Consider the following 55317-nt stretch of genomic DNA (forward strand, 5'->3'; position numbering starts at 1 on the left):
TGGATGCTCTATGCTCGTGCGAGATCGGGCACTGGGCCTTGTCATTGTGTTCGGTGCTTGCCGATGGCGTCCCCTCCCCCTTCAATCTTTTCAAAGAAAGGGAGAAGCGCCGCAGGCGCCGTTAATTCCTTTAGAAATAAAGATAGAAAGTTAGGCTGTGGATGCGCCGGACGCGACTCATGGATTCATCACGAGTCGGGGAATTCAGCGCGTTCCCGTAATACCGTCTGACCGTTCCTGAAATACCCTGTGCGGTGTTCCCATTGGACCGTGATTCGGTTCCCAATGTACCGTGCGCCGTTCCTGAAATACCGTGTGGGCGGGTCATTGGAGATCGGGGCGGAAAGGGCGGTAAAACGCGTTTTACTCGATGCTACATCCCTGATTTCCCGGAGTTTTGAGCTTCCTGACGACACAGGCGGACACAGTTGATAGCCACTCTTGTAGCCGCGATCATGACACTCGGGCACTTGCTGGCCGGGAAATCGGCAAGGCCTCCCGACTCTCCCACGGTATATTAGGAACGAAGGGCCGATCGAGACAGGCGGCCAGCCTCTGGAGCGGAGTTTCGCTCTGGTTTGAACTTCAATGACTGGCTGCCGGGCGCTTGAAACGGCGGTCGCCGGGCCATCATCTCCGGGCCTGGCGAGGCGTGAATACACGTCGATGGCGCGGTACTTTGGGAACGGCCGCCTATTGGGCTCGGCCGTTTGATCTCGTCTGCCATGGCGGACCGAGGCGGCGGAGTTTTCCTCCGCACGGTATTTCAGGAACGCCTGATCGATTGCCGCGGAGCCGATCTCGATGAACGATCGCAGCGTTCCCCCCTTCCCTTCCCTCTCGTTCCAGGAAGCGCCGGCACGAGATTGACCCGCCATCTGCTTTATCCGGCTTATATCCTGGTTGCTTGGAAACGACGTGCGATGATCGAAAGGGTGTCCGCGTTCCTGATGTACCCGGCGCCGGTCAACTGGTGGGATGATCGATGCCCGAGCCTGGCCCGGAAGGACGTAACGGCTTGGCCAAGGTGGCTGTGACTTCGGCCCGCACAGCGTAATAGGCGAAAATAATGGCGGCAACGCCCGGCCGCTCAGCCCCGCGTCATGGCTGAGATCTCATATTCTATGGGATAGCGTCCCGGTAGGACGGGGTGCTCGGTGGGGAGGGGCCGCGCAACTGCCGGCCCTTGTCCGTCGGTACTTCAGGAACGCAAGAACTATGCGCAACTCGGGTAGCGGAAGGTTGTTCCTGAAAGGCCGCGCTGTTCGAAGCGGCGCTGTAGCGCGCTACAGCGCCGCGCGTTGCTTCGAACAGAATGTTGCGAAGATCTGCGTGATGTTCCTGGCGTCGTATGCGATTTCGCGCTGCCTCAGGAATGACCGAAAGTCGTCGGCGACCATGCCGTGGTCACGCTGCGGTTCGGGCAGGTTGGCCCGTGCGATGGCGCCAAAGGCGCTATGGGCGATATGTCCATATTCCGGGAAGGCGATCGGCGGTTCGTCGATCGCCTTGTCTTGTGCGGAAGGAGTAGCCCGGCCAGGCGTGGGTGCAGTCTGGACCAGGGCAGGGGAGGGGGCTCCGGGTTCGCTCGTGAGGTTGCGCCTGACCATGCGCAGGAACGGTTCGGCCTCTGCGCGCAATTCCAGTTCGAGCGCGTAACCCGGCAGCGCGTTTTCCCGGACGATCTTGGTCATCTCGAATTTGAAGCGACGATAGTCACCTTCCGCGCCCGATTTTTCGAACAGCGTCGGCATGGAGATCGCGAAGCCGTCCGTTCCGGCGCCGCCGGCGTGCTTGCGCGCAACCCGGTACAGCCAGCGTTCTCTCCCCCCGGTGAGCGAGAAATAGGCGGGATCGATCGCGAGGACGCCGCCTTCCATCAGCACGCCGTCGTAAAACCACTTGGCGAGGGTGATGCGCATACCTCGCACGTTGCCCGTGCGGTCCTTGAGCTGACTGTAGCTGTCGATCCAGGAGAAAGTGGTTTCGACAGCGTCGCCCGAGCGGATATTGGTCTTCACCGTGGTTGACTGCAGACGGTCAAGCGCATTGCCCAGCAAGTCATAGGCTCGGCCGCCGACCTCGCGTTTGAGTGTCCTGAGCATGTCGTAGGGCACGACGTTCAAGGTTTGCGGAATGTCGTTCGCACCGCGGCGCTTATGTTCGATGAGCACCGAGGCGCAGTAGATCAGGATGTCGAGATCGTAGATCGTGGCGAGGCCATATTCCGAGTTGGCCGAAACATGGACGGTAACTTTTCGGTCCGGACTGACATAGTCGATCGGCTTCAGGCGCTTGCGCTTGGACAGGGAAAAGAATGGGCGTTCCATCATTTCGCGCTGGTCGCGAAGCGGCAGTGCCGTCAGTTGCGGCAGAAAGAGGTCTACTTGACCGTCTTCGCGGTAGTCCTGTGGCATCTCATGTCCTGCAACACGCGTAAAACGCGTTTTACTCCATCATAACGATTTGAAAATAAAAGATTTATTGTGGATTCTCATTATCGCGCAAATCTCGCGCTCTCGATGACCGGACGCAGTGCGTCCAGAATCTCATCGACCGATGCGCGGCCTTTTGGATTGATGTTGATCGTGATGCCCTTCGCCTTGGTATCGGCGAGAACTTGTCCGATCTCCTTGCCCGAAGCTGCCGTCAGAGCCGGCTTCGCCTTTGGCGAAGGCGCAGGCCTGGAAGGTGTCACGGCCGCGGCCAGGCGTTCGCAGACTTTGCTGCCCTCGATCTTTTCCGCGCCGGCGGCCAGCAGCTCTTTCTGCTCGGCGGCGATTATGGCCGCCTCACCGAGAATGGCGTCGCGATAGCGCTCATCCTTGATGAGCGGCGACAGGCGCATGCCGTGACGGACCTTCAGGTCGCCTGGTTCCGCAAATGCGCTCACCACCTCGTCGGGGAGTTCGGCGAGTTGCAGCAGATTGTGAAGATTCTGCTTGGGGATCGCCAGGCGCTCGGCCATCTGCGCCCTGACGCCATTATAATAGGCTTCCACCGCGTGCCGATAATTTCGGGCCCGCTCGAGATCGGTGACGTCCTCGCGCTCCCGGTTTTCCAGGTCCGCGAGACGGAAGGCGCCTTCGTCATCGAGCGTTTCGATCCGGGCTACGAGTTCGATCTCGCTATGGTTGTTCGCATGGAGCCAGGAGATCGAAAAATGACGACGTGTGCCGACGATCAGCTCATAGGGCTGTTCGGCATTGGGGGTTCGCCTGACGACCACCGGTTCGCGATTGGTTCCTTCCTCCCTGATCGATTCAATCAGGGAGGCGCAGCGGTCATAGCTAAGCGCCGCATAGTCGCGCGCATTGCCTGGCCAGATCGAGCATTCCGACGGCTTCAGGCGAATGGTGAGGCGCTTGACGGTGCGCGCGATCTCATCGAACGCAACCCCGCGCCGTTCGAGGAAGGACGGTGTCGCCGGTTCTTCGGCGGGCTTTTCTCGATCCGCGTGATCCCCGGCGACGGGACCATCGGCCGCGCGTGTCGGGGGCGGTGTCGTGCCGATGCTTTCGATGGCGTTCGCCAAGAGACTCCGCCGTCTGCCCCCCGCGCTGCTCATGCGGCCTCCGTCAACCGATCGGTGCCAAGCTGCGCCATCCGCGATGGCCACTGCTTGCAGATGTCTTTCTCTACCTCGCGGAAGACCATGTTGAGATTGTCGCGGCAGCGAACATAGGTCTGATGCGAGCCGTAGGGTTTGTTGATCTCGTAAATCGAAGACATCGAAAGTCCCGCATTCTTGATCTCTTCCGAGAGCAGAATCGGTGTCGAGAGCATTTGTCCGGCGTAGGTCTTCTCCATGACCTGGAGCATCTGCGCCTCGTTCGTGCGACTGGGCTGGAACATCGTGCAGACGACCCGAATGAAGCCATAGTCGATCGACGTGTCGAACTTGGAGACGAGATCCATCGCCTCGCGGCAGGTCTGCATGAAATGAATGGTCGACAGATAGTCGAGCTGCCGGGCAGGGACGGGGATCAACAGGCCATCGGCCGCAGTCAGCGTGTTCACGCCGAGAAACCCCATGGCCGGGGGAGGGTCGAGAATGACGACGTCATAGTCGTGACGAACTTCCTCCAGTCCGATCCGCAGCATGCGGAACGCGCCCGCGATCGCTGTCGGTCCTTCCTCGATCGTCGCGGTCAGTTCCCATTCGGTGTCCTGCAGGCCGAGGTTCGCCGGGCAGATGTCGATATTGGGCCAGGCTGTCTTCTGGATCGTCTTGCGCAGCGAATCCGCTTCGTCGATGCGCGGCGACAGGAAATTCGACAGCGTATGGGTCTCGTCGACCAAGGCCTCGAGATTGACGTCGAACATCACGCTCATCGAAGCCTGGGGATCGCAGTCCACGACAAGAACCCGGTAACCCCGCAGGGCAAGATAATCGGCAAGGTGCTTGCCCGTGGTCGATTTGCTGACACCGCCCTTGAAATTCTGCACGGCCACGACGACCGCTCGCTCGGACGGCAATTTGCCCATCTTGATACCGAGCGCTTCGCGAATCGCGATCAAATCCTCGACCGTGTAATATCTGCGCCCGTTGGCGGACGTCTTCGGCGCAGGAAGGCGTCCACGCGCTTCCGCCTTGGACAGGGCTTCGGGCGTCCTCCCCAGAAACTCCGCGGCGACCGAGGCCCCCATTGAAATATTGAGGGTTTTCCTGTCGGATGGATCTATCGCCGCTTGCCGCAGAACGGTTTTTGCATTCTCGCACGAGGTGATCATCGCATCGAGAATCTGACCCGACAGCATGGGCGTTGTCCCCCTTCTCAACCCAAATTGGCCTTGGTTCGTGAAAAAGGTCGAAAAAAGACCCCTTATCCCGGACAGCTATGCCAAAAGGATGGTGGTTAGTCAAATTGGTAGCAGCTGGCGCCATCATGCAAGGACAACGCTGCTCTCAGATGGAGAGTCCGGGATCATTCCGGGCGAACGGACAAGCTCCGGTTTCCATGCGAATCAAGTGATCGCCAGAATTGGCGGCAAGCATAGATCGGTCTTGTCGCCGCTTCGAGAATGGAACTCAAATTCCTTCCCGGCGGCATCCGAGTTGGCGGTGGTCCACGAATCGGACAGGGCCAGAACTGCCGCTGACGATGTTCTCCTGGCGCTCGAATAGGCGGCGACAAGGCCCACCGCCATCGAGGCATTCATTCCGCTCGCAGGAAATCCCATCCGCAAACCGGCCGTGCACCCCGGTGGCTATTCGCGCTTCCTCGATCCGCGCACGCAGCCCGGAGCACAGATGGACCGCGATCTGATGGCCGGGAGAAAGAGGGAGAGGGGCAGGGGCATGCAAGCAGGAGGAATGCCATGCCGCTTACAGCCCGACGACCATCCCAGGAACTCATCGATCTCGTAGGTGCTCTCGGTGGCACCTGGCATGGCCGCACCGCCATGTGCCTGTGCCCGGCGCATGCTGATAGCACACCAAGCCTCTCGATCCGTCAGGGCGATCGCGGTATTCTTGTCACTTGCTTTGCCGGTTGTGATCGCGAAGATGTCCTGCGCGAATTGCGCCGGATACCGATCCGGCAACACTACTCCTACCGGGACATGCCCGCGCGCGCTTCGGGCAATGCCGCACGGCTCTGGGAGGAGGGGCTTCCGATCCCGGGCACTCTCGCTGAGCGTTACCTGACGCTGCGGCATCTCGAGCCGCCTACCGATGATCTCCGATTTCATCCACGCTGTCCTTATCGTCCCAAGCCCTGGACCACGTTCCATCCCGCCTTGCTCGTGGCCGTGCGCGAAGGGCGGCGACTGACTGCCATCCAGCGCATCTTCCTCGACCGGGAAACCGGCAAGTACCGCATGAAGCTCATGCTGGGGCGGCCAGGGCAGGGGGCATGGCAAGGGGGAGGGCGGGCGGCTTCTTGCCTGGCGCTTGCCGAGGGCTTCGAAACCGCGCGGGCCTTCACCCTCATTCAAGGAGCTCCCTGCTGGGCGAGCTTGGGTGCACGGCGTCTCGATCAGATCCTGCTGCCGCAAGGTGTGGAGCGGCGTGCAAAATTGACCCCCTTAGCGGGGTGATCGGCGTCTAAAATTGACCCCCATCATTCCAGAGTGTGAGGCGTCGCGGCTTGGGCTTCCAGGCGGCGAGGACGGGGATGTTGATTGTGGAGACTATTGCCAAGATACGCAGGGAGCACAGGGACGGTAAGCCGATCAAAGAGATTGCGCGTGATTTACGGTTGTCGCGCAACACGGTGCGCAAGGCGATCCGTGCTCCGGAGGCGGATTTCAGCTACGAGAGGAAGGAGCAGCATCGTCCGCAGACCGGTCCATTTCGCGAACGGTTAGATGAGTTGCTGGCGGAGAACGAAGAGCGCCCCCGGCGCGAGCGACTGCGGCTGACGCGGATTCATGATCTGCTGGAACGTGAGGGGTTCACCGGCTCCTACGATGCGGTGCGGCGCTATGCGGCCCGCTGGAAGCAGGAGCGCCACGCCGGTGGCAGCGGGGATATGAGCAAGGTGTTCATCCCGCTCATGTTCCGGCCTGGCGAGGCCTACCAGTTTGATTGGAGCCACGAGGACGTGGAGATCGCCGGCAAGCCGATGCGGGTTAAGGTGGCGCATATGCGGCTATGCTGGTCGCGGGCGCCCTTTGTGCGGGCTTATCCGCGTGAGACCCAGGAGATGGTGTTTGACGCCCATGCCAGGGGCTTTGCTTTTCTCGGCGGGGTGCCGACGCGCGGCATCTACGACAACATGAAGACCGCGGTGACGACGGTGTTCACTGGCAAGGAGCGGGTGTTCAACCGGCGCTTCCTGATCATGACGGATCATTATGGCGTTGAGCCGGTGGCCTGTAGCCCGGCGGCAGGCTGGGAGAAGGGACAGGTCGAGAACCAGGTCCAGACCGGCAGGGAACGGCTGTTCAAGCCACGTCTGCGGTTTGCCAGCATGGAAGAGTTGAACGCATGGCTGGAGGCCGAGTGTCGCCGATGGGCCGAGCGCTATGCCCATCCGGATATGGAAGATATGACCATCGCCCAGGCACTGGAGATGGAACGACCCTCCCTACAGCCGCTCACCACGCCTTTTGACGGCTTCTTCGAGAGCGAACATGTGGCGAGCTCGACCTGCCTCGTCAGCTTCGATCGCAACCGTTACTCGGTCATGGCCGTTGCTGCCCGGCATGCGGTGCAACTGCGCGCCTATGCCGACCGGGTCGTCATCCGTTGTGCCGGCAAGGTGGTCGCCGAGCATGCCCGCCTGTTCGGCCGCAATCAGACGAAGTTCGATCCCTGGCACTATCTGCCGGTCCTGATCCGCAAGCCAGGCGCATTGCGCAACGGCGCTCCCTTCCAGGACTGGGATCTTCCGCCGGCCCTGGCCCAGCTGCGCCGCAAGCTGGGCAAAAGCGATGACGCAGACCGACGCTTTGTACGGGTACTGGCAGCGGTGCCCGAGGATGGCCTGGAGGCAGTCGAAGCTGCCGTGCGCGAAGCCATGGCGGCGGGCACGGCCAATGACGAGGTCATTCTCAACATCCTGTCGCGCCGACGCGAACCACAGCCTGTGCAGGCGATCAATGTTGTCGTCGATCTCAGGCTCAAGCATCCGCCCATTGCCGATTGCGCGCGCTACGATACGGTGCGAGGCCTCAATGCAGCGGCATGAGATGTTGGCAGCCCTCAAGGGGCTGGGCCTGAAGGGCATGATCGCCGCGTTCGACGATGCCGTCACCAATGGCATCCGCCGTGACCGGACCGCCATGGAGATGCTTGGCGATCTGCTACGCGCCGAAACGGCCCACCGTGAAGCCGCCTCGATCCGGTATCGCATGACTGCGGCCAGGCTGCCGGCCATCAAGGATCTCGACGGCTTTGTCTTCGCCGACACACCGATCAACGAGAGCCTGGTGCGTTCGCTCCATGCCGGCTCGTTCCTGCCGGAACGGCGCAATATCGTGCTGGTTGGTGGCACCGGCACCGGCAAGACGCATCTCGCGCTCGCCATCACCGCTGCGGTGGTCCGCGCCGGGGCCAGGGGCCGGTTCTTCAATACCGTCGATCTGGTCAATCGTCTGGAGGAAGAAACCCGGCAGGCCAAGGCCGGCAGCCTGGCCGCCCAGATGGCCCGCCTGGACGTCGTGGTTCTGGACGAGCTCGGGTATCTGCCGTTCGCCCGGTCAGGAGGCCAGATGCTGTTCCATCTGATCAGCAAACTCTACGAAAAGACCTCGGTGATCATCACCACCAATCTCGCCTTCGGCGAATGGCCTAGCGTCTTCCAGGATGCCAAAATGACGACGGCGCTGCTGGACCGTGTCACGCATCATTGCGACATCATCGAAACCGGCAACGACAGCTGGCGGTTCAAAAACCGAAGCTAAGAGACGGGAAAAACCCCTTCCCCCGGACCCCCATCCCCGGCGGTTACCCCGGTGGGTCCACAGGTACCTCCCGCGGACGCCGCCGCCAGCGCTCCTGACGGCGCGCGTCGGCGTCCGCGGGTCCCTCCTATGGACTACCGGGATAACCGCCGGAACTCACGAAAAAGGGGGTCAATGTTGGGCGCCGATAGGGGGTCAACTTTGCGCGCCGGTTGACAGACGGTCTCGCCAGCTGGGTCGAAGCCGGTTTCGCGCCGCCGGTCCGCTACGACGACGGCCGTGCCCCCGCGGTCGACCGGGACCGTATCGACGACATCGTCATGGGTGCGTTGCTCGCGACGCGGCCCGACCCGTTGGGACGGTTCCCCATTCCCGACTTCGAGATCCTTCATCGCAATCTCGCCGCCGCCTACCCTCGCTGCGCCGAGGCCGCGAACCGCTCGCTTGAGGAGACACCAGTATGATACCGACGCAACTTACCTCCGACCAGGCCGCCATTCAGGCTCGTATCGAGGCCGAGATCGCAGAGCATGCCGCCGCCGTCCGGCGTGTCGAAGCGCGCTGCAAGAGCGCGTTCCTGCCTATCCTGCGGGAGCATGGTATCACACGCGTCGACATCAGCTATGATGGTGGCGGTGATGAAGGCATGATGGGCGATGTCACCGCCTATGGCGGCCAGTCTGTCCGGGAATTGCCTTCGGTGCTGTGCGACCATTACGCCGTCGACTATGGTGGAAACGTTCGCAGTTCCGCATTGCAACTGGAGGACGCCCTGTCGTCTTTTGCTGAAAATGCCGTCTGCGACCATCATGGTGGCTGGGAAAATGGCGAGGGCGCCTACGGAGAGATCGTCATCGATGTCGCCTCGGGAGGCGTGACCATCACGCATAATGCCCGGTTCATCGACTACGACACCACCGAGACGGAGCTGTGATCCATGTCTCACTGCTATTTTCATGCGCTCAGCTCGGCGCGCCGCTGGGGCGGCGTGCCGGGCGACTATATCGCCCTTCATCAATGGTTCGATGAATCCAAGAAGATCATCGCTGATCCGCGCCACCGGGCGCTCAGGCACCATGCCGAGGGGATTTTCCTGCTCGAGACGATTTTTGGCGTGACCGTTCGCAACAGCGACGGACGTCAGGTGCCGGTGCGTCTGATCGGGGAGGCGCACGTCACCGAAGATCTGGGGCGCATTCCGTCTTTCGCCGACTGGGCACGGCTCATCCAGCCGATGCCCTGGATGTTGCGCGGCAATCCCGCCGGCTCGCCGGGGCTGGATCCTGCTATTTCCGGTTCACCCGCACCCAACGCTGCTGTAGCCTGATCTCATGGATCAGGGACCCTTCAGCAAGGCCGCCGCAGACAACGCCCTCGATCGTCTCATCGCAATTGCCCGATCCGACACCGGCCAATCACGCCGGGTCGCAAACTTCCTTCTGGCCTGGTGGAACGGCGAGGATTGCGGGCACTTTCCTATCGCCGATCTGTTCGGCGTCGACGCGACGATCGCGACCCACATCACGACGATCGTCGGTTTCCTCGGTCAACATGAAGGCGCGATCTATCCGGATGCCTTCGGCTGCAAGGCCGAGATGATCGAACTGGTCGGCCGCTGGCGGGATTTCGGCGACTAGAAGTTTTCCAACGTGCAGAGCAACCCGCTCGTTATCGATCTCCTACTGTTGCTCGGGCAGGAGATGACCCGAGTTGCCATCGCGCACGGTTCCATAGGTCTTGAGTCAGGCGTCGAGCGCTTGCCCTGGCGACGGGCAATCATGCATTCGCATTCTGTCCGGGGGGCGGAACCAGCCGGTCCAGCTTCGCCATGAAGAAGCGCTCGCTCCACAGGTCGATCGATTTGAGTTCAGCCGGACGCAGGAAGCGGCGCACATCTTCGGCCGCCGCTTTCCAGTCGAGACCGGCGATCGTGCTGCCCAGCGCGTCCTTCAGCCAGGGCATATTGACGGCAATGCTCTCGTCACCAGCCCACGGTCCGGCTTGAATCAGCGCCGCGCGCAGGAGCGGCAGATTGGGGGCAGTTCCCTTTGCGACATACCAGGAGAAATCGTACCAGTCCCTGCCTTTGAGGAAGCCCCGGCAGAGCAGCGCATGGATCTTGAGCGCGAAGTTGGACGGCAGATCCTGATGTCGCACTTCATAGTCGGCCGGAAAATCGAGATAGGTGGCATCTTCGCCGGAGCCGGCGGGGGGATTGACATCGATTTCCAACTTGATGCGGATCGTCCGGGGCTTGCCTGTCCCGGCAAAGATAAGGTCGAGCTGGCTGGCGATCGAATCATTCTTGAGGAGCGCCTGGCGGATCGCGCTGTCCATTTTCGCCTTGGGCCGCGCGTCGAGCTTCAGGCCGAACTGGCCGAACACGTCGACCAGAACCGTGAGATAAGGCGACCAATCGAAATCCGGATCGGGCGCGCGGAGGAGGAAATCGAGGTCTTCTGAAAAACGCGGCAGGCCATGAAGGATACGCAGCGAGGTGCCTCCCTGAAACAGGGCGACATCGAAGAAATCGCCGCGCCACAGGGCGTAAAGCGCGATCTCCTGGAGGATTTCCTTGACGGCATTTTCCTCTTCGAGGGCGTTGGCCGCATCGTAGCTGCGCAGCTTTTCCTGGATGATGTCAATCATGATTGGAAGCCTTTCGGGCCATGACGGCGTATTCGAGCGCGGCGAGAAAGGCGTTCACGGCCTTGTGCTTGTAGGTGGATCTGAGCTTGGCGAAATCCTTTCGTCGAAGCGAGACGAGCCTGTCCGGGTCGATCCGCATGCCATGGGTCAGCCATTCGACCCCGCTCCATTGTTCCTTGCGCAGGGCAACCAAGTCCATCAGCGCCCGCAAAGGCTGGGCGACGAAGGCGGTGAGTTTGCCCATCTGGACCCGATCAACGCCGATCAGGAACCGATAATCGGCAATGGCGAGAGGGTGGAAGCTGAACGCCCCGAAGTCCGGCGTGTCGAAGTGCAGCGTTTTGCGTCCCGGTGTCACGCTGGCGGTGGTGAAAACCGCTTCGGGAATCCAGCCATGCCAGGTCAGCGCGCTTTCGAGCGAGATATAGCTGCCTGGTACGAGACTCTGGGCAATGGCGAAGGGATGTACGGTTTGGCTGCGATAGTCTCGCCCCAGAAGATATGTGCCGCGCTTCACCCGAAGCAGGGAGCCATCCTTGAGGGCACGGTTTACGAGGCCGTAGCGCCGCGCATCCCCGCCGCCCAGCAACCGCCCAAGCTGGCGTTCGCTCAGGATATGGTCGGCCAGCCCTGCTGCCGTGATCTGCTGTGCCAAGGATGACATGAATTTCCTCATACTTCCAAATTGTGAAAGTTTCCAGAAATTATCGGATGAGCGGCCAGAATGAGCAAAACCTTCCCCGGCGCGCCGCAGGCCTTGTCTCCCGACGTGCTGGTGTCGGCGATACGCTTGGACTCGCTGACGGTGCCCACGCCTTCTGTAAGCCACTGACCGAGACCGAGGCTCTCCTCCGCGCGCCTCGCCGCATCTGCGCTTCGCGCACGCAAAGAGGAGCAGGGAAGGGGGAAGGGGCAGGACATGTCTCCGAGGCCGGAGACCTGACTGTCCCGAACCTATTTTTCGCGAGGAGCGAACATGGCCAACCATTTCGTCAAAGCGAGCTTTGTGCTCACCGTTACCGAGGCCGAGGCCGAAGTCCTGCGCCAGATCGAAGATGCTACAGGAATTCTCGATGATTCTGGTTTCGAGCAGGATGAACTTGCCGCAGCTTATGCCGCGCTCGGCGAATCCTTCACGTCGTGCTTCCCGTCGATCGAGGCCGATCCCTTCGGTGGATTTCGCGCGATCTTCAGCGATCTCGATTATCCACGCCTCAGCTTCTCGCTGCAGGTCGATCCGTCCGATGGGTCAGGCCGTTGCAAGGTCTGGTTCTACGGCGACCAGGTCGATGTCGAAACCGCCGCGCTGCTGATCCAGGCGACCGCGAAATCGGCTCTGCCGTTTGGCTTCGAATATGCGCTCGATTGCGATCGCCTGCGCCCCGGTGAGTTCGGCGGCGGCTATGTCGTCATCCGCGAAGACGGGCTCGAGTTCGCAGGTTCGTCCCGGCTCCTCGATCGCGCTATCGCGCGCGGTCACCACGAAGGTGTCGACGGATACGTCCTTGTCACGCGCGACGCAGAGGCCGGCCTGCTCTTCTGGAACAGCCATTCGGGCTTCGGCTCGCTTGCTGGCGCCACGGTGTTTTCCGAGGCCGAGGCCGCGAACTTCGATCCGCCCATTGCCGACGACCAGCCCGAATGGCTGGCGCTCCCGGCCCCACTCAACTGAAGGAGCCGCACATGCGCTACATCATCGCCCTTTATGAGATTGACCGCGCCTATGGTGGAGCAGAAGAGGGTGGCTGGTGGTACGACACCGGCGAGTTGGCCCGCCTTCTCGCGCTGGCGCCGACCGAAGCGCGGGCCATCCAGTTGGCTGACCGCGCCAACCGCCTGCTCGAACGGCTACAGCGTCATCGTCGCCGCGTCGATTCCGTCCTTTATGATGGCGGCCGTTATACTGCCATCGTCTTCGAATGGACGGCGCCCCCGGCCTTTCCCGAGGTCCGGCCGCACTACGCCTGAACGCGACTGTCCGCCGTTGACGGGCCACCATCCCAGATTGCGGTCCTGCGGAATAGCTGCGCACGGAAGAAGCCCAGTCGAATTCCGGCATCCTGGAGCCAACTCGCCAAAGCCAGCGGCCTGACGCGCGAGCGTTTCGCGATGGCCGATCATCTCCTGCGTCTGATCTGCTGCCCGACGATTGGCGTCGGGGGTGGGGTTGATCAGGCCGGGACCAGGCGGGGGCTGTTCGGATCGATCCATGGATCGACCGGATCGTCCCGAGGCCGCGGACGCGGGCCTCGGCTATGGCGCTTGCGCGCTGGCTCGGCCGAACGGCCGAGGAGAGGAGGGGGAGGAAGGACGGTGTCCCGGACACAGTGTTCGAGACCATCATCCAGGAGACTTTCCATGAACATTGGTTCGATCAAGCAGAATGAAGGCGGTATTTTCGTCGGCAAGATCGAGACGCTGACGATTGCGATGACGATTGCGCTGCGCGAGGTGCACTCGGCCAATCCGAAGGCGCCGAAGTTCGAGGTGCTGGCGCTGTCGGCATCGCGGGCGTGGGTGCAGGTTGGGGCGCTGTTCGAGCTGTTCTCGAACGGCACGGGCGAGGCGTTCCTCAACGGGAAGATCGAGGATCCGAGCCTGGCGGCGCCGCTTTACATTTCCGCGTTCCGCCAGGAGGACGGCAGCTACAACGTGGTCTGGTCGCGTCCGACGCGGCGGCGCGACCTCGCCTCGGAGATGGCGCGCAAGGCCGATGACGCGCTGCCGCCGCTGCCCGGCGAAGGCGAGACCGCCGGCGCGCCGGCCCAGGGCGCCGAGGCCGGCCTCGGCCAGTCGTCGGCAGAGCACGCCTTTGGTGGCGAACAGCCCGAAGGCGGCCGGCGTCAGCGTCGTCAGCGTACGGCCGAACAGGTGGAGGAACCCGAAACCGTCAGCTGAAATCCCCCCGTCGTGCCCGGTCCCGCGCCTCCAGGCCGGGCACGATTCCCGCAGGGTCCGCTTCGTTTCACGCGAAGCGGACCCTGTTCTTGTTTGGCGGCGGTATTTCTCGAACTTACTAAAATTGCCATATTTGGTATATGCCGATTATTCCGCCTGGACCGTGCCATGAATGCGGAAACCTTGCGGTCGACAACGAAGAAGAAAGTTCCGCGGACGGCCTTCCACAATCATACCGGTCAATATCCGGATATCAGCCAGCGAGAACCAATCACCGTCACAAAACATGGGCGTCCAGACATCACTATTGTCGAGGCCGCCTATTTCGAACGGCTCGCCGCTGGACAGATTCTTGCGGTGTTCGATCTTAACGCCGCCGATGCCGATCAAATGCCCGACGCGCATCGGGATCTTTTCGAGGCCGCGAAGCCCTCCGCCGAAGAAATAGGACAGGACGTTTGGAACGATGACGCCGCTCCTTAAGGTCGGCGACATCCTCCACTGTGTCTATCTCTTCACCCGTGACCAGTAGGCCGGTCGGGACGAGGGCATCAAGACACGTCCAGTCATTGTGATCGCTGTGCAGAGTCAGCGCGCTTTCACGGCCGCGATCGCCACGAAGAGCGACAAGGCGGGCCAGGAGCTGGCCATTCCCGACGCCGTTGGCGATCGCGCCGGGCTCGCGCACGGCACGTCAGTGGTCATCGACCAGTATAATCATTTCACCTGGCTCGGCTTCGATATCCGCCCCGTTACAGCCGAACCTTCCCGGTTCCCATCCGGCGGCCGTGACAGTCCCCACCGCAGCACCGGTGATCACCTGCCGCCGTGACGGCTGCGATCAGCGGCGCCCTTCCTGCCGAAGCGCGGGATCCGGCGCGCTCGCCCGGGACGGACCCGCCGGCCAATCTCATCGTCTCTGGAATGTGGCCCGGCCTCCGGCTGCAGGCGGCCCGCGGGATCATCGAGGCGGTCGGCGCACACCGCGCCCACTGGCGGCCGCCTTGACCGGAGCCCGCGACCGGGCAAAGCAGGAGGCCCATCGCCCGGCCATCGGCCGCGCTGGTTGAGGGCAAGCGGCCGGGATCGAGCCTTCCACAGTCGGTGCGTCCCCGTCTCCTGTCCGCCATCCGGCCACCCGCTTGTCGGGATGAACGCTACGCCCGTGCGGGACCGTCGCAACCCCCGATTTTGCGGCCGTGTTGAGGCCTGGCGGCCTCTGCCCGCACCACCCGAAAAATCGCAGGTTCCCCGTCGCTGGCGCTCCGGTGCGGCGCTCCCTCGTTCACGGGCTTTCGCGACTGTTCATCCCAGCGGGGTCGGCCCGCTGACGGACACGCGAAAGGTACACGACCATGAACAAGGTTTTTCTCTCAGGCCGCATCACCTCTGACATCAGCCGTTTCGGCACCGACAGCAAGGGCGGCGTCAGCTTCAGCCTCGTCACCTCCAAGCCGGTGATCAAGGACGGCCAGGTCCAGAAGGACGACAACGGCTACACCGAGACCTACGACGAGTTCCACACGGTGAAGGCCTTCAACGGCCTCGGCAAGTCGGTCGCCAACCACAAGAAGAAAGGCGACAAGCTGATGGTCGTCGGCGAGATCCGCTACAGCCGCAACGAGCGCGATGGGCGCACCTACTACAACACCGACATCGTCGCCGAGGAAATCGAGTTCCTCTGATCCCTGACGGGCGGCCGTCAGCGGCCGCCCTCCTCATTTCCACGGAGAGCACAATGTTCCATCTCGCCACCTTCGATGAGATCGCCGCACGCCTCGCCCAGGCGATTGCCGAAGCCGCCGACGCGGCCCACGTCCGCGCGTTCGAACAAGCCCAGTTCGGCGAAGCGAGTGCCGATGCGATCGTCGACAGCGAATATTACGACGACCTCGCCGCGGCCTGGTCGCTGGTCGCCGGCGAGCACCAGCTGATCAGCCCCGATGCCATCTTCGCGCATGACGGGTCAGTTCACTGACCCGTCCTTCCGCTCAAGCAAGGATTCCGCTCATGGCCACACAGCCCGCCCCCAGACCCGCCGTACAGCATTGCTACGGCGTCCTTCTCCATCACCGCCTCGCCTGGTGGCTCGTCGAGTTTCCCAAACTCGACGCGGCGCCGGTTCGCGCGCGCAAGCTCTCGGGCCGGCTCACGCCGGCCCTCGCCGACTGGCTTCGCTCGGAGACCGGCGATGCCGGTCTTCCCGCCGAGGTCACGGCCCTGCACCCGGACAGCCGTTGCTGGTCGGGCGAATTCTCCTGTGTGCGCGCCGCCGGGAGCGTCGATCTGTATGACATCGACGCGCATCCCTGGGGCAGCGATGCCGGCGAACTCGAGCTTCGGTTGGCGCGCACGATGATCGATGCGACGATCCGGCCGCTTCCGTCCGGCTTCACCTCGGTCTTCTTCGATCTTCCTTCGGAGAATCAGCCGGTGCTTGCCATTCGCCTCAGCGGCTATAGCTGCGCCACCTTTGAGCTGATGACCGCTCGATACATGCCGACCTATCGGCCGCGCTCGCCGTGGCGCGACATTTCGAACGACGCCGTCTCCGACAGTGGCAGCGACATCCTTGGGTGGCGTGAGGCCGCGGACTGGATCGGCCCCGTCTGATCGCTGCCGACGTCGAATGTCCGGGACGGGTGCCAGCCATGTCCCGGGCGCCGGCGTGACCACCCCTCGCACGGCGGAAGCCGCGATGCCGAAGTTCCTGCCGGCATGAGCGCATTGGCTCGCAGGATATTGCCCATATGCCTGATCTCGGGGCGCTGCGCTCCCGATTGCGGCATGGCGCAACATGGGGATGGGGCGGTTGCATGGATGGTTGGCGCATCCCGTCCTTCGCCAGGGCAGAAGGACGGGACCGGGGCTCTATTCGCTAAGCCGCCGCCCGCGCATGCGCGCGGTCCCCGGCTAACCTCACGGAGCCGAGGCCTGAGCCTCGTCTCCGCCCGTCCGGGTTACGATCCCGCTTGCGGTTGTTCTCGCCGGTGAGGTTTTACACCCCTATTCCTCTCTTGTGTCTGCCTAGTGTGGCATGCGGGGTTGGCGGTCCGTCGAGCATGAGCGGTCCCCCCCAATTTTGACGGCGCCGCCGCGCCGCTGACGCGTCCCGGCAACCCCGACAAAATCGGTTCCCCCACTCCCCGCTGGCGCGGCGTTAACCGGGGTCCGGCCTGTGGCCGGCTTCCCGGTTAACGTGCCTGACCTCCCTGACCACCGCATGCCCTGAGTCAGGTCTCATCCGAGGGGATGAGACAGCAAAAACGCCATGGAGGCTCACATGACCAAGTCTTTCACGAACTTCGCCGACCTCGCCAGCTTCATCGCCGGCGAAACCGGCCATCACGGCCAGAGTTCGATCTACGAGGGTGCTTTCATCGAGCACGACGAACGCGCCAAGCTGTCGCCCGTCGACGAGACCGAGCAACGCGAGATGCCCGATCCCGAGCAAGCCCGCGCAGCGGTGGAAATGGTGATGGCGACGCTGTTCGACGTGTTTCGCGACACGCGGCTCGAGCCTTTCGCGAGCGACCTCGCCTGGGGCTTCGTCAACAGCTTCCATGTCGTCGCCAAGCGTCTCAGCGACCGCGAGGACGACGCGGCCAAGGAGCTCGGAGATCTCGCCCGCAGCTTCGATCCGAGCGAGATCTACGCCTCGCAGCTCGAGGAGGCGCAGCTGCTGTGCCAGACACTGCAGGGGTGCCGCGATGCGATGGAATGCATGCGCGACCATGCCGCCGAAGTCTATCGCGTCGAGACTGGCCGTCCCTACTCGCCGACCCGCGGCAGCCGGGTGTCGAGCGGGGTCACCGCCTCGATGATCGATGCCCGCAACTATCTCGCCGAGCGCGCCCGCGAGCGCCGCGAACAGTTCGCGCCCGAAGGTCCCGTCGTCGCCTTCTCCGGCGGTCAGGTCTGGGACGATCACGAGATGCTCTGGCGCGGTCTCGACTCCATCAAGGCCCGCGTGCCGGAAATGATCCTCGCGACCACCGCGCAGACCAAAGGCTGCGACGCGATCGCCCAGGCCTGGGCGGCAGCGCGCGGCGTGAAGGTCATCCTGTTCCGGCTGGATCGCCGCCTCGGCGCCAAGGCCGCCTTCGTCCGCAACGATCGCCTGCTGGCACTCAAGCCGGTCGAAGCAGTCATCTGCGAAGGGTCGGGCATCCAGATGAACCTCGCGCAGAAGCTGCGGCAGGCCGGCGTCCCGCTTCACGTCGTGAAGCTCGATCAGAGTTCGAAGACGCGGCAAGTCCAGTCCAAGGCGAATGCTTCCAAGTCCCGCGACGAATACGATTCCTGGACGCAGGACGATTACTACGCCGCGATGGTGAATGGCGGTGGCCAGCGTCGTCGGTGACGCGCCTTGGAGAGGCCCCGGCGGACGCCGGGGCCTCTCTTCCCTTCTCTTGGCTCCACGCGCCGCACGGGGGCATCGAACCCCCGCGCGGCGCCGACAAGCACATGCCCGTCCATGCCACCGAACCCTGGGGCTCCAAAGGGAAGGGGGATGAAAGAGAGGTGGTTTGCCCAAGGAGACAAAGTCATGTCCATCCTCTTTCGCATCGCCGTTCCTGCCGACGATACCCTCGCACCGCTTGCCGTCATCACTGCCCGCCAACTCGCCGCGCTGCGCCGCATCCTTCGCGCCGAAGGCGACCGAATCGGCACCGCGCTCATCGAACCCGACGACATCATCGGCGACAGTTTCGAGGTCCGGGTCTGCCCGCTCGCGCTGGCCACGGTGACGGCCATCTTCGACCATGATCCGGCGGTGATCAGCGTGGTCGAGGAAGCGCAGTTTCGTGCCCGCCGGGTCTGCGTTCACCACTGCGCCAACTCGGCCGAAATAACCATGAGGGTCGCGCTTACATCCGATAGCGGGCTTGAACTCGATCTTGCCTATGGCAACGCCTATGCGCTTCTCGAAGCCTTGGGCGTGGACGCCGAGAGCGTAGGAGAGATCGCCCTTTCGCAGCTCAGGGAGCGCATTGCCGACCCGGCTACGTCACGGCGCGCGATGCGCTTTGGCGTCGAACAGTATCTGCCCCGGCTGAAGCGTCTGGCGGATAGCGCCGATGGAACGGACGACGCCCGCCTCGCCTGGGCCTGATTTCAATGAATTTCCCGCGACAGATCATTGCGAGGGCCGCCCAGCAATCGGTCGATCGCCATCTGCAAATGCGGGGTGCAATTGGTGTCCCGGATCGAATCGAGCACGCCCAGAGCCTCGCGCATCAAGACCAGCGCATAAGCGCGCTGCATCCTCGCATCGCCACCATCGCCTTGCCCAATTTCGCCGCGCAGCATTCGGATCGATAGCATGACCTGCTCCACGAAATGTCGATCCGATGCCTCCAAATCTTCCGGCTTGATCATCCGACTTCCCCTTGCCTCCGCCGCGGCGGAAACGAGAGAGCCATTCCCGCCCAACGCTCCCGCGCGAAGGCGCGGGAGCCGGGGCTTAAGAACACGTCGAGACATGCGCCTACGCTTTTAGAGCCGAGGCTCCTGGACATATGCGCAGGCACCCCGGCGTGAAATCACACCGAGTGCCGTTCTCGACAGGGTTCTTAAGCCCCGGCGCTGCCGTTTTCGCAGCACACCGAAGCGCCTAGCACAGCGCCGAGGACCAACCAAGCGGCACCCTGTTCGCAGGCGTAGCGCCGGTGGATTTACTGCGACGTTACCCGTTCGACTTGCCGGGCAAGAGGCAAGCATGCGCACTCTCACATCTCGGCATCAGACGGGGCTTCATCGCCAAAGCATGACGCTGGGTGTTCCTCGGCCGTCAAGGATCAGCGGCCCCCCCAATTTTGCCGCCGCTCCGCTCCGCTACCCGGCAACAAAATCGGTTCCCCCGCTGCCCGCTACGCGGCGACCATGCCGTCCCTGACCGCCTCAACACCGCGTCCCGCTGAGCCCATCCTCATCGATGAGAGATGGGGAGCACGGCATCATCCTGATGGAGGCTCTTATGGACAATCTTTCCGACAATCTCCGGGCGCTGTTCAACGCTCCGATCTGCCCGTACTGCGCGACGCTCTACGATCCTGAGCAATATGACGAGGTCGATGAATGCGCCCGCTGTTCGAACTGCTGCAGGGCATACCTGGTCGCGGCCGAACACCGCCCACCACAGCCGGACATTCCGCAAGATGACCCGCTGTCCGCAGCCACCCAATCAGATAGTCTGGCGCAGTTTCGGGAGGAGGCGGATCGAGTCTCGAAAGCGATGATGCGCCAGACCGCCGGCGGCAGCTATGAGATGTATGAGCGCTGGTTCACGGAAGCGCTGGAGCCGACCGTCGACAAGCTCGATCCGGCGCTCCGGACACAGGCAATCGTGATCGCCACCGAGCTTGGCTATATCGACGATCCCGAGGTCATGGCGGCCGGCTTCGGTCCAGGCCTATGCTCGATCAGCGGTATCGATGAGCACTATTGCCATTGCGGCCGGCATCCCTGACGGCATTGGGGACCGGGCCTCGCGCTCGGTCCCTTTTCTTTCTGCCGCAGGCTTCGCGTCCCGGCTCGCTCGCGTGCCGCGCGGACCCGTCGGTCCGCACGCAGCTACGCCTTGCCGGGGTCTCCCGACGAGAGGAAACATCTCTCACAGACTTCCCATTATGTCGGACGCCCGAGCCCGCCTCAAGGACGGCGGGGCCCCACCATTTTCTTCGGCGGATCGAGCGCGGCGCTTGTCCTTCGGCGTCGGCGGCCGCCGAAGAAAATCGTGACCCCCACCGCCGCTCACGCGGTCGCTTCGCGATCCTTGACCCGGCCTCGGCCGCCCGACGCGCCGCTCCTGTCATTCAAGACCGACAGGAGCCTATCATGCAGATCATCTCGACCAGCGCCGCCGCCGACAACGCCGCCTTCTTCGCCGCCATCGCGAATGCCGAACGCCGCGCGCTTCACAGCTACTTCGACCAGCATGTCGTGGCGGACGAGGAGGCCGGCTACATCACCATTGACGAGGGCGATTACGGCGCGCTGCCGATGATGATCATAGACCGGATCGTCCACAGCGTGCCGGGCGGACGGCTTGACGAATTCTGAGACAGACGGGGAGGGGCGGCAACGCCTCTCCCCTTTTTTGCTGTGGGGTCAGAACGGACATGGAGGGCATCGAGCCCTCCATGTCCGTGCCGCGAGCAGGCTCGCGGCGGGGGCTGTTCACGCGGTCAGGCGCTTTTCCACTTCGTCTATCCCGAGGCTCCGAATTCGGCCGAGCAGGTTCCCCAACCGTTTTGTCTCGAGCTTGAGAAGACCGGTCTTCTCGATGGCCTGAATGGCCGCCTCGCGTTCCTTCTCTTCCAGTCTTTGCCGCCGCTCTTCGAGCTTGCGGACATCCTGTGGAGCGGCGTGCAAAATTGACCCCCTTAGCGGGGTGATCGGCGTCTAAAATTGACCCCCATCATTCCAGAGTGTGAGGCGTCGCGGCTTGGGCTTCCAGGCGGCGAGGACGGGGATGTTGATTGTGGAGACTATTGCCAAGATACGCAGGGAGCACAGGGACGGTAAGCCGATCAAAGAGATTGCGCGTGATTTACGGTTGTCGCGCAACACGGTGCGCAAGGCGATCCGTGCTCCGGAGGCGGATTTCAGCTACGAGAGGAAGGAGCAGCATCGTCCGCAGACCGGTCCATTTCGCGAACGGTTAGATGAGTTGCTGGCGGAGAACGAAGAGCGCCCCCGGCGCGAGCGACTGCGGCTGACGCGGATTCATGATCTGCTGGAACGTGAGGGGTTCACCGGCTCCTACGATGCGGTGCGGCGCTATGCGGCCCGCTGGAAGCAGGAGCGCCACGCCGGTGGCAGCGGGGATATGAGCAAGGTGTTCATCCCGCTCATGTTCCGGCCTGGCGAGGCCTACCAGTTTGATTGGAGCCACGAGGACGTGGAGATCGCCGGCAAGCCGATGCGGGTTAAGGTGGCGCATATGCGGCTATGCTGGTCGCGGGCGCCCTTTGTGCGGGCTTATCCGCGTGAGACCCAGGAGATGGTGTTTGACGCCCATGCCAGGGGCTTTGCTTTTCTCGGCGGGGTGCCGACGCGCGGCATCTACGACAACAGAGAAATGTCCAGATAGCGGTTCAGCAGCAGATTCGCCTGCGTTTGAAGCCCGCGCGCCCAAAGATCCATCAACAGGAAGCCGAGATCGTAGAGCACATCGGTCGTTGCAAGCGTCGGATCGAACTCGAGGCAATCGAACAAGACAGGCTCATCGTCGATCACCGCAATATTCGCGAGATGCAGGTCACCATGCCCGTGCCTGACGCGGCCCTGGCGGGTGCGCGCATCCAGCAATTCGGCATGGCAAAGCGCCTGTTCCATTTGCCGTTCAATCAAACCGCTTGCGGCAGCGGCCGGCAATATCTCGCCAAATCGCGCCATGCTCGTCCGATTTCCCGAAATCACCGCCGCGATACGTTTCGCGCCCGATTGCGAGCGGTGCACCTCCGCATCACCGTGAAATGCTTCGATCTGATCAGCGAGGCTCGTGACCAGCCGATCATCCAACCCGCCGCGAGCGGCGACGTCCTCGAGCAAGGCACCATCCGCAAAGCGCCGCATTTCGAGGAGCCAGTCGACGGCTTCTCCCTGTCCCTCCATGTTGAGCTTGCCAGTGCCATCCCGACAGATCGGGCGGACCGCAAGATAGAGCGACGGCGCCGTCCTGCGGTTGAGTGACAGTTCCGCCTCAAGCGCGGCGCGGCGCTTGTCCACGCTCGAAAAGTCGAGATAGTCGTAATGGACGGCTTGCTTGAGCTTCCAGGCGCGATCGCCGGCCAGAAATATGTGCGCGGCGTGCGTATCTATCCGGCGCGCGGTTTCTCCAGGCTTTAGCGCACCCGGCGACTCCAGGAAGGTGACGACATCGGCTTGCTTTCCAGTCATGCCGATCAGCGGGGCCGATGCCGTCATCCCGGGCTAGTCCTTGCCGATTTCGATCTTGCGACTGCGTGCAGGCACGTTCTCGTCCTTTGCCAGGGTCACGGTCAGGACGCCATCCTTGAACCCGGCAGTGATCTCGTTCTGATCAACATCGCTCGGCAGGGATATCTGGCGGTGAAACGAGCCGTAACGGCGCTCGCTGTACAGATAGCCTTTGTCCTTGCGCTCGGTTTCTTCCTTCTTTTCGCCCGAGATATCGAGTACGCCTTCGGTGATATTAACTGCGATATCTTCCTCGCTGAGGCCAGGCAGTTCGACGGTCAGGCGATAGGCTTTGCCATCATCCACCATCTCGACGGCCGGCACGGGCGCTGTCGGTGATCGATTGCCAAAGCTGAATATGCTCGATGCGGGTCGGCCGAAATCTTCGAACAAGCGGTCGATCTCACCACGCAGCCAGTCCATTGGACGATCCCCAGACCGGCTGACAGGAGTTCCTTTTGACGCGGAAACCGGGACCTGATCAGTCATTGCACACCTCCTTCGAACGGGAACCCGAAGGCCAGCAATCGGCAGAAACAAGTTCGCCGCAGAAACGACACGAACCGTTGTTCCATCAATCGGCTCTCGAGTGTGACGAAGATAATATCCTCAGCCTACGCGCCTCTATTCGGGAATCTACGGAGGCCGCTCATGGTGTGCCACATATCCGCCCCTGCTCATGCAACCCGCTACGTAACTTTCCCAATTCACGTGAACCTGCCCGCAGTGACAGAATTATATGGATAAAGGAGCGTATGCTCGATGGCGCGCGCAGATTGTGGGGCGGGAGAATATCTGCGGCTTCGGCGCTTCATTCGGGATCGCCGAGTCGGCGCGCTGCGGAGTCACTTTGACGACCGTTCTGCCTTCCAGGGAAATCAATCCGATGGTTCGCATGTTCGACCTCAACCAGCATCTCCGGACGCTGCAATTGCGTCTTGACGCTCGAAGCAGCGATGGGGCGCAGATCGAAATTAAAGTCTCAGCGGAGAAGGCTCTGGTCAGGTTTGATGCGTCGGTCCTTGATGCTGCACTCGTCGAGCTTGTCGACAATGCGCGCACTGCTCTTGCAATCGGGGGGCGCATCATTGTGCGAGCCAAGCGCGTGGGGCGTCGGTTATGGGTCACCGTTGCAGACACGGGAAAAGGGATGAGCCCGCCGGAACGCACAGCCGTTCTGGATGGCGCGCATGACACTGGCCTCGGTCAGGTTCGCCATTTCGCACGATCCTGTCACGCCAGATTTCGACTTCGTAGCGCAGTCGGCCGGGGCACGGTTGCCGTGCTCATGATACCGCTTGTCCTCAATGTTGGCCTTACTCGTCAGGCGGGATCGCTAGCGCCCGCAGGGAGGCAAGCACGGCTACATGAACGCCGCGGAAGACTGCAGCGTGGACAGCCAAGAAGGAACAAGGCCCATATGAATGCTCAGCCCGTCGAACCCAAGCCTGACATTATTCGGCCATTGGCCCCGCCAGAGACTCCCGCACCTCCAGAGCCCCGGGAAACGCCTATGCCCAATCCCCCTGAAATCATCCCAAGCCAGCCTGATTTCGTACCGGGTGTGCCACCGGAGGAATACCCCGCCAGTGTCTAATTCTATCTGAGCGCGAGAAGCACCGCGATCCCCACGCCGGAGGCCAGTACCGCGGCGAACAGGGGGCCGGACGCCTTCCAGCCCTGCTGGCGGGGGCCGGCGATCCCGAGCGCCAGAAGGCCCTTGAAGGCCGTGTTCGCGAGCACGGGGACCGCCAGCACCAGGCCTGCCGTGTTTTCGTCGAGAACATCCCTGGGCATTCCCGCGAGAGTGAGGACCGCCGCGTCGACATCCCACATGCCGGTCAGGCCCAGCACGACGACAATGCCCTGGTTGCCGAACTGTTCGAGCGCCCAGCGTGCCGGCACGGCCATCACCGCCACCACTCCGGCGAGCAACAGCGCCGGTCCAAAATCGAGCGGGTTGCCGAGCTTCACCTCAGCGCTGCTCGTCTTTGCGTTATATTTGCGAAGCGCGATCAATGTCGTCAATCCGCCGACGATGAACGCTGGAACCATGGCCAGAGCCAGCGACCGGGCTGCGTAGGGGATGAGGGCAATCGACAACAGCTGGACGCGCACAAACATCACCAGCGAGGCAAGCGCTATACCGGCAATAAGAGGAGCTTCCGGTCCGTCTTTTGCGCGCAATCGCCGCGCATAGGTTGCGGTCACGGCCGTTGAGGACACAAGCGATCCGCATAGCGCGGTTATCATGATGCCTTTCTCGGATCCCAGTCGGCGGGTCGCGACATAGCCAGCGAAGGAAAGTCCGAGGACCACGACCACCACCATCCAGATCTGGCGGGGATTCCAGGCATCGTAGGGGCCGAGATTGCGATCCGGGAGCAACGGCAGGATGACGAGGGCCACGAGCGCAAAGCGCGCGATCGAATCGACTTCCTGTGCCGTCATGCCTTTCAGCATGGCGTGGGCCTGTCCGCGCAGCGTGAGGATCAGCGTGGTCACGGCGGCGACCGCCAGCGCCTCGCTGACCTGGCCCCTGGCGGCGATGTAACCCAAAGCGAAGGTGATGATCCCAACCAGCGTATTGGTGACCGAAAGACTCCCTTCGCGTGCGAGAGCGCCGCGGTAACCGAGGACCAGGCTCGACAGCGTGGCGAGCGTAATGACGGCGGCCAGAAGATCCGGGACGTGCCCGGCGAGTCCGCCGGCGAGGCCAATCAGACCAAATGTTCTGAGCCCGCTCACCCGGCTTCCATCGATCGCATTCCGCTGGCGCCAACCGCGTTCGATGCCGATCAGGATGCCAACTGCCAGAGAGGCCGTCAGGGTACGCAGCAATTCAGCGTCAGGCATGTTCATGGAGTTGCCTTGTCGGGATCCAGATTGATCGAATGGTGGACGGTGTGGGCACACGGAACAGCCTGCACACTTGCACCCACCCCTTTCCAAACGTGCCGAATGAACCAACGCGGCGCCATTTATTCCCCCTGCCTATCAATCGTGTCGGTTCGTCGACGAAACACGAAATGGGGTCTATCTTCCAGGCGCCGTCATGGGAATCCGTATTTGTTCCAATGACCGGCAGAGGGCGAGCGTCGCGCGCTGCGGCAGAGATGAAGGTAATCCGTCGCAATTCCCAGAGGCCTGACCTCGCAACTTTCGATGGCTCAATCCGGGTTCAATCGATAGAAAACGGAACAAAAGGGGAGTGTGTCCGCGCGGTGCGGCTCCCTTCACCACGGCGAGGGAGCAAAGCAATTCCGGATACCAACCGGCCATCGGAACGGAAGGGCGCCTTTGCGCCGGCATTGGCCGCTGCCAGGCTGCTCGCCAGTCCTTCGATCCGTTCCCAGATCATCACGGCGGTTCTCGCGGGTCTCGCGGTCGCGATTATCACCTTCGTGACCCGCGAACAGCTCGCTGTGCACGTCGATGAACGCGTCCATTACTTCGTGGCCCTGGGTGTGGCGGGCATGGTGCTGGTCGCGCTCAGGCCCGACCTGTTCGTGATCTCGAGCGTCTCGCTCGTAACCCTTGCAACGCTTGTCATCGTCGACGGCTGGCCCACCGCAACGAGCCAGCAGATAGCCGTCGCGATCTTTCTCTTCGCGATGTTCCTCCTGTGGCGCAATCACCATCGCACCGTCACGGTCACGCGCGAACTGGCCGAAAGCGCGGTCATCCTCGCCGAAGAGCTTAACCTCCTGATCGACGGCGCGCAGGATTACGCCATCTACATGCTCGATCCCGACGGAAACGTCACGATCTGGAACGAAGGCGCCCAGCGACTGAAGGGCTGGACCGCCGCGGAAATGATCGGGAGACCGGCCGATCTCTTCTATCCTGATGACGCCGTTGCCGCCGGCAAACCGGCGTTGATCCGGGCCGAAGCGGTTGCACGCGGCAAGATAGAGATGGACGACTGGCGCGTCCGCAAGGATGGCAGCGAATTTCTCGCCCATGTTGCGATCACGGCGTTGAAGAATCCGGACGGGACGGTTCGCAGCTTTGCGATCGTCGTCCGCGACATTACCGACCAGCGCGCCGCCGAAAGCTCGCTCCGCAACAGCGAGGCGCATCTTCGCTCAATCCTGTCGACCGTTCCCGATGCGATGATCGTTATCGACGAGCGGGGGACAATGCTGTCCTTCAGTGCTGCGGCCGAGCGCCTGTTCGGGTACGCGCAGGCCGAAGTCCTGGGCGCCAATGTGAGCATGCTCATGCCCTCGCCCTATCGCGAACGTCATGACGGCTATCTCGAACGCTATCTCACGACGGGCGAGCGCCGGATCATCGGTATCGGCCGGGTGGTCTTCGCAATGCGCAAGGACGGGACCACATTTCCGATGGAATTGTCAGTGGGCGAGGCAACCGGCGACGGCCAGCGTGTCTTCACGGGCTTCATCCGCGACCTTACGGACCGCCATCGAACGCAGGAGCGGCTCGAGGAACTTCAATCCGAGCTTATACACGTCGCCCGCGTCAGCGCGATGGGAACCATGGCATCCACCCTGGCCCACGAACTCAACCAGCCGATCACAGCGGTTGCAAACTATGTCGAAGCCGTTCGCGATTTGCTGGCCGAGCCGGATCCCGACGAGCTGCCGGAAATTGTCGAGGCGTTGCAGGAGGCCGCAGGGGAGGCCATGCGCGCGGGCCAAATCGTCAGGCGGCTACGTGATTTCGTGGCGCGCGGCGAAGTTGAAAAGACGGTCGAGAGCCTGCCTGATCTGATCAACGAATCTGCCACTTTCGGGTTGCTGGGCGCGGGTGACAAGTCGATCGGAACCCGGATCGATATCGATCACGAGGCAGCGAGCGTGCTGGTCGACAAGATCCAGATCCAGCAGGTTCTGGTCAACCTTATCCGCAACGCGGTGGACGCGATGAGTACGGCCACCCGCCGCCTTCTCACGATCCGGACGGCGCCCGATCAGCCAGGATTTGTTCGCGTGACGGTGGCTGACACGGGGCCTGGTGTGGCGCCCGAGGTGGCAGCCCAGCTCTTCAAGGCATTCGTGAGCACCAAAACGGAAGGCATGGGTCTTGGCCTCTCCATTTGCCGAACCATCGTCGAAGCCAATGGCGGCCGCATCTGGATGGAGCCAGCGGAAGGGGGCGGTACCCAGTTCCATTTTACCTTGATAAGGACGGAGGCGGAGAAGCTGGATGGATGAAAAACGTGTTGTTCACATAGTCGATGACGAGGATTCGATCCGCCGTTCGACTGGTTTCATGCTGAAGAAATCGGGTTTTTCGGTGACGCCGTGGGTTTCCGGCGTGGAATTTCTTAAGAATCTCAAGCATGCCGAGCAGGGTTGTATCCTGCTGGATGTCCGCATGCCCGAGATGGATGGCCTGGAAGTCCAGCAGGAGTTGAACGCGCGTGGTATCTCCATGCCTGTTGTTGTCCTGACCGGCCATGGGGACGTTACAATCGCCGTTCAGGCGATGAAGGCCGGGGCGGTCGATTTCCTGGAGAAGCCGTTCGAGAAGGCGGTATTGATCACGGCCATCGAAACCGCCTTTGAGCGCCTTGCCGATGCCGAAGGCAGGGCGAGCCGGGCGGCCGATGCGACCATCCTCATCGCGGGTCTCTCCGCACGTGAGCAGGACGTCCTCAAGGGACTTGCCCAGGGCTTGCCGAACAAATCCATCGCCTATGACCTCGGCATTTCGCCGCGTACGGTAGAAGTTCATCGTGCCAATCTGATGACAAAGCTCGGCGTCCGCAGCCTGTCGGAGGCTCTTCGCATCGCATTTTCCGCGGGCGTAACCGGCTAAGGCTTCGGACACTTACGTAGCGACCCGTCGCCGATTTCCTGACATTCCCAATCAATCAGCATGGTCGCTGGATTTGATGGTGTGTCATGACAAGTGAGAGAATTGCATCCCAGATGCAGGAGCGTCCACGGCTTCTCCTGGTGGAGGATGATGCCGGGGTTCGCCGATCGTTACAGCTTCTGTTTCGAGCCCGAGGCTTCGATGTCCGGGCCTATGCGGCCGGTGCTGCGCTCCTTGCCGATCCGACCGCCCGCGATGCCTGCTGCTTTATCGCGGATTACAGGCTGGACGAAACCGACGGGATCGACGTGCTCTGCCGTCTCAGAGAGAGTGGTTGGTCCGGCCCAGCGGTGCTCATCACAGCTTTCCCATCTCCTGATCTCACCGAGCGGGCCCTGGCGCATGGGTTCAACCAGGTCCTCGAGAAGCCCTTTCGCGAACATGTGCTCGGCGAGACCGTTGCTCGATTGACAGGTGCGGGTGAGGCAATCGCCCATTCCTGATCGCGCTTGCCTTTGCGCCAACAGACGGCTGGAGATGATAGTCTGATGCTTGGAGATTTCCCTCATATGGTGAGCCTCATCCCGCGCGGCCGCGGGTGTAGGGCACCCCATGAATGACGGCTGCGCCTGTATGGAAAACGCTGTGCCTGACCGGTTCCCCATGCATTTGATAGGTGTTGGTCCAGATGAGGAGTTTGCCATCGCCAAGCAGTTGACGAGCGGTCCGGTCACCTGGCTTGGCAATGTTGAAAATCTCGAGACATTTCTGGGCCGGCCGCCGTTTACATCTCCCTACGTCGTTCTTCTTGATGGTCTCTCCTCGCCTCAACTAATCGCTAAACTTGATCGATATGCCGATTTCATCAGGGAAAATCCGATCATTCTGCAGATTGCCGCACCACCCGTTCGCCTGGTGGTGGAGATCATGCGGCGTGGGGTCCGCGACGTGATTCAAAAGCCCTATACGCTGGCGCGGTTGCGATCGGCCTTGGAGGAGCTTTGCGGTGGGCGCGGTCGCTGGCCACCGTGATTTGGCAGAATCTGCGACATCCCCGCGTGCCAGGGCAGCCGTGCACGCAATCAAGGCGCAATCACCGTCAGAACAGTAGCACGCCTGAAGCCATTGATATCCGCATAGCCTTATCAGGCAAAGGAAGACCAGATGACCGTAGCCGAGCAATCGCAGACGCCTTTCGATCTTATCGGTGGAGCAAAGATCGTTCGCCAAATTACCGATCACTTCTATGATCTGATGGAAGCTGACCCAGCCTACGCACAATTGCGCGATCTTCACGCTGAGGATCTCGCACCCATGCGCGTGTCTCTTGCCGGCTTCCTCAACGCCTGGCTGGGCGGCCCATCCGATTGGTTCGTCGAACATCCAGGCGTTTGCATGATGTCCGCGCATGCACGTCTGCCCATCACCCGGGAAACGGCAGACCAGTGGGCCGATGCCATGCGCCGCGCGATCACGGCATCGCCGGTAGAACCCGTGATTGCCGGCAAGATGGCCGAAGCGCTCGGCGCCATGGCGCAAGGCATGGCTCCGAACCCGGGACAAGCGATGTGACCTGCTGTATCGATCATGACCGTGCGGTCGCGGACGCCGCCTATGACAGCCACTACTGGAACTCGCGATGCGTCTGAAGGGAATATCGGCTGTCCTGATCGCCGTCGCGGTTGTCAGCGGAGCAATCGCGACCGGACAGGCCAGGCCTGCAAAGGAAAGCAATCGAGCCGAAAGGACGGCTCAGCAGCGGGGGCTGGCGTTTGCCCAAAAACATTGCTCGACCTGTCATGACATCAATACCGGTATCTCGCCCAAACCGGAGGCGCCATCGTTCGAGGCGATCGTCAATACCCCCGGACTGACCGCCCGTACCCTGAACCCATGGCTCCGGAATTCGCATAATTTTCCTGAGATCATGAACTTCGAAATCGCGCCGGAACAGATCGATGCGCTTGCGGCTTACATGCTGACTCTCAAGAACGCCGATTATCGCCCTCCGATCCAGTAATATCCGGCGGGATTGATCGTCGCCCGCGGGCGTTCACGTCGATTTGCACGGGGAACCAACCGATACCGCTCCATCCGGTTTCGGCGCAGACATTGGACGAAATAACCATGCTCACGCAACTGAATGGCGAGAACGACATCATTGCTCTGTCGGTAGGCGGACGGATCGAAAAGGACGAAATGGAACTCGCCTTCCGGCTGCTGGACGAAGCGTTCGCGCGCGACGGCAAGGTCCATATCTTCGTTGAGGTGCTGGATCTTCAATCCATCGCGCCCGATGCGCTGCTTTTCGATCTTCGCCATGTCCTTCATTATCTGGCGCGGCTCAGGCAATTCGGCCGGATCGCCATCGTCACGGATCAGTCCTGGGTCCGCATTGCGTCACGCATCGAAAGCGCGCTGCTGCCTTACGTGTCTTACGAGGTCTATCCGGTTACCCAGCGTGACCGCGCGCTCGCCTGGGTGAAGGGCGAAGTCGATACGCCATACGCTCAGGCCGTCCGCCGCATTCCTGGCGACGACGACATCTGTGCGTTCGAGGTGGACGGCCGGATTACGGCGGATGAACTCGATGGCCTGTACACTCATATTTTCGAGGTCTCCCAGCCGGATTCGCCGCTGAAAATACTGGTCCGGATGAAGCGCTATGACGGCTTTGCACCGGCAATCCTGGCCGATCCGAAAATTGTCGAACGCAAACTTTCCCTGCTGCATCGCGTGTCGCGCTATGCGATCGTCGGCGGACCGGATTGGCTGGCGACTCTGGTGAAGCTTTTCGATCCTCTGTTCAGGATCGAGTTGCGTCATTTCCCATTGGATAGCGAGGATGCCGCACGCGCCTGGTTGTCAGAGGGTGGTGACGAGGGGCGATAGAACTGGCCACGCAGAACGGACGGCGAGGGTGGCGAGATGCGGTGATCAACACCGGCAATGCCCGGATCATGATCCCGACCGCAGAACGGCAAGCGTATGATCGGCTCTGTTGCAAAAATCGTGAAGCTTGAGCATGCTTGGCGGAGATTGGACGGACGGAACGATGACGGATTTCAAGTGGCGCCATTTCCAGGGTGATGTGATCCTGTGGGCGGTGCGCTGGTATTGTCGCTATCCGATCAGCTATCGCGACCTTGAGGAAATGCTGGCGGAACGCGGCATTTCGGTCGACCATACGACGATCTATCGCTGGGTCCAGTGCTACGCCCCGGAGATGGAGAAGCGGCTGCGCTGGTTCTGGCGGCGTGGCTTTGATCCGAGCTGGCGCCTGGATGAAACCTACGTCAAGGTGCGGGGCAAGTGGACCTACCTGTACCGGGCAGTCGACAAGCGGGGCGACACGATCGATTTCTACCTGTCGCCGACCCGCAGCGCCAAGGCAGCGAAGCGGTTCCTGGGCAAGGCCCTGCGAGGCCTGAAGCACTGGGAAAAGCCTGCCACGCTCAATACCGACAAAGCGCCGAGCTATGGTGCAGCGATCACCGAATTGAAGCGCGAAGGAAAGCTGGACCGGGAGACGGCCCACCGGCAGGTGAAGTATCTCAATAACGTGATCGAGGCCGATCACGGAAAGCTCAAGATACTGATCAAGCCGGTGCGCGGTTTCAAATCGATCCCCACGGCCTATGCCACGATCAAGGGATTCGAAGTCATGCGAGCCCTGCGCAAAGGACAGGCTCGCCCCTGGTGCCTGCAGCCCGGCATCAGGGGCGAGGTGCGCCTTGTGGAGAGAGCTTTTGGCATTGGGCCCTCGGCGCTGACGGAGGCCATGGGCATGCTCAACCACCATTTCGCAGCAGCCGCCTGATCGGCGCAGAGCGACAGCCTACCTCTGACTGCCGCCAATCTTTGCAACAGAGCCACGGCACCTATCTCCAGATCTTGGACGTCAATCGCAACGATGGTTCGATCAAGTCGTTCAATCAGGAACTGCGTCTGGCCAACGACGCACGCTCGTCTTTCCGATGGGTGGTCGGTGCCAATTACGAACACAGCCGTGTGCGCGAGGACGATGAAGTCAACTACGCCGATTCGACATCCAGCTATGTCAATACACAGGTTATCGGGCAGGATTATGATCAGGCCGGCTACAACAACCGGCAGCGCCTGAAGAACTATGCGGTTTTCGGCAATGTCGAATATGACATCAGCGATCAACTGACGCTGAAGGGCGGCATACGCTATACCGAGGCGAAGCGTTCCTCGGTCAACAAGACATTCGACCTTGGCGATGGCTCAATCTCGTCTTTGTTCACCACCGTCATCAACACCTATCGCCAGATCTTCGATTTCGGCGGCCCGATACCGCTGGTGCCATTGGGAGATTCGGTTTCGCTGAACAGCCAGACGGGCTTGCCGGGCACGTTTCGGGACAAGCTGAATGAAAACAGCACGTCATGGATGCTCGGCGTGAACTACAAGGCGACGCCGACGCTCCTGCTCTACGCCAATGTTTCGAAAGGGTACAAGGCGGGAAGTTTCCCGGGCGTCTCCGCCGGAACGTTCGCGCAATATGCCGCCGTCACGCAGGAATCGCTGGTCGATTACGAAGCAGGCTTCAAGACCACACTGTTCGATCGCAAAGTGACGCTGAATGGCGGCGTTTTCTATTATGACTACAAGAACAAGCAGCTGCGCGCCAAGATCGTCGATCCGTTCTTCAATGCGCTGGATGGCCTGGTCAATGTCCCCAAGTCGCGCGTCAAGGGTGCCGAACTGGAACTGAGCGCCAGAGTGGTCGAGGGGCTCACGGTCAGTGCGGCCGCGACCTATATCGACGCCAAGGTTCGCCACTATCAGGGGATCGTCGGCTCCGTTGCCAACGAAGTGGGCCTGTTCGATCCGATCCGGGGCGATTTCAGCGGCGCACGGCTGCCGTTTTCGCCCAAATGGCAATCGAGCCTGAGCGCGGACTACAGCCTGCCGCTGGGTGGCGTGAACCTAACCATGGGCACGACGATCTCCTCACAAAGCAAATCGCTGGGCGTTCTGGCCATCACCAACGCGGACAAGGATCTCTACGAGGTGAATGGCCGCACGCTCGTTTCCGCGCGGCTTGGCGTGGAAGCGCCTGATGGCCGCTGGGCGGTCTTCGGCTGGGGTCGCAATATCTTCAACAAGTATTACTGGACAAACACGATCCAGACTTACGATACCGTTGTTCGCTACGCTGGTCGACCCGCCGAATATGGCTTGACCGTGCGCTTCAAGTTCCAGTAATGAAACCGGAACGCCGATAAGAAACTGTTGGAGGGATAGATGTCTGATTTGAGCGGCAAGACGATAATCGTGACGGGTGGTGGCAGCGGCATCGGGCGCGCCACCGTGGAATTGCTGGTGGCCAGTGGTGCCAACGTCGCGGTGGCGGACATCAACGACGAGGCCGGTGAGGCGGTCGTCGCTGCGTCTGGCGGGAAGGCCGCCTATTTCCGGTGCGACATCGCACAGGAAGAGGACGTGAAGGCACTTGTCGCGCAGACTCTGGCGGCGTTCGGCGGGCTTGACGGCGCGTTCAACAATGCGGCGATCCCGCAGGCCGGACTGCCGCTTGCCGAAGTGTCGCTCGAACGGTTTCGGCAGAGCATGGATATCAATGTAACCGGCACGTTCCTGTGCATGAAGTACCAGATCCTTGCGATGATCGAGCGCGGGACGAAGGGATCGATCGTCAACACCGCATCCGTCGCTGGCGTGGTCGGCGTGCCGATGCACGGCGAATATGTCGGCGCGAAGCATGCGGTGGTCGGGCTGACCCGCGTGGCGGCGGCAGACTATGGCAAGCACGGCATTCGCGTGAACGCGCTTGTGCCCGGCGCGGTGCGCACGCCTATGCTGCAGCGCGCGATGGACAATGATGCGGGCCTTGAGCCCTATCTGAACTCGATCCACCCGATCGGCCGTTTCAGCGAACCGCACGAGCAGGCCCAGGCCGCCGTATGGTTGCTGTCCGACGCGGCTTCGTTCGTCACCGGCTCCTGCCTTGCAGCAGACGGCGGCTTTACCGCGATCTGATCATTTTACGGAGCAGCCTCCATGCACAGCATCAAGATACTCGCGACGATCCCGCGCCGGAAGGACATTTCGGAACAGCAGTTCCACGATCACTGGCGCCATCCGCACGGCACACTCAGCAAGAAGATCGCGTGCCTGCGCGGCTATGTGCAATCGCACCGGATCGTCTCTCCGCTGCTGCCTGATACACAGCTGGCCTACGACGGCATTACCGAGCTGTGGTATGACAGTCTCGACGATGCGCTCAACATGGGCAAAGATCCCGCGCATCGCAAATACAACATCCCCGACGAACCGCTGTTCGTCGACATGGACGGACTGAAGTTCACCTTCTTCGAGGAGGACATTATCCGCTCGCGACCGGCGGTGGACGATCCCGATGATGCGGCCGTGCAGTGGTCGCCCACCGAATGGTCGGTAAGCGTCAAGATCCTGCAACTGGTCAAGGCGGATGGCAATCCGGCCTGGGCAGGCGATCAGGACAAGGCGCTGGGCGATCGCATCGGCGCGTTTCGGCATGTCCGCTCGTTCGCGATAGACGCGGTGCACAAGGGCACCTCGCCGTTCATCGGCGCGCGCGAACTGTGGTGGCCGACGCTATCCGATTTCGAACGCGGCGTGGCGGGTGATCGCGCGGCGTTCGATGCGCTCCTGGCACAGGCCGGCCAGCATTACACGATGCTGGCATCGGCCGAGCGGGTGATCTGATGCCGGCCCCCGCGCTCGACGAGGAGCCCGTGCTGCCCCCCGGCTTCGAGGATCTTCTCGAATTCGTGCCGCACTGGATCGGCGAGACGGCGCAGGAACGATGGGATATCCGGGCGCGCGCGACTATGGCGGAGATAACCCGCTTCTACGATGTGCTGCTCTCCCGTTCGGAAGCCATCCTCGACCATGTCGAGACCTTTCCGCTCGACGCGATGCCGGCGCCGACGCTGCGCCTGTTCAGGCTACAGCTGGCGCTGGCTCACGCGGCGATGTCCGTAGAATTGCACAAGCAGCCGCGCGCGCACAATTCGCCCTATCCGCACCAGGTCCGCATCCTGCGGACGGCAGAGCCAACGCTGTAAAGGAGTTCGTCGCATGAACGAGATGACCGAGCTTGCCAGCATCGGCTCTGTTGCAAAGATTGGCGGCAGTCAGAGGTAGGCTGTCGCTCTGCGCCGATCAGGCGGCTGCTGCGAAATGGTGGTTGAGCATGCCCATGGCCTCCGTCAGCGCCGAGGGCCCAATGCCAAAAGCTCTCTCCACAAGGCGCACCTCGCCCCTGATGCCGGGCTGCAGGCACCAGGGGCGAGCCTGTCCTTTGCGCAGGGCTCGCATGACTTCGAATCCCTTGATCGTGGCATAGGCCGTGGGGATCGATTTGAAACCGCGCACCGGCTTGATCAGTATCTTGAGCTTTCCGTGATCGGCCTCGATCACGTTATTGAGATACTTCACCTGCCGGTGGGCCGTCTCCCGGTCCAGCTTTCCTTCGCGCTTCAATTCGGTGATCGCTGCACCATAGCTCGGCGCTTTGTCGGTATTGAGCGTGGCAGGCTTTTCCCAGTGCTTCAGGCCTCGCAGGGCCTTGCCCAGGAACCGCTTCGCTGCCTTGGCGCTGCGGGTCGGCGACAGGTAGAAATCGATCGTGTCGCCCCGCTTGTCGACTGCCCGGTACAGGTAGGTCCACTTGCCCCGCACCTTGACGTAGGTTTCATCCAGGCGCCAGCTCGGATCAAAGCCACGCCGCCAGAACCAGCGCAGCCGCTTCTCCATCTCCGGGGCGTAGCACTGGACCCAGCGATAGATCGTCGTATGGTCGACCGAAATGCCGCGTTCCGCCAGCATTTCCTCAAGGTCGCGATAGCTGATCGGATAGCGACAATACCAGCGCACCGCCCACAGGATCACATCACCCTGGAAATGGCGCCACTTGAAATCCGTCATCGTTCCGTCCGTCCAATCTCCGCCAAGCATGCTCAAGCTTCACGATTTTTGCAACAGAGCCTTTACGCCTTCGACGGCAATCCCATCGTCTCCCTGATGGCGGAGGAAAGCATCAGGGCGCTCGCCAGGAGCCTGCCGCTGATCAAGGCCGATCCCACCGATGCGAAGGCGCGGGGCGACGCGCTCTATGGCTGCTGGCTCGCCGGCAGCGTCCTGGGCGCGGCGAGCGTCGCGCTGCACCACAAGCTCTGCCACACGCTGGGCGGCACCTTCGACATGCCGCATGCGCAGACCCACACCGCCGTGCTGCCCCATGCGATCGCCTATAATGCGCCGTCGGTGCCGGAGGCGATGGAACGGGCTAGCCGCGCACTAGGCGGCGGCGACCCCGCGACCAAGCTGTACGAACTGGCGGTGGGCCTGGGCGCGGAAATGTCGCTGGCGAAGCTCGGCATGCCCAAGGACGGCATCGCGAAGGCCGCCGCGCTGGCGGTCGCCAACCCCTATCCCAACCCCCGTCCGATCACGGAGGAGGGCATCGTGCAGCTTCTGAGCCGCGCGGTGGAGGGGCTTCCGCCGATCACCGCATAAGCAAAGGCCTGATCCTGGAACAGTGCCGGCCGCATCCGATCATTTCCGGATGCGGCCGGTTCTCGATCATCCGGCGCTCCCGTTCGGCCATGGCCAAGGACGGGACGAAATTCAGCGGCTTTCCGCGCCGAGCCAGCCCTGCACCGCCGCCTTGATCGGCAACGGCAGTTCATGCCCGCCTTCATAAGGGATGAAAGTCGCCCGCGCGCCGCTGGGGCCGGAGAGATAGGCTTCCGCCTGCTCGAACTTGTGGCGCGGGATCACATCGTCGAATTGGCCCCGGCAGAAGAGGACCGGCTTGTCGAGCAGGCCGTTGTCCGGCAGGTCGCCGTCCTCCACCGCGAAGCAGCCGCCGATCATGATGAGGCCGCTATAGGCCCCCGGATTGCTGAGCAGAAGACTGGCGGCCATCGCGGCGCCGTTGCTGAAACCGCATAGCCAGGGCCGTTGGCGGCCGGTATCTGCGGCGATCCAGTCGCCGACCTTCGACGTTTCGCCCGACAGGCTGGAGGGCAGGGCGACGCCGATCCCGGCATTTTCGAACCAGGCGAACCCCGGCCCCTGGGGAAGCGGCCCGCGATAGGAGCGAACATTCGCGCGGCCGAAAAGGGGCAGCGCGAACCCCGCTTCCCTTTCGGTGCTGCCGCGGCCGTGAAGATATACGATGTCGCGGCCGGACGGAATGTCGGGATTGTCGTATCGCATGACGATGGCATTGTCTCGAGACATGTTCGCTTCCAATTCCTGGCGATGCGAAGCCGAAGCGGCGTCCGGTCCGACGGCGTCGGCCCGGCTGCTCCGGCTTCCTGTTTTAGCGGGCTTTCCGGTCGGCGGATATTCCGCCTGCCGGGAAATGCTCAAGGCGACCATAGCATGCGATGGCTGCTTTCAAAGCGCGGTCGCTCAATCCCCATGACCGATTTGTGGGCAGTTGGCCCCGTTTCGATCAAATCCGTATCGCGAATATTCCTAATTCATTTGCAGCAATTTCCTCCGCAGGCGAAAGCTGCGATCCTTTCCGGACGGCCCGATAAGCATAATAATCACCGACGTGCCGGATAAGACAGGCGCTGATCCATAACAGCGCATGGAGAGGATATTCCTATGCTTCGATCTCCGGGCAATGCGCGGCGCGTCCGTCGCAATCCGCTCCCGGCCTCGACGTCCGCTGGCCCGCTCGCTGCGTGTCCGGCCCATGCGCAACATGGTCCAGGGGGAAACCCCGCCGCCTGTTTTCCGGAACGGCGGGAATGGCCCGATGAACTGCGCGGGCAGGCAAGTTGCGACCGTGCACCGGCTGGAATTCGTCAGTAGGGGAAGATCGAATGCCTAATGGAATGCGCTGTTTGGATCCCTCGATCGCCGATCGGATCACATCATTGTCGACGATGAGAAATAATGAGGAGATATTCGAAACATTCGGCTTCAGCTATAACACGCTGAGAAAAGTCTCGAACGGCATGCCGCTTCGCAGGTCACTTGCGGATCGGATTGAGGAACGTGCCAGAAAGGTTTTCGAAGCCGATGGATTTTTGAACATTTCGGCCTGATCGCATCGGATGGAATGCTCCGGCCTGTCGTTTCGGAGCGTTTTCCGACCGGGCGGATGATTGCTTCCGTTCGGGGCGACGCTCCGGTGCCGAACATATGCATTAAGCCATTTTTTGCCCAGTCCGCAGGAGAATTGCAGGGACATGTTGAAGCTCTACTACAATCCAGGTTCATGCTCATTGGCGTCCCATGCCGCATTGGAGGAAGCCGGCCTTCCTTATGAGGCGGAGCTGATCGACCTGACGCAAAACGCCCAGTTTTCAGACGCCTATCGTCAGAAAAACCCGTGGGCGCGGGTGCCCGCGCTCCAGATCGGCGATGATGTCCTGACCGAAAATATCGCCATCCTCAACCATATCGCGGAACTCGTGCCCGAAAAGGCCTTGCTGCCCACGGAAGGCCTTGCCCGCGCCCGGGCCCTGGAATGGCTCGCGCTGCGGCTCTGTTGCAAAGATTGGCGGCAGTCAGAGGTAGGCTGTCGCTCTGCGCCGATCAGGCGGCTGCTGCGAAATGGTGGTTGAGCATGCCCATGGCCTCCGTCAGCGCCGAGGGCCCAATGCCAAAAGCTCTCTCCACAAGGCGCACCTCGCCCCTGATGCCGGGCTGCAGGCACCAGGGGCGAGCCTGTCCTTTGCGCAGGGCTCGCATGACTTCGAATCCCTTGATCGTGGCATAGGCCGTGGGGATCGATTTGAAACCGCGCACCGGCTTGATCAGTATCTTGAGCTTTCCGTGATCGGCCTCGATCACGTTATTGAGATACTTCACCTGCCGGTGGGCCGTCTCCCGGTCCAGCTTTCCTTCGCGCTTCAATTCGGTGATCGCTGCACCATAGCTCGGCGCTTTGTCGGTATTGAGCGTGGCAGGCTTTTCCCAGTGCTTCAGGCCTCGCAGGGCCTTGCCCAGGAACCGCTTCGCTGCCTTGGCGCTGCGGGTCGGCGACAGGTAGAAATCGATCGTGTCGCCCCGCTTGTCGACTGCCCGGTACAGGTAGGTCCACTTGCCCCGCACCTTGACGTAGGTTTCATCCAGGCGCCAGCTCGGATCAAAGCCACGCCGCCAGAACCAGCGCAGCCGCTTCTCCATCTCCGGGGCGTAGCACTGGACCCAGCGATAGATCGTCGTATGGTCGACCGAAATGCCGCGTTCCGCCAGCATTTCCTCAAGGTCGCGATAGCTGATCGGATAGCGACAATACCAGCGCACCGCCCACAGGATCACATCACCCTGGAAATGGCGCCACTTGAAATCCGTCATCGTTCCGTCCGTCCAATCTCCGCCAAGCATGCTCAAGCTTCACGATTTTTGCAACAGAGCCGCCTCAGGCAGCGAGCCGAGCGGTCGCCGGAGCTGGTCGACGATGGCGTGGCGCGCCGCGAGCCCGGTCGGGTATGCCGTCTCGACCGCCGGCTCCGGAAAAGGTGTTTGCCGCACCGCGAGCCCTGCGGTGGAGGGCGGCAGCGACGGCAGCGGCCGGTCGCCGCCCGTCACGGTCGCGCGGGGCAGCCCCAGCTGGTCAGCGAGCCGGACCACCTTGTCGAGCCGCTCCTCGGCGCGGCTCTTCTGATACTTGCGATAGCGGTAGAGCGGCACGGCGCCGCGCGACGGCTCGTAAGGGCCATGCCGCTTGCCGTCATGCTCCACGAAGAGCTGCTGGTCGAACAGCCCCCAGAGCAGCGTCACCGTCTCGCCGGCGAGCTCGGGCTCGACCTCGTAGGAAGCGCCCTCAACCGAGACGGTCGCGTCGCCCGCAACGGTGCGCCGCTCGGGCTCACGAGCGAAGGCGCAGAACCGCTCCCATGAACACATGGCCCGCACGCCATCGCCGGGCAGGTGCCGCAGCCAGTGCTCGATCCGCGCGTGTGGCTCGGAACGATGGTCGCCGTTGTTGTAGGTGACCAGCGCACGCCGCATCCACAGATTGGCTTCCGCCTCGTCCTTGGGTTTGTGGAAGTGGTACAACGTCTCGTGCACCTCCTTCACCGTGCGGAACGGCCGCTCGACCTTGCCCTTGGCGCGGGCCGCGGTGTGCCGGTCGTCGGCCTTCGGCGGCAGATGGGTGAGGACGCGCACGCCGAGGCTGCCCATCACCGACTGGAACACGCGCGACCGGCTGACCGGGCCGTTGTCCATGTAGATCGTGACCGGCAGGCCCTGGAACGGCAGTTCGGGCTCAGGCTTGGCGGCGAAGGCGTTGAATAGAAAGCGCAGCGCGGACTCGGCATCCTCGCCATAGACGCTGCGATATTCCTGGTAGACCACGCCCGAGCAGTCATCGACGGCCGAGAACAGCATCAGCGTGGGTTTGCCGCGACCCTGCTCGATCCAGAGCGGCGCCTCGACCTGCTTGAGGTCGGACGGGCTCATGTCGAAGTGCCACAGCTCGTTGGATCGCCGCGCCTGAAAACGAACGGCTGCGTGGGGGCGGGTCACGCGGGCATAGTCCAGCCCTGATGAGCGGAGCAGCCGGTCGATGGTCGCCCGCTTCAGCAGGCCGGGTGCTACCTTGACCAGGCCCTCCGGCGTCTCGACGCCATCGGTTTCCAGGAACTCGATGGCGCGGGCGGTCGAAACGTGCCGGCCCTTCTTGTTGGTGGTCCTGATCTTCAGTGCGGCGACGATCTCGGCGTAGCGCTCCATCTCGGCCTGCGGGGCAACCCGCGTCGCACCATGGTCGGACCGGCGCACCGACTTGGGGCGGTTCAGCTCGCGCAACGCCCGGTAAAGGGTCCAGATGGAGATGCCATAGGCCTCGGCCGCACGGGCGATGATCTCGGTGCGACCGGGGTCGCGTGGGGGCAACAGCGACAACCGTCGGCGAAGATCGATCAGCGCCTCTCCAGGCGGTCGCTTCGCCCGGTCAGCCATGGGCTGTTGCAGCCTCCTTGATCGATGCACCGCTGCCGCGCTTGCCTGCATAGCGATAGAGGGTCGCGACCGACACGCCCATGCGCTTGGCGATGTCGCGCACCGGCAACGTGCCCTCCTTCATCATCGCCCGTGCCGCGGCGACGTCGCTCGGGCGCATTGCCGATGGGCGGCCACCCTTGCGACCCTGCCGGCGCGCCTCCACTAGCCCCGCGGTAGTTCGCTCGCGGATCAGGGCACGCTCGAACTGCGCGATGGCGCCGAACACGTGAAAGGTGAGCATGCCACCCGGCGTTGTCGTGTCGATGCTCTCGGTCAGCGACACCAGCCCGATCTTCTCGCGCTCCAGATCCTCGGCCGTGGCGATCAACTTCTTGAGCGAGCGGGCGAGGCGGTCGAGCTTCCAAACAACCAGCGTGTCGCCTGCGCGCAGCACGTCTTCCAGAATGCGCGCCAGTTCGGGCCGGTCATCGCGCGCGCCCGACGCCTTTTCGGTGAACACCCGCTCGCAGCCGGCCCGCCGCAGCGCATCGAGCTGGAGCTCGGGGTTCTGGTCGCTGGTGCTGACCCTGGCATAGCCGACCCGCATGAGCGTCTGATCTTCTCCAAACTCGTGCGGGGCATACCGTTTTGCGACGCGGGTTTCCAGAACAGTTTTGACAAAGTGCGGCCCGCAGATTTACGTTGCCGGCCCAGCAAGGCGATCGGCTCGTCAGAAACGGTCGTTTTGCAGAACCGCTGAGGAGCCGGGTTCATGCAGGTGCTCGATACGGTTGGCTGGGTCGGTGATGGCGACGACACCGACTTCTTCCTCGCAATCGAGCGCACCTTCGATCTGCGCCTGCGCTCGAACCTGCCTTGGACAACGTTCGGCGAGGTGCGTGACCATGTCGTCGCGCATGTCGCAGCCTACAGCGGGGGCGGCACGACATGCGCCACGCAGATGACGTTCTACAGGCTTCGACGCGCGCTCGGGCTTGGCCGGCACGTCGGGCCGGATGCGCCGTTGGCGCCGCTGATCGGTGGGAAGCTGCGCCAAGCGTTCAGCGACCTGGAAGCCGATACCGACCTCAAGATGCCGGCGACGCGAGCCGGATGGCTTGGGATTGTCAGTGGTCTCTGCTTCGCTGTCGCGGTCGCGATCCTCGCCTTCACGACGCTGGCACCTCCCCTTCGCATCTTCGCTGCTGGAGCGAGCGCCTACGCGGGGCTATGGTTACGGCACCTCGACCGCCGGCGATTACCTCGGAGGTGCGACACTATCGGCGATCTCGCCCGACTGGTCACGGAGCAGAACCGTGGCAGGCTTGCCCGCGACGGCGCGCGCCTCACCGCCCCCGAGATTTGGCGGATCATCCAGCAACTGGCCGCCGAGGAGAGCGGGATCGACCCCGATCTGATTGGGTCGGAAACGACCTTCTTCCGAGCCAAAGTGCGAGCAGCCTGATCAATGGCTTACTGGATTGCATAGATTGATGCCGAGACACGGGACATTGCGTGGCGTCGGACTGACGGCTTTGGGTGCCGTTGTCGTCGCAGGCTCTTTCGTCGCTCTCGGATTGCGACCGGATGGGATCGCCAGCTACTATCGCGATACGCTGACTCCGGCAGGGTTTGCCATTTGGTTCTGCGGCTTCGTAGCCGCCACACTCGCTCCACCCGCCATAGCTGTACTCTGCTGGTTTGGCGCCATGCGGTTCCGCTACGGGTGGCTTCTCCACATCCTGCTTGTTCCTGCCACCTACGCCGCTGTGCGAGGATCAATCGCGCTCATGCTCGCGGTAGCAAGTGAGCCGGACAGCGATGGCCCAACGAGATGGGCTACCGATCCAGCAGTGATGCTGATGGTGGTTTGCCCCATCGTGTACTTTCTGATCTTGGGTTCCACAAAGCTGCGTGAGCATCGCGCATCAGCAAATGACTGCTAATCTCGACTTTGTAGTTGGCAGATACCATGAGCGGCCCTTTGCCGTTTGCGAGCAGACGCGGATGATGGCGAGCACATTGTCGGATAGCGTGAGCAGCATAGTCGGCTCGTTGTCAGGTAATCTGGGCAGGAAAAGGCGCTGTTTGCGAGCAGAAGCTGCTACGGTTGCAAGCGCCTACATGTAGCTGAGGTCGCTGCGGCACGAGCAGTAATCAGGCCTTTGTCTCTAACTTAGCACTACTTTGGCAGAAGCGTAAGGTGATCGGCGAGTGCTGGGACATACCGTCAGGACCGCGCGCAAATGGCTTGAGCAGGCCGGAGCGCCGCTTTGCCCGATCGAGGATCACGGCCAGATGAGCCAGAGCCGCTGGACGACGACAGCGAGGATGAGGGCGACGAGGGGGAATAAGCGCCCCAATCAAATGTATATCCCTTAGCATTACAAACCATGCTACAGCGCAACCATATTGCCAGCGGAGCGAGAGCAGAATGATATTGGCAGTCGGAAACACTAAGGGCGGTGTCGGCAAGACGACCCTTGCCGTCAACCTCGCGGTGGCGCGCGCGCTTGCGGGCCGCGACCTCTTGCTGGTGGACGGCGACGAGCAGGGGACCGCCCTCACCTTTACCGAGCTGCGCGCCGATCGACTTGGGCAAGCTGGCTATACCGCCGTTGCGCTCACCGGCGCGGCGCTTCGCAGCCAGGTCCGCCAGCTCGCGGCCAAATATGACGATATTATCATTGACGTGGGCGGCCGTGATACCGGCTCGCTGCGCGCCGCGCTCACCGTGGCTGACACGTTGCTGGTGCCGGTGCAGCCGCGCAGCTTCGACGTGTGGGCGCTTGACCAGGTTGCGGCGCTGGTGGCCGAGGCGCGCGAGATCAACGAGGGCTTGCGCGCCGTCGCCGTGCTGAACGGCGCGGACGCGCAAGGGGCCGACAATGAGGCCGCCTTGGAAATGATCGGCGACATTGAGGGGATCGAGGTGCTGCCCACGTCGATAGTGCGGCGCAAGGCGTTCCCGAACGCGGCGGCCGAGGGCAGGGCGGTAGGGGAGCAATCGCCGCGTGACGCCAAGGCGATCGACGAGCTGGCCGCATTGGTCAGCGCGGTATTTGTATAGCATAATGATAGCGGAGTGAATTTCGATGGCTATCGCTCGTAAACCGAACAGCAAGCCCAAGTCGCCGATGGATGAGGCGGCGGCCGATGCCTTCATTGCCGGGGCGGCCAAGCCGAAGGCCGAGCCGATCGCGACCGAGGCCGACGAGGCGGGGCAGGGGGCCGAGCCGCGCAAGTCGCCGGTGATGCTCCGTTTCGATCGCGCGTTGCTGGCGAAGGTCGATGCAGCGGCCAAGCGGCGCGGGATCAGCCGCAGCGCATGGATACAGTTCACGGTGAGCCGTGCGCTCGATGCCGGCGAGGGGTAGGGCCGGCTAGGGCGAGGCGGCCCCGGCGCGCGAAAAGTGAGTTTTGGGGTAGGGGTTCACCTTTGGGCGGCGGGCGCGCTGAAATCCACCAGCACCGGCATTTCGGGTATATCGCCGCGCAGTTTGGCGCGGCGGACGATGCTATGTTGGTCGATCAGGTTTTGCGCGTCACGACGGCCGCTCATGGTTTTCGGGAGCCACATCATAGAAACCCGCTCGACCTTGCGCCCCTTCTTGATCGGGGTGAACTCGACCCAGAAGGGGCAGAGCTTGTTGATTTCCTCCTGGGCGACCTTGAGGCAGTATTTGTTGAAATCAGCGAACCGTTCCAACTTGCCTTCCGGCACGTTGAGCAGGCCGCGTAGCTCCGCAATCGTGAACTCTTCGCTTTGCTTATATTCGAGGCCGATACGGCGTTCGATCATTTCATAGAGGCACAGCGCGTATTTCGACTCGAAACAATACATCACTTGCGTCTTAAGTCGCGCATAGACCTCGCTGTTACGCAAAATCTCAATCAGTTCTTCGGGGATGCGGTAATGCAGGAAGCCGTCTTTTTCGAGGCTTTCGTCGCTGGAGCCGAGAAGCTGAACGCGGCGCTTGTAGCTCTTGCCGCCCTTGCGGATCGTGACGATGGCGATTGTGCCCATCAGGCGCAGCAGCGAGCTTTCTATGCGCTCGTTGCCTTGGTGCGTGCCCTTGAGCGCGGTTTTGGCGATGCGGTGAATGACCGGCTCGCTGATCCGCTCCCAGGCGTTGGCAATCAGCAGATTGTAGATTCGGCGATCGGCGAGGGTGAGGGGGGACAGCTCGACAATATCGACCAGCTCGCCGGGTTTGACGATTTCCCCGTAATTGGCGGGATCGAACGGGTTTCCGCGCCCCTTTTGCGAGAGGGTGAGGGCGGTATCATCGCCTAGGGCAATCTTTGCCTTTCCGTTATTTACAGGTGAGCTTGCGCGAGTCATGTCCTCACTTTAGCAGCAACGGTGAGCTAGGCAATTCCTAAAGCTCCCCGATGGAGGGTGGGGAGGGGATACCCCAAACCTCACCGTTGATTTGGCGGCTACCCCAACACTCACCGGACTCGACCCCAAAACTCACTTTTACCGACCCCAAAACTCACCGAAGGCTACCCCAACACTCACGCGACTCGACCCCAAAACTCACTTTTCGGGGCAATTTTTCTTGGTTTTCTGCGGGTTTGAGGCACCCTGAATCTTGAATCTAAGAAGAATCTTTGAATCAGAACGCGAACGGTGAGTTTTAGGTGAGTTTTAGGGTAGCCCTGCCTGTGGATAACTCCGAACTCGCCGCATCGTCAGACCCGAAGAAGAAGAAGAAGAACACCGTCTCCTGGAGCTTCGCCCCGCCGGCTCGCGACCTTCAGCCGCCCCGGATCGCTTTAGCGATCCTCCCACCCGGCATCCCCATGATGGACCGGCTCCGCCGGTACGCTTTTTGTTTGATTAGAAATGTTTAAACACCACGTCCCTACCGCAACGACAGCGCCAACGGCCAAGTAGCAAATTGGCTTTCTTGGAAAGCCAAACGGATAGGGTGGTGATCCAATTGAGAGGGCGGAGCAGGCGGAAACGTCGCCCCTGGTGCGATTTCCGAGCCGCTGGGGCGCATTTCGGGGTGGGGGACAGGAAATGAGGTTGGAGCAGCAAATGCGCTTTACGGGCTTCCTGGGCGGCCGATTTTTTGGAAGCTAGATCTTCGACCTTCAGGGGATCATCCACCGCTGCGTCGATCGCTAATGGTGAGGTCATACCCCAAACCTCACCTTTAGAACGCCAGTAGGCGATTTTCCGCGCTTTCGAGCGATTTCTATGACCAGGGAGGGATGGCAGAGCGCCATCATTCAATATCGTTTGTATATCGGAATGATGCCGCTTCGACTACGGGGCCGTTTAAAGACTTCACGCCTTGTCGAAGCGGCCCGCGAACTCGCGATCGGCATAGTATTTGAGCTTGGCGGCGACGATCGACCGTTGTCCCGCGAAGAACAGGAACTGGTAATCCTCGCGCAGCGAGCGGACTTCATCCGGCGTGAGCAAGGGCCGCGCAAGATGCTGCTGGCCGAACGATATGCCGGTTTCGTCGCTGTCGATCGCGCGGCTTCCTCGCGCAGCATGTCGAACAGGGCGTGTTCGCCGGCGTCGAGCGCCATGCCTTCGATCGCGAGATTGGCGCGCGCGTCGGCATCATCCTCGCGCCGCATGGCGGCGTCGGCCGGTGTGCCGCGCGTGAAATCGAGCGCGCGGACTTGGGCGCGGATTGCGTCCACGTCGAGCATGTTCATGGTGCGCTTCTCCCTTCCGTTTCCGCGTCGAACGCCCGCCAGATCGCGCGAGGCCCCATGTTAGGATTCCTCCCTTTCGATTGCGGCGCGGACGAACCGCACACGTTCGGCGACAGAGGCGAGGGGAAGCGTCACCAGCTCGTAGCCAAGGCCGGAATAGACCGCGACCATCGCCTGATAGGTCGCCTGCGCTTCCGCGAAATCCTGTTTTCTTTCCGCATCGGCCGCGAATATCTCGCGCCAAGGGGGCGATGAACACGCGGGGTTGATAGCGAAACAGGTCCGCCGCTTGGCTGACATGAGCCGGGACGGGGAGGCCGCACAGGCGCAGATAGCCCGCCACATCAGGCACGCTGCGATCGCAGATCACCGGCCCTGCGCGATCGTGGGCCTCATGCCATGAGCGCAATTCCCAACCCAGCATCAATTCCGCGAAGGCGGCGCGATCGGCCCAGGGGAGGGCCGCGCCGCCGATCGCGACCTGATCGCGGATGATGGCCCGACCGGCTTCCGGCATGTGGTCGAAACCCTCCACCGCCAACGCTTCGATTAGGGTGCTTTTGCCGGAGCCAGGCCCGCCGGTGATGACATGGAAATCGGGCCGATCAGCCATTGCCCGCACCTTCCGCTTCCGCGTCGAACGCGCGCTTGCCCCGCCGCTTCCAGAGCGCCAGCACATTGCCAGCGTCGTCGCCTTGAACGCGCGCTGTACAATCGAGCAGCGCGCCGTAAAGGGTGGCGCGATCATCGTCGGCCAGCTCGACCAGACCGGCTTTCTGGACGAGGCCGCCCAGCTCTATGAGATGGCGCGTGCGCTCGCGTCGGGCCACGACCCATCCTCTCGTATCGGTGCGGCGCGCGGCGGCTTCAAGCCTGTTCCTTGCCTGCGCCAGTTTGCCTTGCGCCTTCACCGTTGCCGCCAGTGCGTCGGCCAGCCTTGCGACCGCGTCCTTGAAAGAAGGCCGCGCCCCGCGAGCGCCACGCCTCCTTTTCGTTCGCGTCGGCCGCTTCCACAGCGGCGAGCAGCGCACCGGCGAGCGTGTCCAGATCGAGCGCATCGGCCCCGGTGGACGTGACCAGCTCGCCGAGTTGCTGGACCTTGCGGGCCTTCAAAGCCTTGGCCTTGTCGTTCAGCGCCCGCAGTTCCGCGTCATAGTCGCGCACCTTTCGCATCTTCTCTCCCTCGCGCCCATGAATGGAGCCGCAGCGTAGCACGATAGCGCGCGCGAGGAACCGTTCCGATCAAGAAATGCGGCGAAGTCAATCACGCGAACGGCAGAGAGTGTGAGTGCGCGCTTATACATCGTTGCCGACCTGCGCTAAGAAGGGCAGTATAGCGGCCGTTATGGCGATCTACCATTTCTCGGCCAAGGTCATCAGCCGCGCCAACGGATCGAGCGCCGTTGCCAGCGCGGCCTATCGTGCGGCGGAACGGCTGCACGATGACCGGCTAGGGCGCGACCATGATTTCTCAAACAAGGCCGGCGTCGTCCATTCGGAAATCTTGGCTCCCGAGGGTGCGCCGGAGCGTTTAAACGATCGCGCGACCTTGTGGAACGAGGTTGAGGCCGGCGAGAAGCGCAAGGACGCGCAGTTGGCGCGCGAGGTGGAGTTCTCGATTCCGCGCGAGCTGAACCAGCAACAGGGCATCCAGCTCGCCCGCGATTTTGTCGAAAAGCAGTTCGTCGAACGCGGCATGGTCGCGGACATGAATGTACATTGGGACATGGGCAAGGACGGGCAACCCAAGCCGCACGCGCATGTCATGCTGTCGATGCGCGAGGTTGGCCCGGAGGGCTTCGGCCAGAAGGTGCGCGAGTGGAACAGCACGGCGCTGTTGCAGGAATGGCGCGTGGCCTGGGCCGATCATGTCAACGAGCGGTTGGCCGAGCTGGATATAGACGCCCGCATAGATCACCGGACGTTGGAGGCGCAGGGCATCGACCTTGAACCCCAACACAAGATCGGGCCGGCGGCGTCGCGGATGCCCGAACAGGGGCTTGAGGCCGAGCGGGTCGAGGACCATGCCCGGATCGCGCGCGAGAACGGCGAGAAGATCATCGCCAGGCCGGAAATCGCATTGGACGCGATCGCCCGCCAACAGGCGACGTTCACCCGGCGCGACCTGGCGCAGTTCGCGTTCCGGCACAGCGACGGCAAGGATCAGTTCGACCAGGTGATGAGCGCGGTGCGATCCTCGCCCGAGCTGGTGGCGCTGGGGCGGGACGGGAAGGGCGAGGATCGGTTCACGTCGCGCGACATGATCGCGGCCGAGCAGCGGTTGGAACGCGCGGCCGAGGGGCTGGCGATCGACCGGGGGCATGGTGTCGCCGACGCCCATGTGACCCGCGCGCTGGCGTCGGCCGAGGGCAGGGGGCTTGACCTGTCGGCCGAGCAGCGCGGGGCGTTGGCGCATATCACCGGCGACAAGGGCCTTGCGTCGGTCGTCGGCTATGCCGGCAGCGGCAAGTCGGCGATGCTGGGGGTCGCGCGCGAGGCGTGGGAGGCGCAGGGCTATCAGGTGCGCGGCGCGGCCTTGTCGGGCATCGCGGCCGAGAATCTGGAAGGCGGGTCCGCCATCGCGTCGCGGACGATCGCGAGCATGGAATATCAATGGGAGCAGGGCCGCGAACTGCTAGGCCCGCGCGACGTGCTGGTGATAGACGAGGCCGGCATGATCGGCACGCGCCAGATGGAGTGCGTGCTGTCCCATGCCGAACAGGCGGGCGCGAAGGTCGTTCTTGTCGGCGACCCCGAGCAGTTGCAGGCGATCGAGGCCGGGGCGGCGTTCCGGGCCGTGACCGAGCGCCACGGTTGGGCCGAGATCACCGAGATACGCCGGCAGTGCGAGGACTGGCAGCGCGACGCGACCAAGGCGCTGGCGACGGGCCGGGCAGGCGAGGCGATCCATGCCTATGAGGCGCATGGCATGGTGCAGGCGGCCGAGACGCGTGAGCTGGCCCGCGCCGATCTTGTGGACCGCTGGGATGCCGAGCGCATCGCCGCGCCGGATCAGTCGCGGATCATCCTCACCCATACCAATGCCGAGGTGCGCGATTTGAACCTGGCCGCGCGCGATCGGCTGCGCGACGCCGGCGAGCTGGGGCCGGACGTGCGCGTGTCGGCCGAGCGCGGCGCGCGGGACTTCGCGACCGGCGACCGCATCATGTTCCTGAAAAACGAGCGCGGGCTAGGGGTGAGGAACGGCACGCTGGGGAAGGTCGAGCAGGTATCGCCGGAGCGCATGGCGGTGAAGCTGGACGATGGCCGATCGGTCGCGTTTGACCTGAAAGATTATGCCCATGTCGATCACGGCTATGCCGCCACCATCCATAAATCGCAGGGCGTGACGGTCGATCGCGCGCATGTGCTGGCGACCCCCGGCATGGACCGCCATTCGGCCTATGTGGCGTTGTCGCGGCACCGCGACGGGGTGCAGCTCCATTACGGCCGCGACGACTTCGGCGACGATCGCCGGCTTGTCCGCACGCTGTCGCGCGAGCGGGCGAAGGATATGGCGTCCGACTATGGCCGCGACCGGGATGCGGAGATTCGTGCTTTCGCCGACCGGCGCGGATTGTCGGGCGAGATCCGATTGCCGGAACGGGCGGAACGCTCGCCGGTGGAGATCCTTGGCCCGCGCGCGGGAACCATGCGCCAGATGGGCGAAGATCCACGCACGGTTCGCGATGCCGGCGACCGCGGCGCTGGCGCGGGACAAGCCGCGGCCGAGCGGCAACCGCGGCGAGGCATGTTCGACGGCTTCCGGCCTGCCCCGCAGCGCCCAGCGCCGGAATCGACGCCGGCAGGCGAGCGCGAGAAGGCGGCCCCCAAGCGCGGCATGTTCGACGGGCTGAAGCTGTCGGCCGCGCCGCTGAAGGGCGCGGAGCGCGCGCCGGTCCCTGCCGATCGCGGCCAGGGCCGCGACTATGCCCGCGCGGTCGAGCGGGCCTCGCGTTCGGCCGAGGCGGTGTTGCAGGCGCGGGCGTCGGGCGCTCCGGTCCTTGAGCATCAAAAGGTCGCGCTCGAGCGCACGACACAGGCGCTGGACCAGATCAGGCCGGGAGCCTCGCGTGACCTCGCATCGGCGATGCAGCGCGATCCCGCCTTGCTGCGCGAGGCGGCGGCGGGGCGCAGCGGCCCGATGATCGAGGCGATGGCCCAGGAGGCGCGCGTGCGGGCCGATCCGAACTTGCGCGCCGATCGGTTCGTGGAACGCTGGCAGGGCCTCAAACAGGAGCGCGACCGCCTCTATCGCGCCGGCGACATGGCGGGCCGGGAGCGCACGGGCAAGGAAATGGCGGGCATGGCGAAAAGCCTTGAGCGCGATCCCCAGGTGGAATTGGTCCTGCGTAATCGCACCCGCGAGCTGGGGCTTGAGATCGGCATGGGCCGGGGGCGCGGCATGAACAGCGGCGACCTTGGCCGCGAGCTGGCGCGGGATTTAGGGATAGGCATGGGGCGCGGAATGAGCCGGTAAGGAGAGGATGATGGACGAGGATAATTATCGCAACAACGGCAGGGCCGGCGACGATCCGCAGGCGGCGTTCGAGCAGTTGCGCGGCGAGGTGGCGCTGGTGCGCCTTGCGGTCGAGGGGTTAGCCCGCGCGCGCGAGTCCATCGAGATTCCCGATTATCAGCCGACGCTCGCCAACACCGAGAAGATATTGCTGGCGCTCACCCAGCGGGTCGATGTGATCGCGAAAAGCCCCGCGATGAAACTCACCCCGGAGACGATGGGAGAGCGTGTAAACGCTTCGGTGGCGAGTGCGACGGGCGAGCTGCACAACCTGGTGAACAGCACGCGATCGGACATGAGCGAGGCGGCGCGGGAATTGCGGGGGCTGATCGGAACGACGCGCGCGCGCTGGCAACAGGATCGGTGGCTGTTTTGGATCGGGTTGGGCGGCGTGGTGCTGGGGATATTGCTCTATGCGCTTCTCGCCGGCCTGATCGCGCGCGCCATGCCCGATAGCTGGCAGTTGCCGGAGCGCATGGCGACGCGGGCGCTTGCCGAACCGACGCTATGGGATGCCGGCACGCATCTGATGCAGCGCGCATCGCCGGCGAGCTGGGAGGGGATCGTCGCGGCCGCCAATCTGGCGCGGGACAATCGCGAGACGATCGAAGCGTGCGGCGCGGCTGCCGCCAAGGCGAAAAAGACGGTGCGCTGCACGATCGAGGTCAAGCCGGCGAACAATGACCGCTGATCGGCGCGCGCGGCCAAGCTCAGCGTCATGCCTTCGCCGATCGCGTAGCGGCCGAGCGCCATATCGCCGCCACCCTACGCCGGCGCGGCACTGCCGAGGGGCGTATCGGCGTGCCCTATCGGCCTATAGGGGCTAGGGGCGAATCACGGATTTCACCTGAATCCCGTCATGCCGTGGCGCAACTCCTGACGATCTCCGCCGCGCACGCTATTGCGCGGCCTCTCTGATCCCGCATAATGTCCGAAAAACACTGTCGGATTGTAAATGTGTCCGACAACATGGTTTTGGGGGTTTTCCGTCATGCTCGTTGGCTACATGCGCGTATCGTCAACCGATGATCGGCAATCGGTCGATCGGCTCTGTTGCAAAGATTGGCGGCAGTCAGAGGTAGGCTGTCGCTCTGCGCCGATCAGGCGGCTGCTGCGAAATGGTGGTTGAGCATGCCCATGGCCTCCGTCAGCGCCGAGGGCCCAATGCCAAAAGCTCTCTCCACAAGGCGCACCTCGCCCCTGATGCCGGGCTGCAGGCACCAGGGGCGAGCCTGTCCTTTGCGCAGGGCTCGCATGACTTCGAATCCCTTGATCGTGGCATAGGCCGTGGGGATCGATTTGAAACCGCGCACCGGCTTGATCAGTATCTTGAGCTTTCCGTGATCGGCCTCGATCACGTTATTGAGATACTTCACCTGCCGGTGGGCCGTCTCCCGGTCCAGCTTTCCTTCGCGCTTCAATTCGGTGATCGCTGCACCATAGCTCGGCGCTTTGTCGGTATTGAGCGTGGCAGGCTTTTCCCAGTGCTTCAGGCCTCGCAGGGCCTTGCCCAGGAACCGCTTCGCTGCCTTGGCGCTGCGGGTCGGCGACAGGTAGGCCCCTGTGCATTATTCGGCCACAGATTCACGGTAGGCGAGCTTGAGGGACGTCGGCGCCAGCTTCTCTGCCAGGGATTGCGCTACGTAAGCCGTCGCGGCCACACAAAAAGGCCGGCACAACGGCCGGCCATAGTTTTAGGAGAGGATGCCTGAAAGGCATCCTCATGCTGCACCTGCGAGCAGCCGTGCGCAATACAAATCCGCAGGCACCGTTGGTGAAGGCGGCTCCAGTGTCTATCAGGCGGCCAGCATGTCCTTCATCGTTGCGGGGTCAAGCCGTCACCGGCGCAGTTCTTCGATCCCGAGTTCCTGCCATATCCACCCGAAGTCGTACGTCGCCATCGGATCATCGATGTCAGCGTGTCTCCCACTGAGATTTTCGAGATGTTTTAGCCACGTGGCGAGTTGGTCGCGTCCGGCCTTGCTGCCGGCGCATTGTCGCGGCGTTTTGTCGCCGAGCATCGGGACAGGCTCATCGAGGAGTGTCCGGTATTGACGATCGAGCATGCCGTGGACAAGCGGGGTGGCGACCTCGACCGGGATGTCCGGTGCCGGCTCCGACACGGTTCGTCCTTCCTGACGCGCAGCCATCGCCTGTTCGATCGTCTCGATCTCGGTCAAAGGTGTTCCCACCAGGGCGCCGAGCGCCTGGGTGACGAGTGCAACGCCGCGTTCTGCACGTTCGGCCGAGGTGACGGAGAGGATCAGAGCGCGGCCCTTGAGTTCCAGATTCCCAAGCACCGGCGTGCCGTCTTCCATTGACACACCCCACGCCATCTGGCCGGTGCCTTTCTTGCCCTGTTTTGTTCTGGTGCCGAGCCAGTTCCAGAAATGTGACGTTTCCCGCTGCAGGGCGGGCACGGTATCGAGGCGGTCGCCGATGAGTGCCTGCGTCGTCCCCCGCGTGAACGGAAAACGGACACGGTGGAAAACAACCTCCTCGCCATCGGCGTTATGCAGCGTGGGGATGGCGACAGGCTCGAGCATCCTGGGCAAGATGTCGAACAGCCAGACCATCGAGATGAGCGGCGCCAGGTCGCGCAGTTGATCATCGTCGATCACTAGTTTCGCGCGCGGGCCGCGCTTGCCCTGTCCCAGGCGCAATGCCTCGAGAAGGGCGCTGGTGGCTTCCGCTGTAAAGGACAGCAGGCCGCCTGCCAGGATCCTATGCCCGCTCACCGGAATGATGCGCACGCCGATCCGATCCCACGGGCCCAGCGTCCTGGACGCGGTGCGCTCGCGGACCTGGACGGGATCACCGCCCCGGATCAGATCTCGCGCGAGGAAGCCGACGCCGGGCTCGATCGCGCTGACTTCATAGACGCTCATGACGGAGGTCTTCAGCGCGCGCATGTAGAGCTTGTTGGGGCCGGCCTCGTTCCATCCGCGGCGCTTGAGATATTCGTCCACGATGTTGCGGCCATCGGGCTCGAAGACGCGGGTCACCAGGTCCTCGAACGCGCAGCCCCACAAGGTCATGGCCCAGTGATCCCCGATGATGCCGGGCAGTTCGTCGGAATCGATGTCGAACTGCGTGAGAACCGGCCCCAGATGATCGTCGAGCGCGTCATGCAGGTCGTCGGCCCACTCGGGCCGTGTCGCGAACTTCATCAGCCCGGTCAGGTCGTGGCCGCGTTTCATGCCGGTAGCTCCATAGTCTGTCGGTGCGCGGCGACGATGCGCGAAACGGTCGGCTCGCTGACATGATAGAGCCGCGCCATCTCGGCGCCGGATTTTCGTCCGGAGATGACGGACTCCGCGATCTCGCGCCGTTGCTTTTCGCCGAGTTTGCGCCGGCGTCCGCCGATCCGCCCTTCGGCACGCGCCTGGGCGAGGCCGGCGGAGGTGCGCTCGCGGATCATGGCGCGCTCGAACTCGGCGAAGCTCCCGACCATCTGCATCATCATGCGACCTGCGGCCGTGGTGGTGTCAATCGCCTCGGTCAGCGAGCGGAAGCCCGCGCCCGCCGCCTCG

Annotated in this window: 58 protein-coding genes and 8 pseudogenes (1 of these 66 only partly in view); 41 read left to right on the top strand and 25 right to left on the bottom strand. The window is 62.7% G+C overall.

What is annotated here, in order from left to right:
* Nucleotides 1–1286: 1286 nt before the first annotated feature.
* From G432_RS21050 to G432_RS23510, 4 genes are all read right to left on the bottom strand, one after another.
* On the bottom strand, nt 1287–2417 hold the full coding sequence (locus G432_RS21050; protein ID WP_015460579.1) for a replication initiator protein A: 1131 nt from the start codon (nt 2415–2417) through the stop codon (nt 1287–1289).
* Between the two features lie 80 nt (nt 2418–2497).
* Entirely contained in the window at nt 2498–3568 is a 1071-nt protein-coding gene (locus tag G432_RS21055) for a ParB/RepB/Spo0J family partition protein (RefSeq protein WP_015460580.1), read from the bottom strand.
* The gene (locus tag G432_RS21060; protein WP_015460581.1) at nt 3565–4761 is read right to left on the bottom strand and encodes an AAA family ATPase; all 1197 of its coding nucleotides are present in this window, start codon (nt 4759–4761) and stop codon (nt 3565–3567) included. The genes G432_RS21055 and G432_RS21060 overlap by 4 nt, the downstream gene beginning before the upstream one ends.
* Nucleotides 4762–4968: 207 nt before the next feature.
* Complete coding sequence (locus G432_RS23510) at nt 4969–5151, bottom strand: hypothetical protein (RefSeq protein WP_020819384.1); 183 nt, start codon at nt 5149–5151, stop codon at nt 4969–4971.
* Nucleotides 5152–5322: 171 nt separating this feature from the next.
* On the opposite strand from G432_RS23510, the gene G432_RS21065 reads away from it, so the two are divergent.
* The 7 genes from G432_RS21065 to G432_RS21095 all read left to right on the top strand — a co-directional run bounded on the left by G432_RS21065 (nt 5323) and on the right by G432_RS21095 (nt 9989).
* Nucleotides 5323–6042: a DUF7146 domain-containing protein gene (locus G432_RS21065; RefSeq protein WP_015460582.1), complete on the top strand. Its 720-nt coding sequence runs from the start codon at nt 5323–5325 to the stop codon at nt 6040–6042.
* A 77-nt stretch (nt 6043–6119) separates the two neighbouring features.
* Complete coding sequence (gene istA / locus G432_RS21070) at nt 6120–7637, top strand: IS21 family transposase (RefSeq protein ID WP_015449228.1); 1518 nt, start codon at nt 6120–6122, stop codon at nt 7635–7637.
* Entirely contained in the window at nt 7624–8352 is a 729-nt protein-coding gene (istB, locus tag G432_RS21075) for an IS21-like element helper ATPase IstB (protein WP_015449229.1), read from the top strand. Before istA (G432_RS21070) ends, istB begins: the two co-directional genes overlap by 14 nt.
* Before the next feature lie 212 nt (nt 8353–8564).
* The gene (locus G432_RS21080; protein ID WP_015460583.1) at nt 8565–8816 is read left to right on the top strand and encodes a hypothetical protein; all 252 of its coding nucleotides are present in this window, start codon (nt 8565–8567) and stop codon (nt 8814–8816) included.
* Nucleotides 8813–9286, top strand: coding sequence for a DUF6878 family protein (locus tag G432_RS21085; RefSeq protein ID WP_015460584.1), 474 nt, complete (start codon nt 8813–8815; stop codon nt 9284–9286). Before G432_RS21080 ends, G432_RS21085 begins: the two co-directional genes overlap by 4 nt.
* A gap of 3 nt (nt 9287–9289) precedes the next feature.
* Complete coding sequence (locus G432_RS21090; protein ID WP_015460585.1) at nt 9290–9679, top strand: DUF6915 family protein; 390 nt, start codon at nt 9290–9292, stop codon at nt 9677–9679.
* A gap of 4 nt (nt 9680–9683) precedes the next feature.
* Nucleotides 9684–9989: a DUF7673 family protein gene (locus G432_RS21095; RefSeq protein ID WP_015460586.1), complete on the top strand. Its 306-nt coding sequence runs from the start codon at nt 9684–9686 to the stop codon at nt 9987–9989.
* Between the two features lie 139 nt (nt 9990–10128).
* Here the strand turns inward: G432_RS21095 and G432_RS21100 are convergent, their stop codons facing one another.
* Both G432_RS21100 and G432_RS21105 read right to left on the bottom strand, forming a co-directional pair.
* Complete coding sequence (locus tag G432_RS21100) at nt 10129–11001, bottom strand: nucleotidyl transferase AbiEii/AbiGii toxin family protein (protein WP_015460587.1); 873 nt, start codon at nt 10999–11001, stop codon at nt 10129–10131.
* The gene (locus G432_RS21105; protein WP_015460588.1) at nt 10994–11665 is read right to left on the bottom strand and encodes a type IV toxin-antitoxin system AbiEi family antitoxin domain-containing protein; all 672 of its coding nucleotides are present in this window, start codon (nt 11663–11665) and stop codon (nt 10994–10996) included. The genes G432_RS21100 and G432_RS21105 overlap by 8 nt, the downstream gene beginning before the upstream one ends.
* A 312-nt stretch (nt 11666–11977) precedes the next feature.
* On the opposite strand from G432_RS21105, the gene G432_RS21110 reads away from it, so the two are divergent.
* From G432_RS21110 to G432_RS21160, 10 genes are all read left to right on the top strand, one after another.
* Nucleotides 11978–12673: a hypothetical protein gene (locus tag G432_RS21110; RefSeq protein ID WP_015460589.1), complete on the top strand. Its 696-nt coding sequence runs from the start codon at nt 11978–11980 to the stop codon at nt 12671–12673.
* An 11-nt stretch (nt 12674–12684) separates the two neighbouring features.
* Complete coding sequence (locus G432_RS21115) at nt 12685–12969, top strand: hypothetical protein (protein ID WP_015460590.1); 285 nt, start codon at nt 12685–12687, stop codon at nt 12967–12969.
* A 390-nt stretch (nt 12970–13359) separates the two neighbouring features.
* Nucleotides 13360–13899 (top strand): DUF736 domain-containing protein, encoded by a 540-nt coding sequence (locus tag G432_RS21120; RefSeq protein ID WP_015460591.1) that lies wholly within the window; start codon nt 13360–13362, stop codon nt 13897–13899.
* Between the two features lie 168 nt (nt 13900–14067).
* The gene (locus tag G432_RS21125; RefSeq protein ID WP_031297199.1) at nt 14068–14382 is read left to right on the top strand and encodes a type II toxin-antitoxin system prevent-host-death family antitoxin; all 315 of its coding nucleotides are present in this window, start codon (nt 14068–14070) and stop codon (nt 14380–14382) included.
* An 88-nt stretch (nt 14383–14470) separates the two neighbouring features.
* Nucleotides 14471–14731: a hypothetical protein gene (locus G432_RS21130; RefSeq protein WP_015460593.1), complete on the top strand. Its 261-nt coding sequence runs from the start codon at nt 14471–14473 to the stop codon at nt 14729–14731.
* 523 nt (nt 14732–15254) lie between these two features.
* Nucleotides 15255–15584, top strand: coding sequence for a single-stranded DNA-binding protein (locus G432_RS21140; protein ID WP_007015553.1), 330 nt, complete (start codon nt 15255–15257; stop codon nt 15582–15584).
* 53 nt (nt 15585–15637) lie between these two features.
* Entirely contained in the window at nt 15638–15877 is a 240-nt protein-coding gene (locus tag G432_RS21145) for a hypothetical protein (RefSeq protein WP_015460594.1), read from the top strand.
* 32 nt (nt 15878–15909) lie between these two features.
* Complete coding sequence (locus G432_RS21150; RefSeq protein ID WP_015460595.1) at nt 15910–16512, top strand: hypothetical protein; 603 nt, start codon at nt 15910–15912, stop codon at nt 16510–16512.
* Nucleotides 16513–17182: 670 nt separating this feature from the next.
* Complete coding sequence (locus G432_RS21155; protein WP_015460596.1) at nt 17183–18262, top strand: DUF2493 domain-containing protein; 1080 nt, start codon at nt 17183–17185, stop codon at nt 18260–18262.
* 186 nt (nt 18263–18448) lie between these two features.
* The gene (locus G432_RS21160; RefSeq protein WP_015460597.1) at nt 18449–19015 is read left to right on the top strand and encodes a hypothetical protein; all 567 of its coding nucleotides are present in this window, start codon (nt 18449–18451) and stop codon (nt 19013–19015) included.
* A 2-nt stretch (nt 19016–19017) separates the two neighbouring features.
* On the opposite strand, the gene G432_RS21165 is transcribed toward G432_RS21160, so the two are convergent.
* Nucleotides 19018–19281, bottom strand: coding sequence for a hypothetical protein (locus G432_RS21165; RefSeq protein WP_015460598.1), 264 nt, complete (start codon nt 19279–19281; stop codon nt 19018–19020).
* Nucleotides 19282–19879: 598 nt separating this feature from the next.
* On the opposite strand from G432_RS21165, the gene G432_RS21170 reads away from it, so the two are divergent.
* Entirely contained in the window at nt 19880–20371 is a 492-nt protein-coding gene (locus tag G432_RS21170) for a hypothetical protein (RefSeq protein WP_236626951.1), read from the top strand.
* Between the two features lie 368 nt (nt 20372–20739).
* Nucleotides 20740–20964 carry a hypothetical protein gene (locus tag G432_RS21175; RefSeq protein WP_015460600.1) on the top strand — a complete coding sequence of 75 codons (225 nt, stop codon included), beginning with the start codon at nt 20740–20742 and terminating at the stop codon, nt 20962–20964.
* A 117-nt stretch (nt 20965–21081) separates the two neighbouring features.
* Here the strand turns inward: G432_RS21175 and G432_RS21180 are convergent, their stop codons facing one another.
* Nucleotides 21082–21276, bottom strand: coding sequence for a hypothetical protein (locus tag G432_RS21180; protein ID WP_015460601.1), 195 nt, complete (start codon nt 21274–21276; stop codon nt 21082–21084).
* A 100-nt stretch (nt 21277–21376) separates the two neighbouring features.
* Between G432_RS21180 and istA (G432_RS21185) the strand changes: the two are divergent.
* A pseudogene (gene istA, locus G432_RS21185) lies at nt 21377–21979 on the top strand (IS21 family transposase); the annotation flags it as partial.
* Here istA (G432_RS21185) and G432_RS21190 read toward each other — a convergent pair.
* Both G432_RS21190 and G432_RS21195 read right to left on the bottom strand, forming a co-directional pair.
* Nucleotides 21970–22833 (bottom strand): aminoglycoside phosphotransferase, encoded by an 864-nt coding sequence (locus tag G432_RS21190; RefSeq protein ID WP_015460603.1) that lies wholly within the window; start codon nt 22831–22833, stop codon nt 21970–21972. The pseudogene istA (G432_RS21185) and the gene G432_RS21190 overlap by 10 nt on opposite strands.
* Before the next feature lie 6 nt (nt 22834–22839).
* Nucleotides 22840–23334, bottom strand: a complete 495-nt coding sequence (locus G432_RS21195) for an Hsp20/alpha crystallin family protein (RefSeq protein ID WP_015460604.1) — start codon at nt 23332–23334, stop codon at nt 22840–22842.
* Between the two features lie 406 nt (nt 23335–23740).
* Here G432_RS21195 and G432_RS24470 point away from each other — a divergent pair, with 406 nt between their 5' ends.
* The gene (locus tag G432_RS24470; protein ID WP_443024297.1) at nt 23741–24442 is read left to right on the top strand and encodes a sensor histidine kinase; all 702 of its coding nucleotides are present in this window, start codon (nt 23741–23743) and stop codon (nt 24440–24442) included.
* 2 nt (nt 24443–24444) lie between these two features.
* Here the strand turns inward: G432_RS24470 and G432_RS21200 are convergent, their stop codons facing one another.
* Nucleotides 24445–25707, bottom strand: a complete 1263-nt coding sequence (locus G432_RS21200; RefSeq protein ID WP_144062201.1) for an MgtC/SapB family protein — start codon at nt 25705–25707, stop codon at nt 24445–24447.
* Nucleotides 25708–26156: 449 nt separating this feature from the next.
* Here G432_RS21200 and G432_RS21205 point away from each other — a divergent pair, with 449 nt between their 5' ends.
* The 12 genes from G432_RS21205 (at nt 26157) to G432_RS21250 (ending at nt 35726) form a co-directional block, all read left to right on the top strand.
* Nucleotides 26157–28025, top strand: coding sequence for a PAS domain-containing sensor histidine kinase (locus G432_RS21205; RefSeq protein WP_015460606.1), 1869 nt, complete (start codon nt 26157–26159; stop codon nt 28023–28025).
* The gene (locus G432_RS21210) at nt 28018–28632 is read left to right on the top strand and encodes a response regulator transcription factor (RefSeq protein WP_015460607.1); all 615 of its coding nucleotides are present in this window, start codon (nt 28018–28020) and stop codon (nt 28630–28632) included. Before G432_RS21205 ends, G432_RS21210 begins: the two co-directional genes overlap by 8 nt.
* Before the next feature lie 113 nt (nt 28633–28745).
* Entirely contained in the window at nt 28746–29135 is a 390-nt protein-coding gene (locus tag G432_RS22905) for a response regulator (RefSeq protein ID WP_015460608.1), read from the top strand.
* 142 nt (nt 29136–29277) lie between these two features.
* Nucleotides 29278–29664, top strand: coding sequence for a hypothetical protein (locus tag G432_RS23520; protein ID WP_144062203.1), 387 nt, complete (start codon nt 29278–29280; stop codon nt 29662–29664).
* Nucleotides 29665–29796: 132 nt separating this feature from the next.
* Nucleotides 29797–30204: a group II truncated hemoglobin gene (locus G432_RS21220; RefSeq protein WP_015460609.1), complete on the top strand. Its 408-nt coding sequence runs from the start codon at nt 29797–29799 to the stop codon at nt 30202–30204.
* Nucleotides 30205–30271: 67 nt separating this feature from the next.
* Entirely contained in the window at nt 30272–30652 is a 381-nt protein-coding gene (locus G432_RS22910; RefSeq protein ID WP_084673717.1) for a c-type cytochrome, read from the top strand.
* A gap of 107 nt (nt 30653–30759) precedes the next feature.
* Nucleotides 30760–31524 (top strand): STAS/SEC14 domain-containing protein, encoded by a 765-nt coding sequence (locus tag G432_RS22235; RefSeq protein WP_015460610.1) that lies wholly within the window; start codon nt 30760–30762, stop codon nt 31522–31524.
* A 163-nt stretch (nt 31525–31687) separates the two neighbouring features.
* Nucleotides 31688–32452 (top strand): IS6-like element IS6100 family transposase, encoded by a 765-nt coding sequence (locus G432_RS21230; RefSeq protein ID WP_001389365.1) that lies wholly within the window; start codon nt 31688–31690, stop codon nt 32450–32452.
* A gap of 41 nt (nt 32453–32493) precedes the next feature.
* A complete protein-coding gene (locus G432_RS21235; RefSeq protein WP_007682392.1) occupies nt 32494–33864 on the top strand; it encodes a TonB-dependent receptor in 1371 nt (456 codons plus the stop codon).
* Between the two features lie 39 nt (nt 33865–33903).
* Nucleotides 33904–34656, top strand: coding sequence for a 2,5-dichloro-2,5-cyclohexadiene-1,4-diol dehydrogenase LinC (linC, locus tag G432_RS21240; protein WP_015460611.1), 753 nt, complete (start codon nt 33904–33906; stop codon nt 34654–34656).
* Nucleotides 34657–34677: 21 nt separating this feature from the next.
* Nucleotides 34678–35364 carry an EthD domain-containing protein gene (locus G432_RS21245; protein WP_007682394.1) on the top strand — a complete coding sequence of 229 codons (687 nt, stop codon included), beginning with the start codon at nt 34678–34680 and terminating at the stop codon, nt 35362–35364.
* The gene (locus tag G432_RS21250) at nt 35364–35726 is read left to right on the top strand and encodes a hypothetical protein (RefSeq protein WP_007682395.1); all 363 of its coding nucleotides are present in this window, start codon (nt 35364–35366) and stop codon (nt 35724–35726) included. Before G432_RS21245 ends, G432_RS21250 begins: the two co-directional genes overlap by 1 nt.
* Before the next feature lie 97 nt (nt 35727–35823).
* Here the strand turns inward: G432_RS21250 and G432_RS21255 are convergent, their stop codons facing one another.
* On the bottom strand, nt 35824–36588 hold the full coding sequence (locus tag G432_RS21255) for an IS6-like element IS6100 family transposase (RefSeq protein WP_001389365.1): 765 nt from the start codon (nt 36586–36588) through the stop codon (nt 35824–35826).
* 54 nt (nt 36589–36642) lie between these two features.
* Here G432_RS21255 and G432_RS21260 point away from each other — a divergent pair.
* A pseudogene (locus G432_RS21260) lies at nt 36643–37179 on the top strand (iron-containing alcohol dehydrogenase); the annotation flags it as partial.
* A 111-nt stretch (nt 37180–37290) separates the two neighbouring features.
* Here G432_RS21260 and G432_RS21265 read toward each other — a convergent pair.
* Nucleotides 37291–37908 (bottom strand): alpha/beta hydrolase, encoded by a 618-nt coding sequence (locus G432_RS21265; RefSeq protein ID WP_013054035.1) that lies wholly within the window; start codon nt 37906–37908, stop codon nt 37291–37293.
* A 965-nt stretch (nt 37909–38873) separates the two neighbouring features.
* On the opposite strand from G432_RS21265, the gene G432_RS21275 reads away from it, so the two are divergent.
* Nucleotides 38874–39251, top strand: coding sequence for a glutathione S-transferase N-terminal domain-containing protein (locus G432_RS21275; RefSeq protein WP_015460613.1), 378 nt, complete (start codon nt 38874–38876; stop codon nt 39249–39251).
* On the opposite strand, the gene G432_RS21280 is transcribed toward G432_RS21275, so the two are convergent.
* The 3 genes and pseudogenes from G432_RS21280 to G432_RS21290 form a co-directional block, all read right to left on the bottom strand.
* Nucleotides 39223–39987, bottom strand: a complete 765-nt coding sequence (locus G432_RS21280) for an IS6-like element IS6100 family transposase (RefSeq protein WP_001389365.1) — start codon at nt 39985–39987, stop codon at nt 39223–39225. The two genes, G432_RS21275 and G432_RS21280, sit on opposite strands and share 29 nt — an antisense overlap.
* Nucleotides 39988–40053: 66 nt before the next feature.
* Nucleotides 40054–41598: pseudogene (locus G432_RS21285) on the bottom strand (IS481 family transposase); the annotation flags it as partial.
* Entirely contained in the window at nt 41591–42187 is a 597-nt protein-coding gene (locus G432_RS21290; RefSeq protein ID WP_007685993.1) for a recombinase family protein, read from the bottom strand. The gene G432_RS21290 and the pseudogene G432_RS21285, both read right to left, overlap by 8 nt.
* A 165-nt stretch (nt 42188–42352) precedes the next feature.
* Here G432_RS21290 and G432_RS21295 point away from each other — a divergent pair, with 165 nt between their 5' ends.
* The 4 genes and pseudogenes from G432_RS21295 (at nt 42353) to G432_RS21305 (ending at nt 44957) form a co-directional block, all read left to right on the top strand.
* Nucleotides 42353–43045, top strand: a complete 693-nt coding sequence (locus tag G432_RS21295; RefSeq protein WP_007685994.1) for a hypothetical protein — start codon at nt 42353–42355, stop codon at nt 43043–43045.
* Nucleotides 43046–43800: 755 nt separating this feature from the next.
* Nucleotides 43801–43934 (top strand): annotated as a pseudogene (locus tag G432_RS24215) (transcription elongation protein SprT); the annotation flags it as partial.
* A gap of 80 nt (nt 43935–44014) precedes the next feature.
* Entirely contained in the window at nt 44015–44650 is a 636-nt protein-coding gene (locus G432_RS21300) for an AAA family ATPase (RefSeq protein ID WP_015460616.1), read from the top strand.
* A gap of 25 nt (nt 44651–44675) precedes the next feature.
* Nucleotides 44676–44957, top strand: coding sequence for a hypothetical protein (locus G432_RS21305; RefSeq protein ID WP_015460617.1), 282 nt, complete (start codon nt 44676–44678; stop codon nt 44955–44957).
* A 56-nt stretch (nt 44958–45013) separates the two neighbouring features.
* Here G432_RS21305 and G432_RS21310 read toward each other — a convergent pair whose 3' ends face one another.
* The 6 genes and pseudogenes from G432_RS21310 to G432_RS21325 all read right to left on the bottom strand — a co-directional run bounded on the left by G432_RS21310 (nt 45014) and on the right by G432_RS21325 (nt 48438).
* Nucleotides 45014–45925 (bottom strand): replication initiation protein, encoded by a 912-nt coding sequence (locus tag G432_RS21310; RefSeq protein ID WP_015460618.1) that lies wholly within the window; start codon nt 45923–45925, stop codon nt 45014–45016.
* Between the two features lie 957 nt (nt 45926–46882).
* Nucleotides 46883–47083, bottom strand: a pseudogene (locus G432_RS24220) (type IV secretory system conjugative DNA transfer family protein); the annotation flags it as partial.
* Nucleotides 47080–47265, bottom strand: a pseudogene (locus tag G432_RS24475) (hypothetical protein); the annotation flags it as partial. The pseudogenes G432_RS24475 and G432_RS24220, both read right to left, overlap by 4 nt.
* Before the next feature lie 60 nt (nt 47266–47325).
* Nucleotides 47326–47878 (bottom strand): annotated as a pseudogene (locus G432_RS22940) (AAA family ATPase).
* Nucleotides 47871–48095 carry a conjugal transfer protein TraD gene (locus G432_RS21320; RefSeq protein ID WP_015460621.1) on the bottom strand — a complete coding sequence of 75 codons (225 nt, stop codon included), beginning with the start codon at nt 48093–48095 and terminating at the stop codon, nt 47871–47873. Before G432_RS21320 ends, G432_RS22940 begins: the two are co-directional and overlap by 8 nt.
* A 37-nt stretch (nt 48096–48132) precedes the next feature.
* Nucleotides 48133–48438, bottom strand: a complete 306-nt coding sequence (locus tag G432_RS21325) for a conjugal transfer protein TraD (protein ID WP_015460622.1) — start codon at nt 48436–48438, stop codon at nt 48133–48135.
* A gap of 172 nt (nt 48439–48610) precedes the next feature.
* On the opposite strand from G432_RS21325, the gene traA reads away from it, so the two are divergent.
* Entirely contained in the window at nt 48611–51745 is a 3135-nt protein-coding gene (gene traA, locus G432_RS21330) for a Ti-type conjugative transfer relaxase TraA (protein ID WP_015460623.1), read from the top strand.
* Between the two features lie 7 nt (nt 51746–51752).
* Nucleotides 51753–52475 (top strand): DUF6118 family protein, encoded by a 723-nt coding sequence (locus tag G432_RS21335; RefSeq protein ID WP_015460630.1) that lies wholly within the window; start codon nt 51753–51755, stop codon nt 52473–52475.
* Nucleotides 52476–52884: 409 nt separating this feature from the next.
* Here the strand turns inward: G432_RS21335 and G432_RS21340 are convergent.
* From G432_RS21340 to G432_RS21350, 3 genes and pseudogenes are all read right to left on the bottom strand, one after another.
* Nucleotides 52885–53340, bottom strand: a pseudogene (locus G432_RS21340) (IS6-like element IS6100 family transposase); the annotation flags it as partial.
* A 282-nt stretch (nt 53341–53622) separates the two neighbouring features.
* Nucleotides 53623–54984, bottom strand: a complete 1362-nt coding sequence (locus G432_RS21345) for a hypothetical protein (RefSeq protein ID WP_007683476.1) — start codon at nt 54982–54984, stop codon at nt 53623–53625.
* Nucleotides 54981–55317, bottom strand: the 3' portion of a protein-coding gene (locus G432_RS21350) for a recombinase family protein (protein ID WP_007683474.1). The gene runs 257 nt beyond the window's last position; 337 of the gene's 594 nt are visible here — the last part of the coding sequence; its start codon lies beyond the right edge, outside the window; the stop codon is at nt 54981–54983. The genes G432_RS21345 and G432_RS21350 overlap by 4 nt, the downstream gene beginning before the upstream one ends.

The sequence above is a fragment of the Sphingomonas sp. MM-1 genome (assembly GCF_000347675.2).
GTDB classification, from domain to species: Bacteria; Pseudomonadota; Alphaproteobacteria; order Sphingomonadales; family Sphingomonadaceae; genus Sphingomonas_E; species Sphingomonas_E fennica.

Excerpts from the sequence above, each read along its gene's own strand:
- G432_RS21105 (WP_015460588.1), bottom strand. The coding sequence starts at position 11,665 with ATGTCATCCTTGGCACAGCAGATCACGGCAGCAGGGCTGGCCGACCAT.
- G432_RS21325 (WP_015460622.1), bottom strand. The coding sequence starts at position 48,438 with ATGCGAAAGGTGCGCGACTATGACGCGGAACTGCGGGCGCTGAACGAC.
- G432_RS21265 (WP_013054035.1), bottom strand. The coding sequence starts at position 37,908 with ATGTCTCGAGACAATGCCATCGTCATGCGATACGACAATCCCGACATT.
- G432_RS21065 (WP_015460582.1), top strand. The coding sequence starts at position 5,323 with ATGCCGCTTACAGCCCGACGACCATCCCAGGAACTCATCGATCTCGTA.
- G432_RS21050 (WP_015460579.1), bottom strand. The coding sequence starts at position 2,417 with ATGCCACAGGACTACCGCGAAGACGGTCAAGTAGACCTCTTTCTGCCG.
- G432_RS21145 (WP_015460594.1), top strand. The coding sequence starts at position 15,638 with ATGTTCCATCTCGCCACCTTCGATGAGATCGCCGCACGCCTCGCCCAG.
- G432_RS21115 (WP_015460590.1), top strand. The coding sequence starts at position 12,685 with ATGCGCTACATCATCGCCCTTTATGAGATTGACCGCGCCTATGGTGGA.
- G432_RS21055 (WP_015460580.1), bottom strand. The coding sequence starts at position 3,568 with ATGAGCAGCGCGGGGGGCAGACGGCGGAGTCTCTTGGCGAACGCCATC.
- G432_RS21160 (WP_015460597.1), top strand. The coding sequence starts at position 18,449 with ATGTCCATCCTCTTTCGCATCGCCGTTCCTGCCGACGATACCCTCGCA.
- G432_RS21150 (WP_015460595.1), top strand. The coding sequence starts at position 15,910 with ATGGCCACACAGCCCGCCCCCAGACCCGCCGTACAGCATTGCTACGGC.
- G432_RS21245 (WP_007682394.1), top strand. The coding sequence starts at position 34,678 with ATGCACAGCATCAAGATACTCGCGACGATCCCGCGCCGGAAGGACATT.
- G432_RS21220 (WP_015460609.1), top strand. The coding sequence starts at position 29,797 with ATGACCGTAGCCGAGCAATCGCAGACGCCTTTCGATCTTATCGGTGGA.
- G432_RS21275 (WP_015460613.1), top strand. The coding sequence starts at position 38,874 with ATGTTGAAGCTCTACTACAATCCAGGTTCATGCTCATTGGCGTCCCAT.
- G432_RS21280 (WP_001389365.1), bottom strand. The coding sequence starts at position 39,987 with ATGACGGATTTCAAGTGGCGCCATTTCCAGGGTGATGTGATCCTGTGG.
- G432_RS21120 (WP_015460591.1), top strand. The coding sequence starts at position 13,360 with ATGAACATTGGTTCGATCAAGCAGAATGAAGGCGGTATTTTCGTCGGC.
- G432_RS21175 (WP_015460600.1), top strand. The coding sequence starts at position 20,740 with ATGCAGATCATCTCGACCAGCGCCGCCGCCGACAACGCCGCCTTCTTC.
- traA (WP_015460623.1), top strand. The coding sequence starts at position 48,611 with ATGGCGATCTACCATTTCTCGGCCAAGGTCATCAGCCGCGCCAACGGA.
- G432_RS21110 (WP_015460589.1), top strand. The coding sequence starts at position 11,978 with ATGGCCAACCATTTCGTCAAAGCGAGCTTTGTGCTCACCGTTACCGAG.
- G432_RS21100 (WP_015460587.1), bottom strand. The coding sequence starts at position 11,001 with ATGATTGACATCATCCAGGAAAAGCTGCGCAGCTACGATGCGGCCAAC.
- G432_RS21255 (WP_001389365.1), bottom strand. The coding sequence starts at position 36,588 with ATGACGGATTTCAAGTGGCGCCATTTCCAGGGTGATGTGATCCTGTGG.
- G432_RS21170 (WP_236626951.1), top strand. The coding sequence starts at position 19,880 with ATGGACAATCTTTCCGACAATCTCCGGGCGCTGTTCAACGCTCCGATC.
- G432_RS21155 (WP_015460596.1), top strand. The coding sequence starts at position 17,183 with ATGACCAAGTCTTTCACGAACTTCGCCGACCTCGCCAGCTTCATCGCC.
- G432_RS21200 (WP_144062201.1), bottom strand. The coding sequence starts at position 25,707 with ATGAACATGCCTGACGCTGAATTGCTGCGTACCCTGACGGCCTCTCTG.
- G432_RS21125 (WP_031297199.1), top strand. The coding sequence starts at position 14,068 with ATGAATGCGGAAACCTTGCGGTCGACAACGAAGAAGAAAGTTCCGCGG.
- G432_RS21165 (WP_015460598.1), bottom strand. The coding sequence starts at position 19,281 with ATGATCAAGCCGGAAGATTTGGAGGCATCGGATCGACATTTCGTGGAG.
- G432_RS21310 (WP_015460618.1), bottom strand. The coding sequence starts at position 45,925 with ATGACTCGCGCAAGCTCACCTGTAAATAACGGAAAGGCAAAGATTGCC.
- G432_RS22905 (WP_015460608.1), top strand. The coding sequence starts at position 28,746 with ATGCAGGAGCGTCCACGGCTTCTCCTGGTGGAGGATGATGCCGGGGTT.
- G432_RS21095 (WP_015460586.1), top strand. The coding sequence starts at position 9,684 with ATGGATCAGGGACCCTTCAGCAAGGCCGCCGCAGACAACGCCCTCGAT.
- G432_RS21085 (WP_015460584.1), top strand. The coding sequence starts at position 8,813 with ATGATACCGACGCAACTTACCTCCGACCAGGCCGCCATTCAGGCTCGT.
- G432_RS21335 (WP_015460630.1), top strand. The coding sequence starts at position 51,753 with ATGATGGACGAGGATAATTATCGCAACAACGGCAGGGCCGGCGACGAT.
- G432_RS21195 (WP_015460604.1), bottom strand. The coding sequence starts at position 23,334 with ATGACTGATCAGGTCCCGGTTTCCGCGTCAAAAGGAACTCCTGTCAGC.
- G432_RS21290 (WP_007685993.1), bottom strand. The coding sequence starts at position 42,187 with ATGCGGGTCGGCTATGCCAGGGTCAGCACCAGCGACCAGAACCCCGAG.
- G432_RS21090 (WP_015460585.1), top strand. The coding sequence starts at position 9,290 with ATGTCTCACTGCTATTTTCATGCGCTCAGCTCGGCGCGCCGCTGGGGC.
- G432_RS21305 (WP_015460617.1), top strand. The coding sequence starts at position 44,676 with ATGGCTATCGCTCGTAAACCGAACAGCAAGCCCAAGTCGCCGATGGAT.
- G432_RS21210 (WP_015460607.1), top strand. The coding sequence starts at position 28,018 with ATGGATGAAAAACGTGTTGTTCACATAGTCGATGACGAGGATTCGATC.
- linC (WP_015460611.1), top strand. The coding sequence starts at position 33,904 with ATGTCTGATTTGAGCGGCAAGACGATAATCGTGACGGGTGGTGGCAGC.
- G432_RS24470 (WP_443024297.1), top strand. The coding sequence starts at position 23,741 with ATGTTCGACCTCAACCAGCATCTCCGGACGCTGCAATTGCGTCTTGAC.
- G432_RS21295 (WP_007685994.1), top strand. The coding sequence starts at position 42,353 with ATGCAGGTGCTCGATACGGTTGGCTGGGTCGGTGATGGCGACGACACC.
- G432_RS23510 (WP_020819384.1), bottom strand. The coding sequence starts at position 5,151 with ATGGCGGTGGGCCTTGTCGCCGCCTATTCGAGCGCCAGGAGAACATCG.
- istB (WP_015449229.1), top strand. The coding sequence starts at position 7,624 with ATGCAGCGGCATGAGATGTTGGCAGCCCTCAAGGGGCTGGGCCTGAAG.
- G432_RS22910 (WP_084673717.1), top strand. The coding sequence starts at position 30,272 with ATGCGTCTGAAGGGAATATCGGCTGTCCTGATCGCCGTCGCGGTTGTC.
- G432_RS21140 (WP_007015553.1), top strand. The coding sequence starts at position 15,255 with ATGAACAAGGTTTTTCTCTCAGGCCGCATCACCTCTGACATCAGCCGT.
- G432_RS21190 (WP_015460603.1), bottom strand. The coding sequence starts at position 22,833 with ATGACGGCATCGGCCCCGCTGATCGGCATGACTGGAAAGCAAGCCGAT.
- G432_RS21300 (WP_015460616.1), top strand. The coding sequence starts at position 44,015 with ATGATATTGGCAGTCGGAAACACTAAGGGCGGTGTCGGCAAGACGACC.
- G432_RS21250 (WP_007682395.1), top strand. The coding sequence starts at position 35,364 with ATGCCGGCCCCCGCGCTCGACGAGGAGCCCGTGCTGCCCCCCGGCTTC.
- G432_RS21060 (WP_015460581.1), bottom strand. The coding sequence starts at position 4,761 with ATGCTGTCGGGTCAGATTCTCGATGCGATGATCACCTCGTGCGAGAAT.
- istA (WP_015449228.1), top strand. The coding sequence starts at position 6,120 with ATGTTGATTGTGGAGACTATTGCCAAGATACGCAGGGAGCACAGGGAC.
- G432_RS21345 (WP_007683476.1), bottom strand. The coding sequence starts at position 54,984 with ATGAAACGCGGCCACGACCTGACCGGGCTGATGAAGTTCGCGACACGG.
- G432_RS21230 (WP_001389365.1), top strand. The coding sequence starts at position 31,688 with ATGACGGATTTCAAGTGGCGCCATTTCCAGGGTGATGTGATCCTGTGG.
- G432_RS22235 (WP_015460610.1), top strand. The coding sequence starts at position 30,760 with ATGCTCACGCAACTGAATGGCGAGAACGACATCATTGCTCTGTCGGTA.